The sequence below is a fragment of the Catellatospora sichuanensis genome (genome assembly GCF_007483665.1).
In the GTDB taxonomy this organism is placed as follows: Bacteria; Actinomycetota; Actinomycetes; order Mycobacteriales; family Micromonosporaceae; genus Catellatospora; species Catellatospora sichuanensis.
In genome coordinates, this window is sequence record NZ_ML660185.1 from 57,672 (window position 1) to 112,659 (window position 54,988).

Annotated in this window: 57 protein-coding genes (2 of these 57 only partly in view); 29 read left to right on the top strand and 28 right to left on the bottom strand. The window is 72.3% G+C overall.

Features of this window, described 5'->3' with window-relative positions:
* On the top strand, positions 1-325 hold the final stretch of the coding sequence (locus tag FLL47_RS04175; RefSeq protein ID WP_144119082.1) for a chorismate-binding protein. Its footprint begins 884 nt before the window's first position; 325 of the gene's 1,209 nt are visible here — the last part of the coding sequence; its start codon lies beyond the left edge, outside the window; its stop codon occupies positions 323-325.
* Positions 326-509: 184 nt separating this feature from the next.
* On the opposite strand, the gene FLL47_RS04180 is transcribed toward FLL47_RS04175, so the two are convergent.
* From FLL47_RS04180 to FLL47_RS04195, 4 genes are all read right to left on the bottom strand, one after another.
* A complete protein-coding gene (locus FLL47_RS04180) occupies positions 510-2,249 on the bottom strand; it encodes a substrate-binding and VWA domain-containing protein (RefSeq protein ID WP_144119083.1) in 1,740 nt (579 codons plus the stop codon).
* 170 nt (positions 2,250-2,419) lie between these two features.
* Entirely contained in the window at positions 2,420-3,670 is a 1,251-nt protein-coding gene (locus tag FLL47_RS04185) for an alanine racemase (RefSeq protein WP_144119084.1), read from the bottom strand.
* Entirely contained in the window at positions 3,660-5,270 is a 1,611-nt protein-coding gene (locus FLL47_RS04190) for an IucA/IucC family protein (RefSeq protein WP_144119346.1), read from the bottom strand. The genes FLL47_RS04185 and FLL47_RS04190 overlap by 11 nt, the downstream gene beginning before the upstream one ends.
* Positions 5,270-6,820, bottom strand: a complete 1,551-nt coding sequence (locus FLL47_RS04195; RefSeq protein WP_144119085.1) for an IucA/IucC family protein — start codon at positions 6,818-6,820, stop codon at positions 5,270-5,272. The genes FLL47_RS04190 and FLL47_RS04195 overlap by 1 nt, the downstream gene beginning before the upstream one ends.
* Before the next feature lie 243 nt (positions 6,821-7,063).
* On the opposite strand from FLL47_RS04195, the gene FLL47_RS04200 reads away from it, so the two are divergent.
* The gene (locus FLL47_RS04200; protein WP_144119086.1) at positions 7,064-8,011 is read left to right on the top strand and encodes a hypothetical protein; all 948 of its coding nucleotides are present in this window, start codon (positions 7,064-7,066) and stop codon (positions 8,009-8,011) included.
* A gap of 146 nt (positions 8,012-8,157) precedes the next feature.
* On the opposite strand, the gene FLL47_RS04205 is transcribed toward FLL47_RS04200, so the two are convergent.
* Complete coding sequence (locus tag FLL47_RS04205) at positions 8,158-9,036, bottom strand: EamA family transporter (RefSeq protein WP_246157525.1); 879 nt, start codon at positions 9,034-9,036, stop codon at positions 8,158-8,160.
* 83 nt (positions 9,037-9,119) lie between these two features.
* Between FLL47_RS04205 and FLL47_RS04210 the strand changes: the two genes are divergently transcribed.
* The gene (locus FLL47_RS04210; protein ID WP_144119087.1) at positions 9,120-10,076 is read left to right on the top strand and encodes a LysR family transcriptional regulator; all 957 of its coding nucleotides are present in this window, start codon (positions 9,120-9,122) and stop codon (positions 10,074-10,076) included.
* On the opposite strand, the gene FLL47_RS04215 is transcribed toward FLL47_RS04210, so the two are convergent.
* Positions 10,014-10,796, bottom strand: coding sequence for a sulfite exporter TauE/SafE family protein (locus tag FLL47_RS04215; protein ID WP_144119088.1), 783 nt, complete (start codon positions 10,794-10,796; stop codon positions 10,014-10,016). The two genes, FLL47_RS04210 and FLL47_RS04215, sit on opposite strands and share 63 nt — an antisense overlap.
* Before the next feature lie 249 nt (positions 10,797-11,045).
* Here FLL47_RS04215 and FLL47_RS04220 point away from each other — a divergent pair, with 249 nt between their 5' ends.
* Positions 11,046-11,855, top strand: coding sequence for an alpha/beta fold hydrolase (locus FLL47_RS04220; protein ID WP_186315552.1), 810 nt, complete (start codon positions 11,046-11,048; stop codon positions 11,853-11,855).
* A 121-nt stretch (positions 11,856-11,976) separates the two neighbouring features.
* Here the strand turns inward: FLL47_RS04220 and FLL47_RS04225 are convergent, their stop codons facing one another.
* The 5 genes from FLL47_RS04225 to FLL47_RS42685 form a co-directional block, all read right to left on the bottom strand.
* The gene (locus tag FLL47_RS04225) at positions 11,977-12,951 is read right to left on the bottom strand and encodes a sporulation protein (protein WP_144119089.1); all 975 of its coding nucleotides are present in this window, start codon (positions 12,949-12,951) and stop codon (positions 11,977-11,979) included.
* 53 nt (positions 12,952-13,004) lie between these two features.
* The gene (locus FLL47_RS04230) at positions 13,005-14,591 is read right to left on the bottom strand and encodes an ABC-F family ATP-binding cassette domain-containing protein (protein ID WP_144119090.1); all 1,587 of its coding nucleotides are present in this window, start codon (positions 14,589-14,591) and stop codon (positions 13,005-13,007) included.
* 162 nt (positions 14,592-14,753) lie between these two features.
* Positions 14,754-15,041 (bottom strand): GNAT family N-acetyltransferase, encoded by a 288-nt coding sequence (locus tag FLL47_RS04235; RefSeq protein WP_186315553.1) that lies wholly within the window; start codon positions 15,039-15,041, stop codon positions 14,754-14,756.
* A 40-nt stretch (positions 15,042-15,081) separates the two neighbouring features.
* Complete coding sequence (locus FLL47_RS04240) at positions 15,082-16,044, bottom strand: aldo/keto reductase (RefSeq protein ID WP_144119092.1); 963 nt, start codon at positions 16,042-16,044, stop codon at positions 15,082-15,084.
* Between the two features lie 181 nt (positions 16,045-16,225).
* Positions 16,226-16,468, bottom strand: coding sequence for a hypothetical protein (locus FLL47_RS42685; protein ID WP_246157526.1), 243 nt, complete (start codon positions 16,466-16,468; stop codon positions 16,226-16,228).
* Positions 16,469-16,642: 174 nt separating this feature from the next.
* Between FLL47_RS42685 and FLL47_RS04245 the strand changes: the two genes are divergently transcribed.
* A complete protein-coding gene (locus tag FLL47_RS04245; protein ID WP_186315555.1) occupies positions 16,643-17,485 on the top strand; it encodes a DUF4184 family protein in 843 nt (280 codons plus the stop codon).
* Here the strand turns inward: FLL47_RS04245 and FLL47_RS04250 are convergent.
* On the bottom strand, positions 17,448-18,917 hold the full coding sequence (locus FLL47_RS04250) for a serine/threonine-protein kinase (protein ID WP_144119094.1): 1,470 nt from the start codon (positions 18,915-18,917) through the stop codon (positions 17,448-17,450). The two genes, FLL47_RS04245 and FLL47_RS04250, sit on opposite strands and share 38 nt — an antisense overlap.
* 83 nt (positions 18,918-19,000) lie before the next feature.
* Complete coding sequence (locus tag FLL47_RS04255; protein WP_144119095.1) at positions 19,001-19,495, bottom strand: GNAT family N-acetyltransferase; 495 nt, start codon at positions 19,493-19,495, stop codon at positions 19,001-19,003.
* Positions 19,496-19,547: 52 nt separating this feature from the next.
* Between FLL47_RS04255 and FLL47_RS04260 the strand changes: the two genes are divergently transcribed.
* Entirely contained in the window at positions 19,548-20,213 is a 666-nt protein-coding gene (locus tag FLL47_RS04260; protein ID WP_144119096.1) for an MOSC domain-containing protein, read from the top strand.
* A gap of 22 nt (positions 20,214-20,235) precedes the next feature.
* Here FLL47_RS04260 and FLL47_RS04265 read toward each other — a convergent pair whose 3' ends face one another.
* The 4 genes from FLL47_RS04265 to FLL47_RS04280 all read right to left on the bottom strand — a co-directional run bounded on the left by FLL47_RS04265 (position 20,236) and on the right by FLL47_RS04280 (position 23,496).
* Complete coding sequence (locus FLL47_RS04265) at positions 20,236-21,039, bottom strand: PhzF family phenazine biosynthesis protein (protein ID WP_144119097.1); 804 nt, start codon at positions 21,037-21,039, stop codon at positions 20,236-20,238.
* An 86-nt stretch (positions 21,040-21,125) separates the two neighbouring features.
* Positions 21,126-22,139: a class I SAM-dependent methyltransferase gene (locus tag FLL47_RS04270; protein ID WP_144119098.1), complete on the bottom strand. Its 1,014-nt coding sequence runs from the start codon at positions 22,137-22,139 to the stop codon at positions 21,126-21,128.
* 50 nt (positions 22,140-22,189) lie between these two features.
* Entirely contained in the window at positions 22,190-23,065 is an 876-nt protein-coding gene (locus tag FLL47_RS04275) for a tetratricopeptide repeat protein (protein ID WP_144119099.1), read from the bottom strand.
* The gene (locus tag FLL47_RS04280) at positions 23,065-23,496 is read right to left on the bottom strand and encodes a hypothetical protein (RefSeq protein ID WP_144119100.1); all 432 of its coding nucleotides are present in this window, start codon (positions 23,494-23,496) and stop codon (positions 23,065-23,067) included. The genes FLL47_RS04275 and FLL47_RS04280 overlap by 1 nt, the downstream gene beginning before the upstream one ends.
* Positions 23,497-23,554: 58 nt before the next feature.
* Between FLL47_RS04280 and FLL47_RS04285 the strand changes: the two genes are divergently transcribed.
* The 6 genes from FLL47_RS04285 (at position 23,555) to FLL47_RS04310 (ending at position 29,438) form a co-directional block, all read left to right on the top strand.
* Positions 23,555-24,844, top strand: a complete 1,290-nt coding sequence (locus tag FLL47_RS04285) for an ATP-binding protein (RefSeq protein ID WP_144119101.1) — start codon at positions 23,555-23,557, stop codon at positions 24,842-24,844.
* A 63-nt stretch (positions 24,845-24,907) separates the two neighbouring features.
* Positions 24,908-25,852 (top strand): hypothetical protein, encoded by a 945-nt coding sequence (locus tag FLL47_RS04290; RefSeq protein ID WP_144119102.1) that lies wholly within the window; start codon positions 24,908-24,910, stop codon positions 25,850-25,852.
* Positions 25,853-25,936: 84 nt separating this feature from the next.
* Entirely contained in the window at positions 25,937-27,379 is a 1,443-nt protein-coding gene (locus FLL47_RS04295) for an Imm1 family immunity protein (protein ID WP_144119103.1), read from the top strand.
* Between the two features lie 105 nt (positions 27,380-27,484).
* Complete coding sequence (locus FLL47_RS04300; protein WP_144119104.1) at positions 27,485-27,706, top strand: hypothetical protein; 222 nt, start codon at positions 27,485-27,487, stop codon at positions 27,704-27,706.
* Between the two features lie 152 nt (positions 27,707-27,858).
* Entirely contained in the window at positions 27,859-28,332 is a 474-nt protein-coding gene (locus FLL47_RS04305) for an NUDIX domain-containing protein (RefSeq protein ID WP_144119105.1), read from the top strand.
* A gap of 122 nt (positions 28,333-28,454) precedes the next feature.
* Entirely contained in the window at positions 28,455-29,438 is a 984-nt protein-coding gene (locus FLL47_RS04310; RefSeq protein ID WP_144119106.1) for a hypothetical protein, read from the top strand.
* Between the two features lie 4 nt (positions 29,439-29,442).
* Here the strand turns inward: FLL47_RS04310 and FLL47_RS04315 are convergent, their stop codons facing one another.
* The 3 genes from FLL47_RS04315 to FLL47_RS04325 form a co-directional block, all read right to left on the bottom strand.
* Positions 29,443-30,759: a hemolysin family protein gene (locus tag FLL47_RS04315; RefSeq protein WP_144119349.1), complete on the bottom strand. Its 1,317-nt coding sequence runs from the start codon at positions 30,757-30,759 to the stop codon at positions 29,443-29,445.
* Between the two features lie 138 nt (positions 30,760-30,897).
* On the bottom strand, positions 30,898-31,164 hold the full coding sequence (locus FLL47_RS04320; protein ID WP_144119107.1) for a hypothetical protein: 267 nt from the start codon (positions 31,162-31,164) through the stop codon (positions 30,898-30,900).
* Between the two features lie 77 nt (positions 31,165-31,241).
* Positions 31,242-31,892, bottom strand: coding sequence for an HAD family hydrolase (locus FLL47_RS04325; protein WP_144119108.1), 651 nt, complete (start codon positions 31,890-31,892; stop codon positions 31,242-31,244).
* A 126-nt stretch (positions 31,893-32,018) separates the two neighbouring features.
* Between FLL47_RS04325 and FLL47_RS04330 the strand changes: the two genes are divergently transcribed.
* Positions 32,019-32,438: an FBP domain-containing protein gene (locus FLL47_RS04330; RefSeq protein ID WP_144119109.1), complete on the top strand. Its 420-nt coding sequence runs from the start codon at positions 32,019-32,021 to the stop codon at positions 32,436-32,438.
* A gap of 126 nt (positions 32,439-32,564) precedes the next feature.
* Here FLL47_RS04330 and FLL47_RS04335 read toward each other — a convergent pair whose 3' ends face one another.
* Both FLL47_RS04335 and alr read right to left on the bottom strand, forming a co-directional pair.
* Complete coding sequence (locus FLL47_RS04335; protein WP_144119110.1) at positions 32,565-33,566, bottom strand: D-alanine--D-alanine ligase family protein; 1,002 nt, start codon at positions 33,564-33,566, stop codon at positions 32,565-32,567.
* Positions 33,563-34,744, bottom strand: a complete 1,182-nt coding sequence (gene alr, locus FLL47_RS04340; protein ID WP_246157527.1) for an alanine racemase — start codon at positions 34,742-34,744, stop codon at positions 33,563-33,565. Before alr ends, FLL47_RS04335 begins: the two co-directional genes overlap by 4 nt.
* Positions 34,745-34,854: 110 nt before the next feature.
* On the opposite strand from alr, the gene FLL47_RS04345 reads away from it, so the two are divergent.
* Positions 34,855-35,511 (top strand): response regulator transcription factor, encoded by a 657-nt coding sequence (locus FLL47_RS04345; RefSeq protein ID WP_144119111.1) that lies wholly within the window; start codon positions 34,855-34,857, stop codon positions 35,509-35,511.
* Positions 35,511-36,722: a sensor histidine kinase gene (locus tag FLL47_RS04350; RefSeq protein ID WP_144119112.1), complete on the top strand. Its 1,212-nt coding sequence runs from the start codon at positions 35,511-35,513 to the stop codon at positions 36,720-36,722. Before FLL47_RS04345 ends, FLL47_RS04350 begins: the two co-directional genes overlap by 1 nt.
* A gap of 199 nt (positions 36,723-36,921) precedes the next feature.
* On the opposite strand, the gene FLL47_RS04355 is transcribed toward FLL47_RS04350, so the two are convergent.
* The gene (locus tag FLL47_RS04355; RefSeq protein WP_144119113.1) at positions 36,922-37,326 is read right to left on the bottom strand and encodes a hypothetical protein; all 405 of its coding nucleotides are present in this window, start codon (positions 37,324-37,326) and stop codon (positions 36,922-36,924) included.
* Between the two features lie 98 nt (positions 37,327-37,424).
* A complete protein-coding gene (locus FLL47_RS04360; RefSeq protein WP_144119114.1) occupies positions 37,425-38,153 on the bottom strand; it encodes an SDR family oxidoreductase in 729 nt (242 codons plus the stop codon).
* 196 nt (positions 38,154-38,349) lie between these two features.
* Here FLL47_RS04360 and FLL47_RS04365 point away from each other — a divergent pair, with 196 nt between their 5' ends.
* On the top strand, positions 38,350-39,048 hold the full coding sequence (locus FLL47_RS04365) for a hypothetical protein (protein WP_144119115.1): 699 nt from the start codon (positions 38,350-38,352) through the stop codon (positions 39,046-39,048).
* 147 nt (positions 39,049-39,195) lie between these two features.
* On the opposite strand, the gene FLL47_RS04370 is transcribed toward FLL47_RS04365, so the two are convergent.
* Positions 39,196-40,554 carry an extracellular catalytic domain type 1 short-chain-length polyhydroxyalkanoate depolymerase gene (locus FLL47_RS04370; RefSeq protein WP_144119116.1) on the bottom strand — a complete coding sequence of 453 codons (1,359 nt, stop codon included), beginning with the start codon at positions 40,552-40,554 and terminating at the stop codon, positions 39,196-39,198.
* A 430-nt stretch (positions 40,555-40,984) separates the two neighbouring features.
* On the opposite strand from FLL47_RS04370, the gene FLL47_RS04375 reads away from it, so the two are divergent.
* Complete coding sequence (locus FLL47_RS04375) at positions 40,985-41,707, top strand: lysophospholipid acyltransferase family protein (protein ID WP_144119351.1); 723 nt, start codon at positions 40,985-40,987, stop codon at positions 41,705-41,707.
* A 6-nt stretch (positions 41,708-41,713) separates the two neighbouring features.
* On the opposite strand, the gene FLL47_RS04380 is transcribed toward FLL47_RS04375, so the two are convergent.
* On the bottom strand, positions 41,714-41,929 hold the full coding sequence (locus FLL47_RS04380; RefSeq protein WP_246157528.1) for a hypothetical protein: 216 nt from the start codon (positions 41,927-41,929) through the stop codon (positions 41,714-41,716).
* A gap of 150 nt (positions 41,930-42,079) precedes the next feature.
* Here FLL47_RS04380 and FLL47_RS04385 point away from each other — a divergent pair, with 150 nt between their 5' ends.
* The 5 genes from FLL47_RS04385 (at position 42,080) to FLL47_RS04405 (ending at position 47,710) form a co-directional block, all read left to right on the top strand.
* On the top strand, positions 42,080-42,862 hold the full coding sequence (locus FLL47_RS04385) for a glycerophosphodiester phosphodiesterase family protein (protein WP_144119117.1): 783 nt from the start codon (positions 42,080-42,082) through the stop codon (positions 42,860-42,862).
* Complete coding sequence (locus tag FLL47_RS04390; protein ID WP_144119118.1) at positions 42,859-44,259, top strand: MFS transporter; 1,401 nt, start codon at positions 42,859-42,861, stop codon at positions 44,257-44,259. The genes FLL47_RS04385 and FLL47_RS04390 overlap by 4 nt, the downstream gene beginning before the upstream one ends.
* A 60-nt stretch (positions 44,260-44,319) precedes the next feature.
* Positions 44,320-44,994, top strand: a complete 675-nt coding sequence (locus FLL47_RS04395; protein ID WP_144119119.1) for a thymidine kinase — start codon at positions 44,320-44,322, stop codon at positions 44,992-44,994.
* A 139-nt stretch (positions 44,995-45,133) separates the two neighbouring features.
* Positions 45,134-45,982 (top strand): hemerythrin domain-containing protein, encoded by an 849-nt coding sequence (locus FLL47_RS04400; protein ID WP_144119120.1) that lies wholly within the window; start codon positions 45,134-45,136, stop codon positions 45,980-45,982.
* A 225-nt stretch (positions 45,983-46,207) separates the two neighbouring features.
* Positions 46,208-47,710, top strand: a complete 1,503-nt coding sequence (locus FLL47_RS04405; RefSeq protein WP_425457654.1) for a ricin-type beta-trefoil lectin domain protein — start codon at positions 46,208-46,210, stop codon at positions 47,708-47,710.
* Positions 47,711-47,839: 129 nt separating this feature from the next.
* Here the strand turns inward: FLL47_RS04405 and FLL47_RS04410 are convergent, their stop codons facing one another.
* Positions 47,840-49,315, bottom strand: coding sequence for a hypothetical protein (locus FLL47_RS04410; RefSeq protein WP_144119121.1), 1,476 nt, complete (start codon positions 49,313-49,315; stop codon positions 47,840-47,842).
* 150 nt (positions 49,316-49,465) lie between these two features.
* Here FLL47_RS04410 and FLL47_RS04415 point away from each other — a divergent pair, with 150 nt between their 5' ends.
* The 5 genes from FLL47_RS04415 to FLL47_RS04430 all read left to right on the top strand — a co-directional run bounded on the left by FLL47_RS04415 (position 49,466) and on the right by FLL47_RS04430 (position 52,918).
* Positions 49,466-49,966, top strand: a complete 501-nt coding sequence (locus FLL47_RS04415; RefSeq protein ID WP_186315556.1) for a sigma factor-like helix-turn-helix DNA-binding protein — start codon at positions 49,466-49,468, stop codon at positions 49,964-49,966.
* Positions 49,966-50,721, top strand: coding sequence for a hypothetical protein (locus FLL47_RS04420; RefSeq protein WP_144119123.1), 756 nt, complete (start codon positions 49,966-49,968; stop codon positions 50,719-50,721). Before FLL47_RS04415 ends, FLL47_RS04420 begins: the two co-directional genes overlap by 1 nt.
* A 221-nt stretch (positions 50,722-50,942) precedes the next feature.
* Positions 50,943-51,464, top strand: coding sequence for an LURP-one-related family protein (locus FLL47_RS04425; protein WP_144119353.1), 522 nt, complete (start codon positions 50,943-50,945; stop codon positions 51,462-51,464).
* Between the two features lie 182 nt (positions 51,465-51,646).
* The gene (locus FLL47_RS44640) at positions 51,647-51,769 is read left to right on the top strand and encodes a hypothetical protein (protein ID WP_281286652.1); all 123 of its coding nucleotides are present in this window, start codon (positions 51,647-51,649) and stop codon (positions 51,767-51,769) included.
* A gap of 168 nt (positions 51,770-51,937) precedes the next feature.
* Positions 51,938-52,918: a pentapeptide repeat-containing protein gene (locus FLL47_RS04430; protein ID WP_144119124.1), complete on the top strand. Its 981-nt coding sequence runs from the start codon at positions 51,938-51,940 to the stop codon at positions 52,916-52,918.
* A gap of 87 nt (positions 52,919-53,005) precedes the next feature.
* Here the strand turns inward: FLL47_RS04430 and FLL47_RS04435 are convergent, their stop codons facing one another.
* Positions 53,006-54,037 (bottom strand): extracellular catalytic domain type 2 short-chain-length polyhydroxyalkanoate depolymerase, encoded by a 1,032-nt coding sequence (locus FLL47_RS04435; protein ID WP_144119125.1) that lies wholly within the window; start codon positions 54,035-54,037, stop codon positions 53,006-53,008.
* A 186-nt stretch (positions 54,038-54,223) separates the two neighbouring features.
* On the opposite strand from FLL47_RS04435, the gene FLL47_RS04440 reads away from it, so the two are divergent.
* Positions 54,224-54,565, top strand: coding sequence for a S24 family peptidase (locus FLL47_RS04440; RefSeq protein WP_144119126.1), 342 nt, complete (start codon positions 54,224-54,226; stop codon positions 54,563-54,565).
* Positions 54,566-54,687: 122 nt separating this feature from the next.
* Positions 54,688-54,988, top strand: the start of a protein-coding gene (locus FLL47_RS04445; RefSeq protein WP_144119127.1) for a glycosyl hydrolase family 18 protein. The gene runs 1,976 nt beyond the window's last position; 301 of the gene's 2,277 nt are visible here — the first part of the coding sequence; its start codon is at positions 54,688-54,690; its stop codon lies beyond the right edge, outside the window.

The following is a 54,988-nucleotide window of genomic DNA, read 5'->3' on the forward strand; positions in this document are numbered from 1 at the left end:
GCTGCGACCCCGCACCGGCTTGGCGGAGCTGCTGCGGGCGATCTGCCCGGGCGGCTCGGTGACCGGCGCGCCCAAGTTCGCCGCGCTACGGGAGATCGCCGCACTGGAGCCGGTCGGCCGCGGAGCCAGCATGGGGGCGCTGGGCTGGATCGGCCCCGACGGCATCGACCTCGGCCTGACCATCCGCACCGTGGTCGCCGACGGCCGCGACCTGCACGTATGGGCTGGTGGCGGGATCACCATCGACTCCGACCCCGCCGCCGAGGTCGCCGAGGCCGCCGCCAAGGCCGCCCCCGTCCGCGCCGCCCTCCACGGACTGCGCTGACCCTGCCGCCGTCCGGCCCTTGACGTAGGCGTCGGCCTATCTCATCGAATTTGATCGCGAAAAAGTCGATGAGATAGGCCACTGTCTGTGAAAACGGAGCCGCGCCGGCGTCGCTACCCCGTGGGGGCGCGACGCCGGCGCGGCTTGTCGCTACCGGGTCCGTGGCCGGGGTCCGGCCACCGGGTCACTGGTAGTCGAAGATGGCGGCGCGGAGGACGTTGCCGATGTCGTACGAGCGCTCGGAGCTGTAGGTGCTGACGCCTGTGGCGGCCGAGATCTTGGCCAGGGCCTCGCTGTTGGACGGCTTGCCCAGGGCGATGGTGACCACCTTGACCGGGCGCTGCTTGTCCGCGGCGTTGATCTTCTCGACGAGCTGCTCGAGCTTGAGGCCCTTCAGCTGGTCGTCGTCCGCGCCGTCGGACAGCAGCACGATCATGTTGGTCGCGCCGGGCACGTAGTTCTTCTGCATGGTCTGGTACGCCGCCCACACCGTGTCGTACATGCCCGTGTTGCCGCCGGGCTCCAGGCCCTTGAGCTTCGAGGTGAGCTGGTCGCGGCGCGGCTTGCCGGAGACCTCCTCGGTCAGCTTGCCGAGCGGGACCAGTTCCTTGTACGCCTTGCTGCCGGACTGCTGGGAGGAGAAGCTCCACAGGCCGACCTGGGCGTCGTCGCCGAACATGTTGACGGCTTCCTGCGCGCCCGACTTGGTCAGGTCGAGCTTGGTCTGACCGCCGGTGCCCCGCACCACGCCGCCCATGGAGCCCGACACGTCGAGCACCAGCAGCATGTTGGTGGGGCGGGTGAGCGCCGTCCAGGTGTCCCTCGTCTTGGTGATCGACTCGGTGAGCAGCACGCCGCCGGGGAGCGCGGTGAGCTGGCTGATCACGCCGTTGGCGGGGGACAGCTGCGGGCCGGGCTGGCGGTTGGAGTCGCGGTAACCCAGCTTCTGCACCTCGCTGCGGGCGGCGTCGCCGCGCAGGTAACCCAGGAACGCCTCGGCGGCGCCGACGCGCTGCGGGTTGGTCCAGGCGGCGTCCTTCAGCACCAGGTACGGGTTGTCCGCCTCGGTGGTGGCGTTCTTCGGGTAGACGGCCACCAGCGGCAGGTCGGGGTGCTCGGCGTTGTGCCGCACCACGTCCTGCTCCAGCGCCGGGAACGCGTTGACCGCCTTGCCGCCGCTGCTGACGTACTCGGCGAACAGCTCCTCGGTGCTGGTCTTGTACAGCGCCATACGCTGCTCCAGCGCGAAGACGCGGCCCAGCTCGGTCGGGTCGACCTCGGTGTTGTCGTCAGCGTCGATGATCGCCGACAGGGCCAGCAGACCGGCGGTGGAGGCCCCCGGGTCGCTCATGCCGACCTTGACCGCGCTGTCCTGCGCGAGCTTGTCGAGCAGGTCCTTCCAGTCGAGCTTGGCGTCGGGCCAGCCGAGCTTCTCGGCCGCGGCCTTCGGCATGGCGATGACCACTGGCGTACGCGCCACGCTCGGCAGCAGGTCGGGCAGGATCCGGTCGGCGTCCTCGCTGCCGGCGGCCGCGGCCTTGACCCAGGCGCTGGACGGCGGGACCCACACGTCGGGCGCGGGGCCGGAGACGGCCGCGTTCCACTCGTGTGCCAGCGCCCGCACGGTCGCCGCGGTGTCCTGCTCGCCGATGGTCACCGAGGCGCAGACCCCGTCGACGGACGGGTTGGTCTCGGCCCACTTGCCGGCCAGTGACTTCAGCAGGCTGGCGGTGCCCGGGGCGGCCACGACAGTGGCCTGGGTGCTGCCGCTGCACGAGTCCTTGATGACGTACACATAGCCGATGGTCACACCGGAACCGATCAGCACGAGCGCCGTCGGGATGACGATCCACGGTGCGATGCTGCGGCGACGGCCACCACCGCGCCGGTGCGATCGGACCGTGGAGTTACGGCCGTTCGGCATCGGGGCCTCCGCTTTCGAGGGGTGTCGAGGGGGGTGAAAGGGGGGGTGTTACGCACCACAACTCGTGGTGAGACCGGCACAGTCTAGGGCGTTGTCAAGCCAGGTCGAACAGGGCGGACCATCTCGTGATCATCCGATTCGCTGGGTAGACGGGAGATCACTCTGCGCGGTCAGAGGACGAGGAATGTCGGCTCCGGGTGCCGCAGGAACGCATGGTGCGAAATGTCCCAGCCGTACGCCCCGGTGCGGCCGAACACCAGCAGGTCGCCGACCCGCAGCCGGTCCACGCGCTGCCCGCGGCAGAGCACGTCGCGCGGCGTGCACAGCTCGCCGACGGCGTCCACCGCCACGCCGGCGACCTCGGGCCGGGGCCACGGGTAATCCCACCGCTCCACCGGCAGCACCGCGAACGGGTGGTCGTAACCCCAGGCCGCGGGCAGGCGGAAGTGGTGGGTGCCGCCGCGCAGCACCGCGAACCAGCGCCCGTGCGTGTGCTTGAGATCGAGCACCTCCGCGGCGTACCAGCCGGCGTCGGCGGCGAGCCACCGGCCCGGCTCCACCACCAGCTCGACCCCGTCCGGCACGCGCACCCGCAGCCGGTCCAGCGCGAACACCGCGTCACCGGCGTAGTCCACGCCGAAGCCGCCGCCCGCGTTCACCGTGCGCAGCGGCACGCCGAGCCGCTGCGAGGTGGCCGCCGACCAGCGCAGGGCCTCGGCGAGGAAGGCCGAGTGCGCGGCCGCGTCCAGGTTGTTGGAGACCGCGTGCAGGTGCCAGCCGACCAGGTCCAGGCCGGGCAGCGTCCTCGCCAGCGCCACCACCTCGGGCAGCTGGGCCTCGTCGACGCCGAACGGGGTCGGCGCGCCCGTCATCGCATGCGTGCCGGGCAGCCCCGCGTCGGCCCGGTTCACCCGCAGCGTGATGGTCGCGGTCGTACCCGCCCGTTCCGCCAGCAGGCTGAGCCGCCGCAGTTCGAGAGTGCTCTCCACGTTGACCGTCGCGCCCAGGCGCAGCGCGTGGGCCAGCTCCGCGTCGGTCTTGGCCGGGCCGCCGAACACGATCCGGGCCGCCCCGGCCGCTTCGGCCAGCGCCAGCTCGCCGCCCGAGGCGACCTCCAGGCCGTCGCAGGCCTCGGCCGCCGCGGCGACGATCGCCGGATGCCCGTTGGCCTTCACCGCGTAGCAGACGGTCACGCCCGGCAGTGCCCGCCGCAGCTCGGCGACCCGCGCCCGCAGCACACCCGGGTCGTAGACATAGGCGCAGACAGGTCCGTCGACTTCGCGCAGCGCCGCCGCGACCCGCTCCGGGATCCCGTGCCGGGCCGCCGGCGGGGCGTCGGCCGCGGTCGCCGGTCCCGCTGTCGCGGAGTCCGCAGCGCTTAGGTGCGCGTCGCGGTGCGGGGAGCGCTGATCAGAGGCCATGGAGCGGATTCTGCACCGGGACGTAGAGGTCGCCCGCGCCGGCCAGCCGCATACGGGTCAGCGCCTTGTGCGGCACGCTCGGGGCCGTGTAGAAGGCGTGGTCGGGGTGCCCGCGCAGGCTGTCGTCCACCACCTCCCGCACGGTCCGCCAAGCGGTGTCGGCGGCCAGGCCGTGCGACTGTCCCAGCCGCAGCACCAGCTCGCCCAGATGTGCCTGGAACGCGGTGTAGGCCACCTTGGACAGCAGCACCGCCTCGTCCTCGGTGCCGATCACCGAGCCGGGCCACAGCTGCAGCTTCGCCCCGGAGGCGGCCAGCCGCGGGTGGTGCACGCGCAGGCCCGCCAGGTCCCGCAGGGCGAGCCGGTGCGGCACCCCGTCGAGGAAGGTCGGCACGCAGTTCTGCAGGTGCGCCTCCAGGCCGATGCCGTGCCGGGCGGCCAGCGCCAGCACCGGCGGCAGCAGCAGCCCGGCGTACTCGCGCAGGAAACCCGCCGCCGCCGTACGCGGGTCGGCCAGGGCGCGGCCGGCCGCGTACCGGTCGACCAGCCCGGCCAGCAGCGTCCGCCCGCTGACCGGGTCGAGCGTGGCCAGCGAGCTCGCCGGCACCGGCTGCTCGCCCGCGGCCAACCGGCCGCCGAGCCCGTCACGCACGATCGTGCTGAGCTGGCGGCCGTCCTCCAGCAGCCCGGCGACGCCCGCGGGCTCGGCCATCAGCAGCACCCGCCCGCCGCCGGGGACCAGGTCCAACAGTCGCGACAGCACCTCGCTCAGCGCCGGGCCGTTGCGGGTGGAGGCGATCGAGATGCTGCGCCGGGTCGAGGTGACCTGGATGTCCAGCGACAACTTCAGGTAGGTCGACCCCGGGGGCAGCACGGTGCGCAGCGCCGCGGTGGGCCGGGCCGGCAGCACCTCGTCGAGCACCCGCAGCGTGCCGTCGGCGAACAGGCCCGGGTGCAACCCGGTCAGGTGCCGCAGCTGCCAGATGTGCACCGGCAGCAGCCGCCGGCCGCCGGGGGCGGCGACGCCCAGCCGCTCGGACAGGTCGTCGCCCAGCGCCAGCTCCGGCGGCACGGCCAGGAAGCCGATCGCGGTCGACTCGCTCTCCAGGTCGTGTGCGATCAGGTCGCCGGTGCCCCAGCCCAGCCGGGTGCGCCCGCACGGGTGCAGGTTGTGCCCCTCGACCGCGAGCTGCTCCAGCCGGGCGGTGCGCTCGTCCGGCGCGCAGCCGTCGAGCAGCGCGAGCATGTCGGGCGCGCCCGCGACCGCGGCGGCGGCGCGGTGGCCGGGGTCGAGGGTCGCCCGGCGGGCGTACGCCAGGGCCAGTCCGTGCACCGCGCTGTCCAGTTCCGCGCGCAGGCCCTCGTGGGACACCAGGGCCACCGGGTCCATGTCGACCGGGTCCAGCAGCACCCGGTCGAAGCCGTGCCGCTCGCCGCGGAAGCGGGCGCGGGCGTCGCCGACGTCCTCCCGCCACAGCGCTTCGGCCAGCCGGGTGGCGACGGTGACCCGGGCCCGCGGCAGCGCGTCGAAGTAGCCGTTCAGCAGCTGCGGGGCCAGGTCCGCCAGCTCGGCGGCGATGGGGTCGGTGAGCGGGCGCATCACGCGGCCAAGGGGTTGGGCAGCTGCGCCCAGGCGTCGTCGAGCGGGTCGTCGGCCAGCCGCATCGTGGTCGTCGCCTTCAGCGGCAGCGGGTCGCCGAGCACGGAACGCGCGTCCGCGGCGGCCGACGGCGGCAGGTTGTCGTACGCCTGCTCGACCCGGTCGCGGACCAGCCGCCACAGCTGCTGCGGCTCGACGCCGTACTCGCGCGACAGCACCGCGATCGGCTCGCCGAGCGCCACCGCGATGCCCGAACCCAGCGCCTTGGCGCGCAGCTGCACCGGGTCGTCACTGGCCAGTTCGCCGTGCAGGGCGGGCACGTCGACGCCGTGGCGACGCAGCCGGGCGGGGCTGAGCCGCACCCCGCCGACGTCGCGGTAGGACAGCCCGGTCGGTCGCCCGTGCGTGAGCGTGACCAGCAGGTTCTGCCCGTGCGCCTCCAGTGCGACGCCGCGGTGCAGCAGCGTCAGCAGCACCGGCACGATCAGGGCGGCCAGATCGGCGAGGAATCCGGCCGGGTGGCCGCCGTAGCCGAGCATCACCGCCTCCCGGATGAGCGGGCGGCCGTCGGCCGGTGACGGCGCGGCCAGCGCCGCGATCGGCAGGATCACCTCGTTGGGGCCCGGCCGGGCGGCCCGCCGGACCACCACGGCCAGGCTGCGCAGCGGCGTGCCGTCGGTGTCCAGCACCGCGCCCGCGGCGAGCTCCGGCCACACCTGCAGGCCGAGGTCGGCGGCGACGACGGCCAGCAGCTTCGACACGACCGGGCCGTTGCGCACCGCGGCCGGGGACACGATCCGCACCGCGCTGGTCATCTGCACGTCCACCGCGGTCTTGTAGTGCCGCGTCGGGTCGGCGACCGCGGCCAGGGTGCGCAGCGACATCAGCGGCATGGCCGCGATCCGGGCGCCGTCGGGTTTCAGGAAGGGGTACGCCGACAGCACGTGCTCGCGCTGCCACGGGTGCACCGGCAGCCGCGGCGCGAGCCCTGCGCCGGTGGTCAGCCAGCGCTTGGCCGGCACGGTGAACACCTCCAGCGTCACCGTGGGCCGGTGCTCGGGCGCGAAACGCAGCACGTCGGCCTGCGACATGCCCATCCGGGTGCGGCAGCACGGGTGCAGCGGGTGACCGTCCACCACCGACTGCTCCAGCCGCGCCAGCCCGTCCGGGCGTCCCGCCAGCACGGTCAGCGTCGGCTCGCCGCCGGACCGGTACGGCTGGGCGGCTCGGGCCAGGGCCAGCCCCGCCACGCTGGCCTCGACCTCCGCGGTCAGCCGCGCGACGTCGCCGGGCAGGCGCAGTGCGCGCAGCAGCTCGACCGGGTCGTCGAAAGCGCCGGCGTCGGTGACGACGCGCATGCCTTCCGGCGGGAGCGCGAACGGCTGCGCCAGCGCGGTCGAGCCGATCAGCCGCTGGCCACCGGCCAGGGTGACCCGGATGTCGTCGCCGTACGCCTGCCGTTCGACGACGCCCGGCAGCGGCTCGCGGACCAGCGCGCCCCACAGCCGGGCCAGGATCGCGGCGCGGGCCCCGGGGAGTGTCTCGCTCACACTCGGCACGGTGTTGATGGTCGACTCCCTCGTCCGACGGGCTCGGCAGAGATCCAGTGTGGACCACCGGGGCCGCCGCCTGCCACTGCCCGTCTCAGCCTAGCGTCCTAGGACCCCGTAGCCGACGTGACGCCCCTCCCACCGGCGGCGTGCGAACGCCGACCCGACCGGCCCCGGCACGGTCGGGCACGAACACCCGCGCCAAAGGTCGGCACCTTGCCTGGTGCTGGTGCAATGTCGGTCATGGGACACGGGGACATGGAAGCGCGGCTGGCGGCCGCCGCCGAGGCGCACCGGGAGCGGCAGACCGCCGCGGCTCGCCATCGGGAACTGCTGCGCCTGCTCGACGATGCGGACGCTCAGGTGCGCGAACTGTCGACGGTCTACGACCGGGAGGCCCGCGACGTCGTCCGCCTCGAAACGGTCACGCTCACCCGCGTGATCGCCGCGCTGCGGGGGACACGTCACGATGCGATCGCCCGGGAGAAGGCCGAGGCCGACGCCGCGGCGTACCGGCTTGCGCGGGCCAGGGCCGACGCGGACGCGCTGCGCCGGGAACTCGACGGCGTGGGCGCCCGGCTGGCGGCGCTCCAGGACGCCCCGGGGCGGTACGCGGCAGTGCTGGACGAGAAGGAAAGCGCGCTGGCGGCAACGGGCGACCCGCGTGCGCGGCGGCTGCTCGAACTCGCGGAGGAACGCGGCGTGGCCGAGGCGGAGACGAAGGAGATCCGCGAGGCACAACACGCAGCCGAGGCGGCGTCGACGGCGCTCCTCCAGCTCCGGAAACTGCTGGACAGTGCCGGCAGCTGGTCGACGTACGACACGTTCTTCGGCGGCGGCGTCATCAGCAGCGCGATCAAGCACGACCGGCTCGACGAGGCGGCGACCGCGGCAGCGCTGGCCGACCAGCGCATCGCCGCCCTGAACGCCGAGCTCGCGGACATCCCCGGCGGCGGGACGGCGGCCACCCTGACCATCGACAGGCTGACCAGGTTCCTGGACGTGTGGTTCGACAACATCTTCACCGACCTTGCCGTGCGGGATCGGATCAAGCAGGCGCAGGCCCGTGCCGAGCACTGCGACCAGCAGGTGGCCGGGATCGGACAGCAGCTCGACCGGCGTCTGGCGCAGATGCGGGCCCGGCTCGCGCAGCTCGCGGCCGAGCGCGAGCAGACACTGACCGGTCCATGACCGACGGGTCGGCTGCCTGCGGCCCGTCCTGTGTTGGGAAGGGCACCTTCCACAACGCATAGCGATGTGAAGGTGCCCTTCCTTTCCTGGGTGAGGATGCTCGGGGCAGTGTCAGGCGTTCGCGCTGGTTCGCGTTCTCGTCAGGGTCAGCGGCGGCCGCTGCGCTGTGCGCCGATGCCGGCGGCGACGACGAAGGCGACGCCCGCGACCTGCAGCGGATGTGGGGTCTGGTGGAGCAGGGTCGCGCCGACAGCGAGGGCGAACGCCGGTTCCAGGCACATCAGGGTGCCGAAGGCGGCGACGGTGAGGCGGCGCAGCGCGAGCAGTTCCATGGCGAACGGCAGCACCGGCAGCAGCAGGGCCAGCCAGGCGGCCTGGGCGAGGATGCCCCAGGTCAGGTTCGGCAGGGCCTGGGGCGCGCCGACCACGGCGGCGGCGACGGCGGAGACGGGCATCGCGATGGCGAGGCCTTTCACGCCGCTGAAGCTGTCGCCGACCCGCTGCGTCAGCACGATGTAGCCGGCCCAGCACACTGCCGCGACCAGCGCGAGCGCGACGCCCACGAGGTTGATGTCGCCGCGCCACGGTCGGGTCAGCGCGAGTACACCGGCGAGCGCGAGGGCGGGCCACAGCAGCCCCCAGCGGCCGGTGCGGCGTAGCACGGCCAGGGAGAGCGGGCCGAGGAACTCCAGAGCGACGGCGGTGGCCAGCGGGATGCGGGCGATGGACTCGAAGAAGCTGACGCTCATGACGGCGCTGACCACGCCGAGTCCTACCGCGCCGAGCAGGTCGTGCCGGGACTGGGCGCGCAGCCAGCGGGGCGAGGGGCGGGCGATGAGCAGGAAGGCGAGCGCGGCCCAGCAGCCGCGCAGCCAGGCGGTGCCGGCGGGGCCGATGTCGTCGAACAGTCGGGTGGAGGCGGCCGCGCCGACCTGCACGGAGAGCATCGACCCCATGATCAGCCCGATGGCGGGGGCGGTGCTCTGGCGGCGGGAGGTGCTGGTGGCGATGTCGACTGCGGTCACCTCTCCATGTCACCGGACGAAGATCACGCCGTCCACCACGGGTCTGCGGACGGACCGTCCGCGATTCGCGGATGATGGGAGGCGTGGACACCAGGCTGCTGCGCGTGCTGGTCGAGCTGTCGGACCGGGGCACGCTGCGCGCGGTCGCCGAGGCCACCGGGTATGGCACGTCGGCGGTGTCGCAGCAGCTGGCCACGCTGACCCGCGAGGTCGGTGCGCCGCTGGTCGAACGCACGGGGCGGACGGTTCGGCTGACTCCGGCGGGACGGCGGCTGGTGACGCACGCGCGGCCGATCCTGGCGGCGGTGGACGCGGCCCGCGCGGCGCTGGCGCGGGGCGGGGAGCCGGGCGGGGCGGTGCACGTGGCGGCGTATGCGACGGTGCTTTCGGGGGATCTGATCCCGGTGGTGCGGGACCTGGCGGTGTCGCATCCGGGGTTGCAGCTGCTGCTGCAGGAGCGGGAGCCGCCGGAGGTGGTGCGGCTGCTGGAGGAGGACCGGGTCGATCTCGGTTTCGTGTACGACTACGACCTGGTCCCGCGCGGTTTCGAGGGGTACGCGGTGCGGCAGTTGTGTGAGACGCCGATGGTGCTGGCGGTGCCGTCGGAGCGGTCGCTGCCCGCCGAGATCGACGAGCCGGGGCGGCTGTGCGCGCTGGCGGGGCAGTCGTGGGTGGTGAACTCGCGCGGCCCGGCTGATGACGAGCTGGCGGTGCGGGTGTGCGCGCTGGCGGCGTACCAGCCGATGATCGAGCATCGGGCGGACAGCCTGGATCTGGTGCTGGACCTGGTGTCGGCGGATCTCGGGGTGGCGCTGGTGCCCGATTTCCTGCCCGCGCGGCCGGGTGTGCGCTACGTGCCGATGCCGGGTGTGCCGGTGCGGCGGCGCATGTTCGCGATCACCAGGCCGGGCCGGGAGCACTGGCCCGCGGTGAGCCTGGTGATCGACCGGGTCGCCGCGCACGCGTCGGCGTGGCGGTCAGGTGGCCAGCCACTGGTCGTAGGACAGCCGGGCGATCAGGGCCAGCACGACCACCAGTAGCACGATGCGTACGAAGCCGGACCCGCGTTTGAGGGCCATTCGGGCGCCGATCTGGGCTCCGATGATGTTGCAGACGGCCATCGCCGCGCCGAGTTGCCACCACACGTGCCCGCCGGCGGCGAACACGATCAGGGCGCCGAGGTTGGTGCCCGCGTTGACGATCTTGGCCATGGCCGAGCCGTGCAGGAAGTCGGCGCCGATGACGGTGGTGAAGGTGAGCACCAGGAACGTGCCGGTGCCGGGGCCGATCATGCCGTCGTACAGCGCGATGAGGCCGCCCGCCAGCGCGACGGCCAGTGCGGCGCGGCCCTGGGTGCGCCGTTCGGGGTGGGCGTAGATGCCGTTGTTCGGCCGGAACGTGACGAACAGCGCGACGGCGACCAGAATGCCGAGCACCACCGGGCGGTAGACGTCCTTGTTGGGGGTCAGGGCGATGGCCAGCCAGGCGCCGATGCCGGAGACGACGACGGCGATGGCACCGGCGGGCCCGGCGACGCGCCAGTCGATGCGGGTGTGCCGCGCGTAGGTGATCGCGGCACTGGTGGTCCCGGCGATCGCGGTCATCTTGTTGGTGCCCAGGGCGGTCGCCAGCGGCACCTGGGAAGGCAGGCCGATGAGCAGTGCCGGGAGCAGGAGCAGTCCGCCGCCGCCGACCACGGCGTCCACCCACCCGGCGGCGGTGGCGGCGGTCAGCAGCAGGCTGAGGCTACCGGCGTCCACGGGCCGGCGCGGGGGTGCTGTGGATCATGATTGGCGGCGCTTGGTGGCGAGCCACATCCCGATCGCCCCGATGGCGATGAAGAGCAGCATGAAGCAGACGAGGGCCTTGAACACCCGGCAACCATAGCGACTGCCCCGGCGATGATCGAGTGGCCGTCTCGGCGAAGTCCGGTCAGTGGGCTGTCGGCCTGGCGTAAGTTGGGCGGTGGTCGAACCCCCGGGGCCGTACTGGGATGGGAGGAGTCGGCCATGTTCATCCGCCGGGCGTTCGCGAGCCTGCTCGGATTCGTCACCGCCGTGCTGATGATGTCGCTCACGGTCGCACCGGCCGCCGCGGCGAACAAACAGACGAAACCGACGATCGTGCTGGTACACGGTGCGTTCGCCGACTCGTCGAGCTGGGACGGGGTCGTCCCGCTCCTGCAGGCGCAGGGCTACCAGGTGATCTCCGCGGCGAACCCGCTGCGCGGCGTGAAGAGTGACGCCGACTACATCGCCTCGCTGCTCAAGAAGATCTCGGGCCCGATCGTGCTGGTCGGCCACTCCTACGGCGGCAGCGTCATCAGCAACGCGGCCGAGGGCAACCCGAACGTCAAGGCGCTGGTGTACGTCGCCGCGTTCGCGCCGGAGGTGGGCGAGTCCGCGGCGGCGCTGTCGGCGAAGTTCCCGGGCAGCACGCTGGGCCCGACGCTGGCCCCGCCGGTGCCGCTGGCCGGTGGCGGCAACGACCTCTACATCGACCAGGCCAAGTTCCACGAGCAGTTCGCCGCCGACGTGCCCGCCGACAAGGCGAAGCTGATGGCGGTCGGCCAGCGCCCGATCACCGAGGCGGCGCTCAACGAGGCGTCACCGAACGCGGCCTGGAAGAACATTCCGGCGTGGTTCGTGTACGGCTCCGCGGACAAGAACATCCCGCCGCAGGCGCAGGCGTTCATGGCCCAGCGGGCCGGGTCGAAGGAGACGGTCGTCGTCGACGGCGCGTCGCACGTCGTGATGATCTCCCACCCGGACCAGGTGGCGAAGGTCATTCAGAACGCGGCGGCGACCGCGACCGAGTAGGCGGGGCCGCCCGGCAAGCCCGGCTCGGCAATCGGCGGGGCCGCCGTTCGGGCGCGCCGGGGCCCGGCAATGACGAGGCCGCCGCCCCGGTGCGGGACGGCGGCCTGGGTTCGGTGGTCGGTTACTCGCCGCCGAAGCCGAAGTCCATGTCCATGTCGAAGACCTCCTCGGCGACCTCGCCGGCGACCATGCCGCCGACGAAGCCCGCCGCCACGCCGCCGGCGACGCCCATGCCGTGCCCGTGGTGGTTGCTGCGGGCGCCGGGCCCGCCGTGGAAGCCGGGCGCGCCGCCGTGTCCGTAGCCGCCGCCGTGTCCGTAGCCGGAGCCGTGGCGGTCCAGCGCCCCGCGGATCCAGCCGTCGACGACGGCGGGCCAGTCGGTGCGGCCGGCGTCGGCGTGGCTGACGTGGTTGCGGCTGAACGTGTCGTGTGAGCCGAGGAAGCCGCGCTTGTCGAACTCGAGCACCACGTCCATGCCCTGCGGGCTGGTCACGAAGGTCAGCTCCAGCTGGCGCATGCGGCCCGCGTACGCCTGGGACGGGTGGAACTCGATCTCCTGGTAGAACGGGAGCGTCTGGTGCACCCCCTGGATGCGGCCGCGCTCGAGGTCGGCGCGGGTGAAGTGGAAGCCCAGCCGGGTGAACGCCTCCATCACCGCGGCCTGCAGCGGCAGCGGCTCGACGCCGACCGGGTCGATGTCGGTCTTGTCCACGGACTTGGCCACCGACAGCTCGGTGCGCACGCCCATGGTCATGCCGTGCAGCGGTGTGCCGTAGAACCGGGTGACCGGGGTCTCCCAGGGCACGTCGATCGAGAACGGCAGCGAGTGCTGCGCCCCGGCGGCCAGGCTGAACGAGCCGGTCAGGTGCACCCGGTGGAACTCCACGGTGGTGTCGTACTCACTGTCGTGGCCTTCCACCTCGACCCGGGTGACCAGGCCGATGGAGACGTATTCGATCAGGGTGTCGTGGTCACCGCCGCGGATGTGCACGGTGCCGCTGAGCGTGCCGCCTGGCTGCACGACGGGGGTCGCGAGCACGGTGTCCACCGACGGGCCGCCGACGCCGAAGGCGGCGAGCATCTTCTTGAAAACCACGGAACTGCATCTCCTCTGGGGTGCGGGTCCACTCGACCTGCGCTCATACCTTCCTAGCAGACGAGGTCCAGCGTCGCGCCGTGCCAGTGCCTGCGCAGCCAGCGGTCGTGGCTGGCGACCACGATCGCGCCGGGTGCGCGGCCGAGCGCGTCCTCGAGTTCGTCGGCCAGTGCGGGGGACAGGTGGTTGGTGGGTTCGTCGAGCAGCAGCAGGTGCGGCGGGTCGGCGATGAGCAGGGCGAGGGCGACCCGGCGGCGCTGCCCGACGCTGAGCGCGCCGACGGGCCGGTCCAGGTCGCGGGGGGCGACCAGGCCCAGGTCCACCAGGGGCACGGCGGCGTGGCAGCGTTCGTACAGGGCGCGGGGTGTGGCGGCCGGGTCGTCGAACCGGTCGTCCTGGGCGAGCAGGCCGACCCGCAGCCCGCGGCGGCGGGTGACGCTGCCCGCGGCCGGGTGCAGCTGCCCGGCCAGCACCGACAGCAGCGTGGACTTGCCCGCGCCGTTGGGTCCGGTGATCAGCAGCCGCCCGTCGGCGGGCAGGTCGAGGCGGTCGAGCCGCAGCCGTCCGGGCACGTGCACGTCGCGCAGCGCCAGCGCGGTGTCCTCGCCCGGGGCGGAGGTCAGCGCGGGCGCCTGGAAGTGCAGCAGCGCGGGCGGTTTGCGGATCGGGTCGCGTTCGAGCACGGCCAGGCGCTGCTCGGCGTTGCGTACCCGCCGTGACACCTGGGACTGCACGCGTTCGCCGTGCCGGTCGTAGCTCATCTTGTTGTTGTCCCGCGGGGCGCGCCCGTAGGCGACCTGCCGGGCCGTGGTCGCCGCGGACGCGCGCAGCGCCTCCAGCTCGGCCTGCCGGTCGGCGTAGGCGCGTTCCCAGCGGGCCCGTTGCGCCCGTTTGGCCTGCACGTACTGCGTGTATGCGCCGCCGTAGCGGACCAGGCCGCCGGGGGCGTCGTCGGCGGGGTCGAGGTCGACGATGTCGGTGCAGACCTCGTCGAGGAACACCCGGTCGTGGCTGGCGACCACGACCGCGCCGGGCAGTTGCCGCAGCTGCTGCTCCACGAAGGCCACGGCCTCGTCGTCGAGGTGGTTGGTGGGCTCGTCGAGCAGCAGCGCGGCGGGTCGGCGTACCAGCAGGGCGGCCAGGGCGACGCGGGAGCGCTGACCGCCGGACAGGGTGGCGAGGAAACGCCCGCGGGCCACCTCGGCCAGGCCGAGGCCGTGCATGACCAGTTCGGCGCGGCGCTCGGCGTCCCAGGCGTCGAGCTGCTCGGCCCTGGCCAGGGCTTCGCCGTACGCGGCGAGCCGGTCCTCGCCGGTGAGGTCGTCGGCCAGCTCGTCGAGCAGGGCGAGCAGCTCGCGGCTCTCGGCCAGCGCTTCGGCGAGTACGTCGCCGACGGTGTCGTCGGGGGAGTACGGGAGCTCCTGGTGCAGCAGCCCGGTGTCGTCGGGTCGGGTCACCGTGCCCGTGTCGGGGGTGTCGACGCCGGCGAGCAGGCGCAGCAGCGTGGACTTGCCGGCGCCGTTCTCGCCGACCAGGCCGACGCGGCGGCCGGGGGAGACGGTCAGGTTGACGCCGTCGAGCACGCGGCGGTCACCGAAGAACTTGACAAGATCAACAGCAATGAGGGTCTGCGCAGACATGAGCACCACCGAGAGGATCTCGAGAAGAAGCCTGCCGGGCGTGTGAGACGTCGCCATCGCACGGGCGAACAGGTCTCAGCCTCAGGTCACAGGCCGGTCGGTGATGTCACAGCTTCATAGTGGGGCCAGCCTAACGGCCGGCCCCACCGAACTGCCAGTGATTTACGCCCGCTCGATCAGCGGCAGGTACTCCGGGTGGTCCTCGACCCAGCGGCGCACGAACGAGCACGACGGCACCACGTGCACGTCGTCCTCGGCGGCCCCGGCCAGCGCCGCCGCGCACAGCAGCGCGCCGATGCCGCGCCCGCGCGCCTCCGGCTCGACACCGGTGTGGTCGAACACGATCGACCCCGGCTTGCGGTGGTACGTCAGCACGCCCAGCAGGCGGCCGCCCTCGCGCGCCTCGTACCGGCTGCTCCCGGGCACCTCGACGACCTCGACCTCGGCCACGGACCGTCTCCTCTCGGCATCTGTCATCGTGCGGGCGGCGTCAGCGCGTGGGTAGCGGCGCGAGCTTGTCCAGCTCGGCCAGCTCCGCGGCGCTCGGCTCCCAGTCCGCCGCGGCCGCGTTCGCGGCCACCTGCGCCGGGCTGGTCGCCCCGGCGATCACCGACCCGCAGCCCGGCTGCGCCGCCAGCCAGCCGATCGCGACCTTGCCCAGCTCGTGGCCGTTGCCCTCGGCCCAGCCCGCGAGGGCCTCGACGGTGTCCAGCCGCTCGTCGGTGATGAACCCGGCCTGGTCCTTGGCCAGCCGGCTGTCCGACGGCGCGTCCTGACCCCGCCGCACCTTGCCCGTCAGCAGGCCGTTCGCGAGTGGGAAGAACGGCAGCACACCCAGCCCGAAGTGCCGCGCCGCGGGCACGACCTCGAGCTCGCTGCCGCGCTCCAGCATCGACCAGTGGTTCTGCGCGCTGACGAACGGCGTCACGCCCATCGACTCGGCCAGCCGCGCCGCGTCGGCGATCTGCCAGCCCGCGAACTGCGAGCTGCCGAGGTATCGCACCTTGCCCTCGACGACCAGCTCGTGCAGCGCGGCCAGGGTCTCCGCCAGCGGCGTCTCCGGGTCCGGCGTGTGCAGCTGGTAGAGGTCGATGTGGTCGGTGTTCAGCCGCCGCAGCGACTCCTCGACCGCCCGGCGGATGTACGCCCGCCCGCCCTTGGCGCCCGCGGCCGGCCCGTAGCCCATGTCCGCGCCCTGGTGGCCGAACTTGGTGGCCAGCACCACCTGGTCACGGCGTCCCTTGAGGACCTCGCCCAGCATCGACTCCGACGCCCCGATCGCGGTCGCCCGGCCGTAGATGTCCGCGGTGTCGAAGAACGTGATCCCCGCGTCGATCGCGGCGTCGACCACGGCACGTGTGCCGTCCAGATCGAGCCGCCACCCGAAGTTGTTGCACCCCAGCCCGACCGCCGAAACGACCAGCCCCGACTTTCCCAGTGCCCGATAACGCATGATCGCCACACTATCTCGCGCCACCTCCGCCCCGCCCCGCCCCGCAACCCCCACGGACCCCCGCCCCCGCCCCGTGGCGCAACTCTTACGGAGTCGCGGCCTCAGGACGTGTTCGAGGCCGCGACTCCGTAAGAGTTGCGAAGCCATGACGGCGCGCGGCGCGCGGCTGGGCGGGCGTGGATCAGGAGGTGAAGCGGGACAGCAGATCCTGGGCGGCGCGGTCGACGGCGTCGCCGTTGCCGGGGTCGGGGACCTTGATCTGCGCGCCGGTGACGGTGTACCACTCCTCGGCGCCCTTGTACTGCGCCCGCAGCCGTACCGTGCCATCGGAGCCGATCTTCGGCTCCAGGGTCAGCTCACCGGTGATCGTCCCGACCTCGTCGGTCATCACCCCGCCCGGCGGCGCCATCACATCCTTGGTCATGACGCTCCCCATACCCCGCCACCCGGCACCGAACCCGCCCGGTGCGAACCTCCGGATGGGGCGGCAGCCGCTCGTCTGGTGGCGCAGTGCGCGTCTGGCGTCGCCCCGTGCCTGCCGCGCGGGGCGGTGGCCGACGCCGAACGGGAGCGCATCGCCCGTGGTTATGCTCCCGCGGTGCCGCTGACGTTCCCCTCGCACCTGGCGCCGGTGCTGCCGCTGAAGCTGTGGCGGCCGCGCTGGTTCGACGGCGTGGCGCTGTCCGCCGGCGCGGTCGCGCCCGACGTCGCCTACCTGGCCTTGGACGCGGACGGGCGGCTGTTCGCCGACACGCACACGTGGCAGGCGCTGGTGTGGTGGTGCCTGCCGGTGGCACTGGCGTACACGTGGGTGGTCCGGCGCTCGGTCGGCACGGTCGCCGTGCACCTGCCCGACAGCCGGCGTTTCGCCTGGCGGGCGTACGCCGCGCTCGGCCACCACCGCCACCGCTGGTGGATCACGGTCGGCTCGTGCCTGCTGGGGGCGATGAGTCACATCGGGTGGGACCGGTTCACGCACACCGACGGCTGGATCCACGCCGTGTTCGGTGTGCGATGGTCGGACATCTCTCCGCTCGCCTGGTGGACGGTATCGGACCTGGCGAGCACCGTCGTCGGCGCGGCCGTGGTGCTCGCCGTGGCCTCCCGCGCCGGACGGCGATCCGGGTGCGACCAGGTCATGGTCACTGCCATGGGCGCTGCCAGTGCCACTGGAAATGCTGACGCAACAGACACCGGCACCGGCACCGGCACCGGCGTCAGCGGCCGGTCGGGGCTGATCGAGGCCCAGCCCCGGGTCTTCTGGGCGGCAGTGGCCGCCTCGGCGCTGGCGGGCCTGGCGGTGGTGCCGTCGCTACCCGGTGCCGGGCTCCCGGCGGCCACCGGTGTACGGCTGCTGCACGTCGGCGCCGCGGCACTCCTGATCGGGGCCCTCGCCGTGCGGATCAGACGACCTTGCAGACGCCGGTGGCGGTCGCGATAACGATCTCGACGGTGGACCCCGCCGCGAGGACGGTGCCGCCTACCGGCGTCTGCTCGAGGACGTGGCATTTGTCGGGCGTCGCCCGGTAGCTGATGTCCGCCACCAGGCCGAGGCGCTTCAATTCCGCAGTCACCTCGACCTCCCGCCAGCCGTACATGGCCGGCACGGTCCGGGCCGTGGACTGCGGGCTCGGCGAGGCGGCCGGGCTCGCGGGCGCGGCCGGGTCGGGCGCGGGCGGGTTCGAGGGGGCGTCCGACGGCTCGGCCCCGCCGGGGGTGGCCGGGGACGCCCGGTGCGTCGGCGTCGTACCCACGACGGGGGCCGCCGCTTGGGTCGTGCCCGCGGGGCCGGAGCCGGACGCGGCCACCGGCGGGGAATGTTCGGGGCCCTGTGACAGCGGGTCCCCGGCCCCGCCCCGGGACAGCGCGATGGCGGCGAGCGCCACCAGCGACAGCGCGGCCGCCACACCGGCCGGCACCGGCCTCCGTCGGCGGGCGAAGGGTGCGACAACCGATCCGCCCTCGGCCGCGGCTCGTGGCAGCGCCGGGTGCGCCGTCGCCTGTGCCTCGGCACCAGGGTTCGCCGGGGCCGGAGCACCGGCTGCGGCCTGGCCGTCCATGTCCTTGATCGCCGCCGAGGCGGCCTTGGCCAGCGCGGCCGCGCTGGGCCACCGCTGTGCCGGGTCCTTGGCCAGCGCCCGCATGACCAGCGCCCGGACCGGCTCGGGAACACTCGGCGGCAGCTCCGGCGGCTGCTCGTGCACGTGCTTGAGCGCCACCGAGAACGGGGTGTCCCCGGCGAACGGCCGGTGCTGGGTCAGCATCTCGTAGGCGACCACGCCGAGGGCGTACACGTCGGTCGCGGGACCGATGTCGGAGCCGGTCACCTGCTCCGGGGCCAGATAGGACGCGGTGCCGAAGATCTCGCCCGCGGCGGTGAGCCGGTCGGCGGCGACGATCCGGGCGATGCCGAAGTCGGTCAGCGCCAGCCGCCCGTCCGGGCGCAGCAGCAGGTTCGCCGGTTTCACGTCGCGGTGCACGATCCCCTGCAGGTGCGCGGCGTGAATGGCGTCGGCGGCCTGGGCCAGCAGCCGCATCGCACGGGCCGGTGCGAGCGGGCCGACCCGGCGCACCAGCGACAGCAGCGACTCGCCCTCGACGAACTGCATCACCAGGTATGCGATGCCGTCGGCCTGGCCGTAGTCGTAGATCTCGACGATGCCCGGATCGCTGAGGGCCGCCATCGCCTGCGCTTCGGCCCGGAACCGGGCCGCGAACCCGGGGTCGGCGGCCAGGTTCGGCAGCAGCACCTTCACCGCGACCCGGCGGGCCAGCACCGTGTCCTCGGCGCTCCACACCTCGCCCATGCCGCCGCGGGCGATCAGAGTCCGCAGCGTGTATCGGCCGCCGAGCGTCAGCCCCGGATCAAGCATGCGCAGAAGCCTTGAGTATCGGCCGCCGCCAGTCAAACGCCGTGGTCACCGCACGTCGCAGCGCCGCGCTCGTGCGGGCCGGGTCAGCTGTCCGATCCGATCCGGACACCGGCGAGCTCTGCCAGCGCCTGGCCTTCCATCCGGTAGACGGTCCAGTCGTCCATCGGCCGGGCGCCCAGCGAGCGGTAGAAGTCGATCGCGGGCGCGTTCCAGTTCAAAACCCACCATTGCAGACGGGTGTAGCCGCGCTCGCGGCAGATGCGGGCCAGCTCGCGCAGCAGGGCCTTGCCGTGGCCCCGGCCGCGGGCGGTCGGACGCACGTACAGGTCTTCGAGGTAGACGCCGTGCACGCCGTGCCAGGTGGAGAAGTTCAGGAACCACATCGCCATGCCGACCGGCTCACCGGTCTCGTCGTCGACAGCCAGGTGCGCGAACGCCGCGGGGTGCGGGCCGAACAGCGCCTCGTGCAGCTGCTCAGGCGTTGCCTTGGCCTCCTGCGGGGCCTTCTCGTACTCGGCCAGCTCGCGGATCAGGTCGATGAGCACCGGGACGTCGGCCGGCACAGCGGGGCGGATCATGGCGTGACGATACCTGGATGACCGTCCGGACGAGGCCCACTAGGCTGGCCGGATGGGCACCGTACTCTCCGTCAACCTGGGCAAGGCCCGGCACTGCGACGCCGCCGACGTCGGCGTCACCGCGATCGACAAGCACCCGGTCGACGGGGCGGTCGAGCTGCGCGCGCCGGGGCCGCAAGAGGGCGGGCTGGGCAGCGGCGTGGTCGGTGACGAGATCTGCGACCGGCGGCATCACGGCGGCGACGACCAGGCCGTGTACGCGTACGCCCGGGAGGATCTCGACGGCTGGGCGGCGGAGCTGGGGCGGGAGATCGCCGGTGGCATGTTCGGGGAGAACCTGACCACGTCCGGCATCGACGTCAACGGGGCGCGCATCGGCGAGCGGTGGCAGGTCGGTGACGAGGCGGTGCTGGAGGTGGCGCTGCCGCGCATCCCGTGCCGGACGTTCGCCGACCAGATGCGCGAACAGGGCTGGATCAAGACGTTCACGCAGCGCGCGCTGCCGGGGGCGTACCTGCGCGTGGTCGTGCCCGGCCGGGTCAAGGAAGGCGACCCGGTCACCGTGCTGCACCGCCCCGACCACGACGTGACGGTGGCGTTGACCTTTCGCGCCCTGACCCTGGAGCCGGAGCTGCTGCCTGAACTGCTGGTGGCCGAGGCCCTTCCCGAGAAGGTCCGGGAGAAGGCGCGCGTGCGCGCGGCGAAGCAGGAAGGCTGAGTCGTGGTCCCGCTGGCCTGATTCAGGCTTGCAGGGTGCCGTCGAGGACGGTGACGGCGCGGCCGGTCAGCTCGACGCGGTCGCCGCGCAGCGTCGTGCGGACCAGCCCGGACCGGGCCGAGGCCTGCAGCCCGACCAGTTCGTCGCGGCCCAGCCGCGGCACCCACAGCGGCGCGAGCGCGGTGTGGGCGCTGCCGGTCACCGGGTCCTCCGGCACGCCGACGGCCGGGCCGAAGAACCGCGACACGAAGTCGTATCCCGACGCCGGGTCGGCGGCGGCCGCCGTCACGATCACCCCGCGGGTGGCCAGCGCCGCGACCAGGCCCATGTCCGGCCGCAGGCCGCGGACCGTCTGCTCGTCGGCGACCTCGACGAGCAGGTCGCCCAGCGCCGGTCCGGTCTCGTACCCGGCGAGCACCGGCGCGCCCAGTGCCTCGGCGACACCGTCGGTCCCGACGGGGGTCAGCGGAGACACCGGGAAGTCCAGGGTGATGGCCCCGTCCTCGGCGACGGCGGCGGTCAGGATGCCGCTGCGGCTGTCGAACGCGACCAGGTCGCCGATCAGCTTGTCCTCGACCAGGGCGTGGGCCATGGCGAGGGTGGCGTGGCCGCACAGGTTCACCTCGCACAGCGGCGTGAACCAGCGCAGTGCCCAGTCCCGCCCGCCGCGCGGGTGCGCGAACGCGGTCTCGGCGAGGTTCATCTCGGCCGCGACGTGCTGCATCCACGACTCGTCCGGGAACGTGTCGGCGTCGAGCACGACCACCCCGGCCGGGTTGCCGCCGAACGGCCGGTCGGTGAACGCGTCGATGATCCTGATCCGCATATCGGCACCTTAACCCGGCAGGCGCCGGCGGAGGTACGGCCAATCGCGGGCCGGTGGACCGGGCGGTGTCGCCGCGCGGGGCCTGGTCAGCGGTCCTGCTGCCACAGCTCGATGTCGTCGTGGCCGGACCGCAGTTGCGACAGGTCGGGCGCGGGGCGGCCGGACCGGCGGGCGAACTCGGCCACGGCCGCGGCGAACCCGCCGTCGCTGTCGAGGACGGTCAGGTGGTGGCCGTACACGAGGTCGACGGTCAGTTCGAGGTGGTCGATGTCGGCGATCTCGACCACGAACCGGGAGACCGAGGCGCGGTACACGTCGCGCCACTCGACCTCGAAGACCGAGTCGTCGTACGCGACGCGCACGCCCCTGTCGTCGACGGCCACCGCGCGGCGCGGCGGTGGCACCGGGTCGGGGCGGGTGCCGGTGCGCAGCGGGCGGTAGTAGGAGTCGACGGCGGGCTGGCCGGTGTAGTTCGGGCCGGCCTGGTCGTCGGCCCCGGCGTACTCGAGCGGCAGGTCCAGCACGGCCGGGCCGGTGCGGGTGACGATGCGGCGGCGGGCGTCGTAGGCGACCCCGGCCTCGCGCAGCAGCCGGCGGACCAGCCGTGTCGCGGGTGTCCCGTCGGCCAGCCGGATGCTGGCCAGGTCCAGGTGCGCGGCGAACGTGCCGCCCGGCGACAGCCAGGTCAGCGCGCGGGCCAGCATGCCGAGCTTGTCGCCGACGTAGTGCAGCCCGTGCACGCAGGTGATCAGGTCGAACGTCCGGTCCGGCTGCCACTGCGAGATCGACGCGGTGACCAGCGTCAGCCCGTGCACCCCGGCCGCCTGCGGATCGAAATGGTCGACCAGGTCCACGCCGACCATTTCCAGGCCGTCCGGCGCCTGGCGGGCGGCCTGGGCCAGCGCCCGGCCCTGGCCGCAGCACAGGTCGAGCCACGCCGCCGCGCCGTGCTCCGCGAGGCGCGGCCGGAGTTGTTCCAGCGGATGGAAGCCCAGGTCGCGGGCGTAGCTGTTGACGCCGTCGAGCCCGCGCTCGCGGTTCATCGAGTTGTTCGCCACCACCGAGGACCGTTGCAGGGCCTCGTCGTCGAGAAGACGCATGGCCGCAGATCATGCCACGGCCGTGCGCCGCACGGGTGCCCCGCCGGGCGTCAGCGCCAGCGGCGCATCAGCCAACGGCGCAGCAGCGGCGGAACAACCCACGAGTAGACGCACAGCGCGAACCACGCCAGGCCGGCGACCGTCGCCAGCGGGTACAGCCCGAGGGCGCGCAGGCCGTAGATGACGACGATGGCGGCGATCCACGTCTTGACCGACCCGAACCGGGCGAACGGGCGCACCGGCAGCATCAGCGGATGCAGCGCGATCCGCGCCTCGTACGCGGCCTTGGCGTAGTCGCGGTCGGCCGGGTCGTTCGCGACCGCCTGGCGCAGTCCCGAGTAGGCCGAGCGCACCTGCCCGCGGGCCGCGCTGGTGCCGCCGAGCAGGGCGTGCGCCTGCGCGTTCTCCGGGTGCGCGGCGACGAACTCGCGGCTGATCCGCTGGGCGAGCGCGTCGTCGCCGCTCGCGTGGGCGAGCTGCACCCGGGTCGAGTACACCGTCGGGGAGTCCGGGTCCTGCGCCGCGGCCAGTTCGACGAGGCGGCGGGCCTTGTCGCGCTGGCCGTGCTCCAGGCACAGCCGGGCGTACACGCACAGCAGGCTGACGTCCTCCGGCGCGATGGCGAGCCCGTCGAGCAGCGCCCGCTCGGCGGTCTCGTGCCGCCCCAGCCGGTATTCGGCCAGGCCGAGCTGGCAGAGCAGGTCCGGGTCGGGGCCGCCCGCGGCGAGCCCGGCGCGGGCCGCGTCGCCCGCCTCGGCCCAGCGTTCGAGTTGCAGCAGCGCGGCCGCGCGCAGCTCGAACACCAGGGCCGACACGGCGTCGGACTCGGTCAGCACCGCGAGTTCGCGCAGCGCCTCCTCGGGCCGGTCGGCCGCCAGGAGCGCGTGCGCGCGCATCAGCGTCGGGGCGTAGGCGTGCTCGGTCATCAGTCCACCACCACTGCGATCAGAACGTTCTCGAGGATGCCGCAGCCGATGACGGCGGCCAGGCCGGGGCCGATCAGGCTCGCCGGTTCGCCGTCGCCGTACTCGTACGCCCGGAACGCCTTCTTCTGGGTCGCGGCGACGACGCCCCAGACGGCGAGCCCGAAGACGGTGCCCAGGGTCCGCGCCCCCACCTGCCCGCCGAGCAGGCCGGTCGCGGCCAGCCGGGCGACGATGGCGGCCAGCCCTGCCGCGGCCACGGCCAGTTGCTGGTTGCGGCCCAGCGACAGCCGGCGCGCGTTGAGCACCCCGAGCACCGTCGCGGCCAGCGGACCGCCGAAGAACGCCGGGTAGACGATCGAGGAGGGCCGCCACGGCGGCACGGCGAGCACCGGGCGGGAGCCGATGGTCGGCCGGAACAGGTCGTCGTTCATGAGGGGTCCTAGGGCAGGGGCGTTGCCGGTTCGAACCGGCACAGCATAATGGCACGCCATGAGCTCCTCGCTGATCGAAAGTCTGCTCGCGGCCGTCGCCGCCCGCCCCGACGACGTGCCGCTGCGGCTGCACGTCGCCGAGCTGCTGGTCGCCGCGGACCGGCCGGGGGAGGCGATCGCGCAGCTCGCGGCGGTGCTGGCGCAGCAGCCGCAGCACGAGCAGGCGCAGGCGCTGATGGCCCGCGCCCTCGGCGGCCCCCGACCCGCCGCCGCGCAGCCCGAGGGTTCGCCGGAGCCGGACACCGAGCGGTCCGAGGGCGCGGCACCGACCGCCGACACCGGGCAGCCGGTCGCTTCGCGCAGCGAGCTGGACTGGAAGGCGTACGAGGCGCAGTTCGCCGACTCGGTGCCGCCGCGTTTCGCGTCCGCCGACGACGAGCCCGAAGCCGTGCAGGGCGACGGCGACCGGGTCTTCGACGTCGAGACCAGTGACGTGCGGCTGGCCGACGTCGGCGGCATGGTCGACGTGAAGAAGCGCCTGGAGCTGGCGTTCCTCGCGCCGATGAAGAACCCGAAGCTGCGCGAGCTGTACGGCAAGAGCCTGCGCGGCGGCCTGCTGCTCTACGGCCCGCCCGGCTGCGGCAAGACGTTCCTGGCCCGCGCGGTCGCCGGGGAGATGGGTGCGAAGTTCACCACGATCTCGCTGGTCGACGTGCTGAACATGTGGATCGGCGAGTCCGAGCGCAACCTGCACGAGATCTTCGAGACGGCCCGGCGCAACGCCCCGTGCGTGATCTTCCTCGACGAGGTCGACGCGCTCGGGCACAAGCGCAGCCAGATGAAGTCCTCGGCGATGCGTACCCTCGGCAACCAGCTGCTGGCCGAGCTGGACGGCATGGAGGGCGCCAACGAAGGCGTGTTCGTGCTCGCCGCGACCAACGCCCCCTGGGACGTCGATCCGGCACTGCGCCGCCCCGGCCGGCTGGACCGCACCGTGCTGGTCGCCCCGCCGGACGCCGCCGCCCGCCGGTCGATCATCGAGTACCACCTGCGGCAGCGGCCGATCGCGGGCATCGACCTGAAGAAGCTGGCCGCGTCGACGGAGCAGTTCTCCGGCGCGGACCTGGCGCACCTGTGCGAGACCGCCACCGAGTACGCCATGCACGCCTCCATCACCAGCGGCGACCTGCGGATGATCGAGCAGCGCGACTTCGAGGCGGCGATGCGCGAAGTGCGCCCGTCGACCGGTCCGTGGTTCACGACCGCCCGCAACGTGGCGATGTTCGCCAACGAGGGCGGCGCGTACGACGAGCTGGTCAGCTACCTGAAGAAGCAGAAACTGCTCTGACCCCACAGCCTGGCGTGCCACCGCTACTGTCTGCGTGATCATCGTCAGGACGGGGGGCGCTGCATGGTTCGGTTGTGGTGGACCGTCGGCTTTGTGGCGGTCGTCGGGATCTTCGCCCTCGGATACCGCGGCATCGAGCTGTACGTGCCAGAAGACTGGATCGTGGCGAGGGGGGCCTTCAAGGCGGCGTGCTTTGCGGCTTTCGCCAGCACGGGGGTTTACCTGCGGCTTTGGTCGGAGTGGGCGGCAGCTCAGCGGTCCGACGATCCGCAGCGGCGGGCAGGTGCGGTACGGCCGGAACTTCACCTGCGGCGGCAGTACTGGCGATACGCCTTGCTCGCGTCGGTGCTCCCGATGTTCGCGGTGAGCGTCGTCGTCGTGCACCGGCTTGTCCCAGCTGACTGGGGTTGGTTTTGGCCACAGGTGATGGATCTGGCGCTGTGCGTGCTCGCCCTGGGCGCGGCTGTGCTGGCCCTGAAACGGATCGGGCCGCTGCCTCGTCCGGCGGCACCTGCCGCGCAGACCGCACCCGCGATGCCCACGCGCAGTTCGGGCGGACCGCATCCCGTTCCGTCGCCCCGGTTCGGCGCGACGTTGGTGTGGCACGGGGGCAGTAGGCAGTGTGCGGTGTACACCTCGGCACGGCTGCGCGACCAGTTGCTGCACCTGCACCTCAGTTCGGCGGAGATCCCGCGGATCGTCGACTTCGTGCCGGCGGTGGGAGCGCAGGTCAGCGTCGCCCTGGGCGGCGAGGACAGCCTTGTGACGATCATGCCGGTCGGCGGCGACCCGCTCGTCGTGACGAAGGAACCGGACGGCCTGGCCGTCACACCCGTCAGGCGCGCCGAGGACGGCACGGTGGTGTTCCCGCCCGAATCGGCCATCGCTGTGGAGGTCGCGATCGACGTGCTCGACCGATACTTCACCACTGGCGAACTTCCCGGCCGTAGTGCCACCCGGCCGTCCGGTGAGCCGCTCGGGCCGACGACGACCGGGTCGCTTTCCTGAAGCAGCAGGTGTCGCCCGTCCCGAGGGCTGGCGTTTGGCCGCTACGGTGACGCCGATGATCGGCAGGGCACGGGGGCGAATGGCATGAGTCGACTGTGGACCCGTTTCGGGTCGTGGATCCTTTTCGCAGCAGGCCTCGCGGCGAATATTCTGGCGATCGTCGTCATCTATCGGCTGGTGCCGATGGACGGCAACCTTCCACCTGGCGTTGTCGTCATGGTGTGCTGGGCGGTGCAGCTTGCCGTGCAGCGCGTGGTCGCCTACCGCGCGGGGATCCCGGGCGCGGACAGGGAGATCGCGGAGGGCGGCGACCGCAGCCGTTCCGGTTCGTCGGTCCGCGACGTGTTGCTCGCTGTCAGGACGGCGCTCACGGACTTCCGGCCCGATTCGTACACGGTGGTTGTGCTGGTGCTTGTTTCCTTCGTGGTGTTCGCGTTGGCCGCTCCGCGGGCGTGGTTCGACATTCCCTGGCTGTCCGCGGTCAGGTACGTGTTCGTGTTTATGATCTTTTTGATGTATTGGGCCATGCACGGGCAGGGCTTCGACCACCGGCCGGCCGGTCCGAAGCCGGTGTTCGCGTCCGCAGCGGAGCGCAGGCGTCACCTCTGGCAGCAGGTCTGGCCGTATGGCCTGTTGGTGGCGATGCTCGCCGCTTTCGTGACGGGCATCGTGCTCATTCTCTGGCTGGTGCCGGTCATCGGGGTGGGCGGTACACCTGTGGTGGTGGTGTCGGCACTTTGGCTGGTCGTGTGGGGTGTGGCCTTCAGGCTCGTCCTGGTCTGGCTGGGAAAGGAGTCGGCGGCGCCGAGGCCGGTGTTCGCGTCCGCGGCGGGGCGCAGGCGTCACCTCTGGCAGCAGGTCTGGCCGTATGGCCTGCTGGTGGCGGCGGTCGCCGGGTTCGTGCTGGGCTTCGCGTTCATCCTCTGGCTGGCACCGGTCGCCGGGGTGGGCTACACGCCCATGGCGATCGCCCTGGTTTTCTGGACGGTGCTGTCGGGAGTGGCTTTCAAGATCCTCATCAACTGGTTGGAGTCCGACTCGCTCCCGCAGCCGGTCGCATCGCCGATCCGAGAACGCGAGCCGCAGTCCGCGACCCGCCTGGAGCCGGTCGGCGTCGGGGTGTTGAGCTGGGACGAAGGGGCCAGGCGCTGCGCAGTGAAGACCTCCGAGCAGCTGCGCGACCAGGTACTGCGCCTGCACCTGAGCACGGTCGACCTGCCGAGGTTCGCGGACTTCGCGCCCAGCGTGGGCGTGCCGGTGAGCATCAGCCTCGGTGACGAGGAGAGCCTGCTCGTGACGGTGCCGGTCGACGGCACCCCGCCGCTCGTGGTGACGATGGGGCCGGAAGGGCTGCGCACGGTGCCGGTCGCGTCCTCCGACGGCGCACGTTCGGTGTTCCCGCCGAGCGCGGCGATTCCCATGGAGGTCGCGATCGACGTGCTCGCAGGGTACTGCGCGACCGGCGAACTGCCGAACCTGACGACGGGTCCGAAGCTGGGCGACGGTGGGGAACGAAGTGTTGCGTGAGCTGTACGGGGCTTTGCCGGCGGCGCGAGCGGCGACTCGGCACCGGGCCGAGGTGCCTGGTGACTAGTCTGTGTTGATGATCAGTGGGCGCACGGTGTGAGACCGGTGGAGGACATCCACCTCGACCGGCACGGCCGGATTCTGGCCGGGGAGAACGAGGGCTTCTTCATCCACGTTCACTTCGACGCCGAGCGGACCCACGGCTACTACGTGTTCATGGTCGATGACATCGAGAATCCTTCCGATGGCGGCGACCACTGGGCCGCGGACATGGCGGAGTTGAGGACCCTCTTCCGCACCTCGGACTGGCGGATCGAATGGCTGTGACAAGGACCTGAGCCTGCGCGTATGCGCTGGTCGGCGGCCTATGGATCCGATGCAGTTTGGTCAGGCCACGGCGAGCCAAGGGCCGACGTGGCCGGTGGCGGCAGGCCACCACCGTCGGCTCTGCATGAGTTCCTGCCTGGTACGAAGACGGCATGAGCATTCGCCGGGACCACTACCACGATCCTGATGCGCCGACGGCTACCCGGATCGTGCCCGGCGGGGTCGCGGTCATCGTCGACGGGCAGGGACGGGTGCTGCTGCAGCGACGCGCCGACTCGGGCAACTGGTCGCTGCCGGGCGGCACGATGGAGGTCGGCGAGACCCTCGCACAGTGCGTGGTCCGCGAGGTCCGCGAGGAGACGGGCCTCGACATCGAGATCACCGGCCTGGTCGGCGTCTACACCGACCCCGGGCACGTCATCGCGTACGGCGACGGTGAGGTGCGCCAGCAGTTCAGCATCGTGTTCGGTGCTCGCGCCGTCGGCGGCGTCCTGTCGCTCAGCGACGAGTCCACCGACCTGCGCTATGTGGACTCGGCCGAGTTCGCCGCGCTGCCGATTCACGAGTCGACCCGCCTGCGGCTGCGCCACCACCTCGACCACCGCGACACCCCCTACCTGGGCTGACGACCGTGCAGATTCGCGCCGCACACGAAAACCGTTCTCCGGCCGAACGCGCGTTCTGAGATGATCCACCGCACGGGCCGGTGTGGACGGGCCGCCGGATTCGGCGATGAGGAGGTCGTGTCGTGGCGGGCTGGGACGCGTTCGTCGGCGAGCTGACGGTGCTCGCCCGTTGCGTCGGTGTGCGGGTGCCGGCCGACCTGCGCGACGAGCACCAGCGCTGGCCTCTCTACCAGCGGGCGATGGGCCGCCCGGAATGCCATGAGCAGCTGATGGCCACGGTCGCGGCCGACCCTGTCCTGATGATGGCGGTCGTGGTGCAGATGCTCGGGATCGACCGCGAGGGACGGGACCGGTGGGTGGCGCTGGCCCGCGAGGAGCAGGACCGTGCGTACGCGAGCCGCCGGGCCGCCGAACACGCGATCCGCGAAGCGCACGGCGACGTTGCCGACCTCGGCCCTGAGGTGATTCCGACCTGGACCGACTGGCTGCAGAGGCGGCTGTCCGAGGTCTCGACAGTGCCCGTGGTGCTGGAACTGCTGGCGCGCCACGGCCGGACGAAGCGGATCAGGCGAACGGCGTCGAGCCGGGGCGGTGCGCCGCCGGAGGTGCCGTTGAGCAGATCCCGTCAGGCGCTGGTCACCAGGTGCATCGAAGACCTCAGGACGGCGTACCGCGATCCGGCGCTGCCGAACCGGTCGTTCGTGGGCGCGGCGTTGGACCGGCTGCCCTATCGCGATCTGTGCCAGGAGCTCGCGGCGCTGGGGCCGGTCGAGGACGACACCGAGGTCAACTGCGACGTGTGCTTCACCCTGGTGCTGCCCGGTCCTGAGTCGTTGCTGGTCAGGCTTTCCATGGTCGGCCCGTACGCCGTCGTGCTGCGCTTCGGGGAAACGCCTGCGGCGCGACGGCTGCTGCTGCCGCGGCGACGCGGGTACGGCGAGGTCGCGCAGCGGGTGCTGCACCTGCTCACCCGGCACGGGCTGATCCTGCTGGACGAGGCGGAACTCGCGACGCGGGTGCCGCTGGCGCTGACCGGAGCCGGCACCGACACCACCCTGTACGCGGCGCTGTTCGAACCCGATGCGGACCTGCCGTGGATCCGGTGACGCGTCACCCGGTACGCGGCTTCGGCGGGCACAGCGCGTCGCCGGCCGGGCCGCCGCAGGGGCGCAACCGGATCTCGGTGATCGCGTGCCGGTCCACCGACGTCACCTGGGCGGTCCACCCGTCGAGGTGCACGATCTCGCCGGTCCGGGTCGGCACGTGCCCCAGCATCGCGATGACCAGCCCGGCGATGGTGATGTAGTCGCCGCCGGGCCGCTCGTCCAGGTTGACCCCGATGTCGGGCAGGTCGTGGATCGGGAACGTGCCGGGCAGCAGCATGTCGCCGTCGTCGCCCTGCTGCACGGCCATCACGTCCCGGTCGGTCTCGTCGTAGATCTCGCCGACGACCTCCTCCAGCAGGTCCTCCAGCGTGACGATGCCGTCGACCGCCCCGTGCTCGTCGACGACCAGCGCGAACTGCTGATGTTCGACCTTGAACCGGCGCAGCGCGTCCGCGGCGTGCAGGGAATCGGGCAGCAGCAGGGCCGGGCGGGCGAGGTCGGCCAGGCCGGCCGCGTCGTCGGCCAGCAGGTCGCGCAGGTGCACGACGCCGAGCGTGTCGTCCAGGTTGCGGCGGCGCACGACGGGCGCCCGCGAGAATCCCGAGCCCGCGAGTTCCTTGCGGGCCGCCTCCACCGGCATGTCGGCGTCGAGGGTGAACACGTTGCGGCGCGGGATCAGCACCTCGCGCAGGACCCGTTCGGTGATCTCGACGGCCCCGGCGATGATGAGCCGCTGCTCGGCGGTGAAGCCGCGGTGCACGCTGACCATGTCGCGCACCTCCGCGGGCGTGATCTCGTCGCCGCGGTGGCGGTGCGGGTCGCCGCCCATGAGGCGTACGCCCAGGTCGGTGGCTTTGCTCAGCACCCAGACGAACGGCCGGGAGATGGTCGCGAGCACGGTCAGCGGGCGGCCCGCCAGCGTGGCCCACCGCTCGGCGTGCTGCATCGCGACGCGTTTGGGTGCGAGTTCGCCGAATACCAGGGTGAGGAACGTCAGCAGCAGGGTCACGGCGATGACCGCGGCCGGGCGCGCGGCGCGGCCGAGGAAGCCCAGCGCGGGCTGGAGCACCTCGGCCAGCGCGATGGCGGCCGTCGCCGAGGCCAGGAAACCGGCCAGGGTGATGCCGATCTGGATGGTGGCCAGGAACCGGTTCGGGTCCCGGGCGAGAGCCGCGGCGGCCGCGGCGCCGCCACCCTGCTGCTCCATCCGGCGCAGCTGGCCCTCACGCAGCGAGACCAGCGCCATCTCGCTGCCGGCGAACAGCGCGTTCAACACGATCAGTACCGCTACCAGCACGAGTTGGATCCAGTGGTCGCCCACCATCGATCACCTGAGGCCCGCCTGGAGTGTCCGCCGGTACGCGCAGGCCGGGCCTCGGCCCGGCCTGGTATCACAGCCTTCCATTCGGTCAACGGTAGCAGCAGGTCACGGCCCTGGGGCCGGGTCTGCGAGGACCGGTCAGCGGCCGCCGCGGGGCTGGTTGCCCTTCTTCAGGCGCATCACGCCGGCCTGGCCCACCGACATCTGGGTACGGGTGGCCTTCTCCCGCGCCGCCATGGCGCGCTGGCGGGACTGCTCTTGTGCGTGCTCGGACGCCCACGCGGCATGCTCGCCGGGCGCATGGTCGTGCTCGGCGTGCGGCGTGCCGGGCTGGTCCTGCTCGACCGGGGCCTGGCGCGGCTTGTCCTGGTGCGGGTGCCGGCGGGACTGGTTGTTCTTGGGCATCGCTCCTCCTCGACGGATCACCTCCACGCTAGGAGCGCGGGCGGCGGGCCGCAGGCGGTTGGCGAATCAGCACTCGATCAGGCAGGGCGCAGCAGGTCGGGAAGGGCGTCGAGGCCGTCGACGATGGTGGCGTGGCGGGCCGCCTCGGGCTTCTCCGAGCCGAGGTACCCCCACGGGCCGCGGCGGACCAGGACGGGTTTCATGCCGGCGCGGGTGGACGGCAGCACGTCGTTGTCGACCCGGTCGCCCACGTAGCAGATCGCCGCCGGGGTGAGGTCCGCTACTTCGGCGACCTTGGTGAAGAAGCTCGGGTGGGGCTTCTCGATGCCCCACTCGGCAGAGGTGTAGATCGCGTCGACGGGCAGGTCCATCCGCTCCAGCGCGGCCTTGGCCTGCGGCGGCTGGTTGCCCGCGATGATCACGGTCAGGCCGCGGCGGCGCAGCTCGGCGAAGGCCGGGCGCACGTCGGGGTAGAGGTCGGCCTCGTCGAAGTTCTCGCGCAGCCCGTCAGGGTCGTCGGCAGCCCAGGCGGACATCTCGGCGTCGACGTCGAGGCCGGGGCGCAGCAGCGCGAACGCGTCGCCGTGCGGGCGGTCCATCGCGGCCATGCCGCCGAGCAGCCCGAGCATGGCGAAGCGGGGCACGCCGAGGCGGTCGGCCCAGCGGCTCCAGATGCGGGTCTCGTCGATCAGCGTCTCGCCCACGTCGAACACCACGGCCTTGATCATCTGCCCAGGATATCGGGCGCCGGGGCGCATACCCCGCACGGGTGTGCCGCGGGTGCCGCTGGTCACCGGTGCAAAACCGGTGGCTCGGGCCGGTGGGCCGCGCGTAGCCTGCGCCGGGTGGAAGCGATGACGGAACCGCAGATCAGGCGGGCGATGGCGAACTGCTCACGCGGCGACGCGTCGGCGATGACGCTGCCGAAGGACTTCGCGGAGCTCGACTGGGCGGGACGCAGTTTCCTCGGCTGGCGCGACGTGAAGCTGGAGCAGCGCGGCTACCTGCTGCGCTGGCGGGACGGCAAGCCGGTGGGGCTGCTGCTGCGGGCCGCCGACTCGGTGATGTCGCGGAGGCGGGCCGCGATGTGCCTGCTGTGCCAGTCGGTGCGCCCGTCCGACGAGGTCACCCTGTTCACCGCGCGCCGCAAGGGCGACGCGGGACGGCGCGGCGACACCGTCGGCACGTACATGTGCGCCGACCTGGCGTGCATGCCCGGCGACGCGGTCGACGCGCGGGTCGACGCGTTTCTGGCCGAGGTGCTGCACTCCTGAGCTGGTGCACCGGCCCGGGGACGTCGATCGCCTAAGCCGCCAGGTTCGGGCGGCCGACATCCCCGGGCCGGCGCGAGGTGTCCGTGGAGCCGGGCCCTACCCCGAGTGGCCCGGCTCCACGGCGTCTCAGCGCCGCCCGGCCAGGGCGGTCAGGGAGCGGGCCGCCGTGGCGGCCGCGGTGTTCACGATGATGTCCAGCAGCTGCGGGTATGACATCCCGGCCGCCTGCCAGATGCGCGGGTACTGCGACGCGGCGGTGAACCCCGGGAACGTGTTGACCTCGTTGAGGACCGGTTCGCCGCCGTCGGCGGGCAGGAAGAAGTCGACGCGCAGCAGGCCGCGGCACTCCAGCGCGGCGAACGCCTGCAGTGCCCGGCACTGCAGCAGCGCGGTGACCCACGGGTCGAGCCGTGCGGGGATGTCGAACACCACCTCCCCGGCGGTGTACTTGGCGTCGTAGTCGAAGAAGCCGTGCCCGCCCGTGACCCGGATCTCCAGCGGCGGTCCGGCCTGCAGCGACCCGTCCGGGTGCTCCAGCACGGCCACGTCGACCTCGCGCCCGGCCACCCCGGCCTCGACGAGGACCTTGCCGTCGCAGGCGCGGGCGGCGGCCAGCGCCCCGGGCAGCTGCGCCCAGTCGTCGACGCGGGTCACGCCGATGCTGGACCCGGCGCGGGCCGGTTTGACGAAGACAGGCAGGCCCAGGCGCTCGCGGTCGGCGGGGGACACGTCGTCCTGGCCGGGGCGCAGCACCACACCGTCGGCCACCCGCAGCCCGTCGGCGGCGAGGATCTTCTTGGTGAACTCCTTGTCCATGCCGGTGGCGCTGGCCAGCACGCCGCTGCCGACGTACGGCACACCGACCATCTCCAGCAGGGACTGCACCGTGCCGTCCTCGCCGTAGGGGCCGTGCAGCGCGGGGAAGACCACGTCGACGCGGCCCAGCGCGCGCAGCGCGTCGCCCATGCTCACCGGGATGCCGTCGACGTGCCAGGCGCCGTCGCGGCCGATGACCACCTCGGTGATGTCGTACCGGGCGCGGTCCAGGTGGGCCAGGATGCTGCGCGCGCTCTTGCACGACACGTCGTGCTCCCCGCTGCGCCCCCCGTAGATGACGGCAAGCCTCATCGTCGCTTCCTTCCGTGGTGCGGGAAAGGAAGGGCACCTTCTACACGGACGTCCGCTGTGCAGGTGCCCTTCCCATCGTGGCGGCGGGGCACGCGGGTGCCGATGCCGGTGAGGATCTCGTGGGGGTTGGTGGCGGCCCAGGTGGCCCAGTCGGCGGCGGTGGGTTCGCCGTCGTCGCCGGGGCCGAGCACGGTGACCGGGTCACCGATGCGAACGTCGGCGTCGCCGGCGTCGACGATGCACTGGTCCATGGCGACGCGGCCGATGATCGGCAGTCGCCGCCCCCCGAGCAGGACCTGTGCGCGCCCGTCGACGCCGCGCGGGACGCCGTCGGCGAATCCGAGCGGGATCAGGGCGAGGGTGGTGGGCCGGGCCGTGACGTGGGTGTGCTGGTAGGAGACCCCGGTGCCGGCGGGCACCCGCTTGGCCATGATCACTTGAGTACGCAGGGTGAGCGCCGGACGCAGCCCGAACGCGCGACCGGGCACCGGCTCGACCCCGTACACCGCGATGCCCGCGCGGACCAGGTCGAAGTGGGTCTGCGGGGCGGTGAACACGGCGGCCGAGTTCGCCAGGTGCAGCAGCTGCGGGTCCAGCCCGGCGTCGCGGGCGTAGGTCACCGCCTCGGCGAACGCGGCCGTCTGCGCGGTCACGCCGTAGGGCGAGGAGTCGGCGGTGGCCAGGTGCGACCACACGCCGCGCACGGCCAGCACGCCCTCCCGCTCGTACTTGCGGGCCCAGGCGACCAGCTCCGGCCAGCCGTCGGCGGTCGCGCCGTGCCGCGACATCCCAGTGTCGATCTTGAGGTGGACCTGGGCGGTGCGGCCGGTGCCGCGGGCCGCGGCGGCGACCGCATCGAGCAGCTCCGGAGCGGCCACGGACACGTCCACGTCGGCGGCGGTCAGCGCGGCGAAGTCGGCGCCGGGGCCGTGCAGCCAGCTCAGCACCGGTGCGGTGAGCCCCGCGGCACGCAGCTCGAGCGCCTCGGCGGCGCTGGTGACCCCGAGCCAGGTGGCGCCACCGGCCAGCGCGGCCCGGGCCACCGGCACCGCGCCGTGGCCGAACCCGTCCGCCTTCACCACGGCCATCACCGCGGCGGTCGTGGCCGCGCCGATCCGTTCGACGTTGCCCGCGACAGCAGCGAGGTCGACGACCGCCTCAGCCAGCTCTCCAGTCACGTTCGGTAGCCAACAACAGGGGGTGTGAGGGTGCCGAGAGGGATTTCACTAACGCTGCGCTAACAACGCCCGTGCATACTTGGCGATCGGTCGGTCGAGGAGGTGGCGGGGTGCGGGTCCTGGTCGTGGAGGACGAGGAACTGATGGCCGAGGCCATCGCCGAAGGGCTGCGGCAGGAGGCCATCGCCGTCGACGTCGCCTACGACGGGGCGGCGGCGCTGGAGAAACTCGCGGTCAACGCGTACGACGTCATGATCCTGGATCGTGACCTGCCGCGGGTGCACGGGGACGAGGTGTGCCGCCAGGTCGTGGCGCAGGGCCTGGACGTGCGGGTGCTGATGCTCACAGTGTCGGTGACGGTGGCTGAGCGGGTCGCCGGGCTCAGCCTCGGCGCCGACGACTACCTGCCCAAGCCGTTCGCGTTCGCCGAGCTGGTGGCCCGGGTGCGGGCGCTGGGCCGCCGGGCCCGTCCGGCCACGCCGCCGGTGCTGGAGCGGGCCGGCATCCGGCTCGACCCGAACCACCGCGAGACGTACCGCGACGGGCGCTACGTCAGCCTGTCCCGCCGGGAGTTCGCGGTGCTGGAGGAGCTGCTGCGGGCCGAGGGCGCGGTGGTGTCGGCGGAGACGCTGCTGGAGAAGGTCTGGGACGAGCACATGGATCCGTTCACCACCATCGTCCGGGTCACCATCAGCGGGCTGCGCCGCAAGCTGGGCGACCCGCAGCCGATCGAGACGGTCACCGCCGTCGGCTACCGGATCCGCTGATGGGCGAGTGGCGCGGCAACCTGCGGGTACGCCTGACCGTGGTGTTCAGCCTGGTGTTCGCCCTCGCGGGCGGATCGGTGCTGGCCGGCATGCTGATCCTGGTCAACAACGCCATGGCGTACAGCATGGGCATCGTCTTCGCCGACAAGTACTCGCGCCTCGACCCGGGCGGCTACCAGACCGCTGAGCAGGCCATGAGCTCGCTGGATGCGTCCAAGCAGACGATCCTGGACTCGATGCAGTCCAACCTGCTGTTCAAGGGCGGCCTGACACTGCTGGCGATGTGGGTGCTGGCCACCGCCGCGGGCTGGTTCGTCGCCGGGCGGCTGCTGCGCCCGCTCAGCATGATCACCGCGACCGCGCACCGGATCGCCGGGCGCACCCTGCACAAGCGCATCGACCTGGACGCCCCGCCCGGCGAGGTGAAGAGCCTCGCGGACTCGTTCGACAGCATGCTCGACCGCCTCGACGAGGCCTTCGCGGGCCAGGGCCGGTTCATCGCCAACGCGGCCCACGAGCTGAAGACCCCGATCGCGCTGAACCGCACCCTGGTCGAGGTCGCGATGAGCCGCCCGGACAGCCCGCCGCAGGTGCACCAGCTCGGCCAGAATCTGCTGGCGGTCAACCAGCGCCACGAGCGGCTCATCGACGCCCTGCTGACGCTCGCGCGCGCCGAGGACGCGGTGACCGAGCGCCGCCTGGTCGACGTCGCGGAGCTGGCCACCATCGCCGCCGACACGACCGAGGCCCTGGCCGGGCGGCTGTCCGTGCAGATCGGCCGCGAGCTGACGCCGGCGCCGGTGACGGGCGACCCGATCCTGCTGGAGCAGATGATCCGCAACCTGATCGACAACGCGACGCGCTACAACGTCGAGGGCGGTTGGGTGCGGGTGCAGACCGTCGCCCGGCCCCGTCACGCCGAGATCGTGGTGAGCAACACCGGCGCGGTCATCTCGTCGTACGAGGTGCCCACCCTGTTCGAGCCGTTCCGGCGGCTCACCGACCGGGTCGGCTCGTCGCGCGGCAGCGGCCTGGGCCTGTCCATCGTGCGCGCGGTCGCCCAGGCCCACCGCGGCGACGCCGTGGCCGTGCCCCGCCCCGGCGGCGGCCTGGTCGTACGCGTGATCCTGCCCCGCTCCGCCCACCCCTTGGCCGAACCGGTGATCATCGCCCCGGCTCTCCCCGAGAACCACGTGCCCGCCCACCCCTGAGTCCGCGCCGACCAGCCGGCTCGGGCCGGGCCGCGTCGGCCGGGCCGGGCCGCGTCATGATCGCTGTTTCGTGTCGGAACCAGTGGTCGAGGCGCAGGTTTCGACACGAAACAGCGATCTCTGCTGCCGTGCGACCTCCGCCGCCGCGCCCGGAGGCCGGGCGAGGCCGAGGGCGAGTGGACGGGCGGCGGGGCCGGGGTCAGACCAGGCCGAGGCCGAGGGTGAGGGTGCCGGCGGCCAGGGATGCGCCGCCGAGGGGGACGAGCCAGATGAGCTTGTTCGGCTTGGTGTCGGCCGGGCGGACCACGGACAGGAAGAAGCCCAGCGACATGACGATCGGCGGGGCCACCAGCAGTGCCCGGACCAGGGTCTGCGTGCTCGCGCCGTAGCCGGTCTCGTCGAGGTAGGGCAGCGCGACCAGCGCGAAGATCACCAGCACGCCGGCGTGTGCGTGCCCGGCGGTCCAGAGTGCCCGGCGGACCGGATTGTCGAGGTAGCCGGGGATGCGCTTGACGATGCTCATCAGCAGCGACAGCCCGCCGAAGACGATGGTCGACACGGTGATGAGCAGGATCCCGGCGGTGAAAAGGGTGGCGGCGGACATGACCGGCCTCTCTGGATAGTGGATAGCAACACTATCCACTATAGGTTCAAGCCCGTCAATCACCTGCTGTTCGCCGTCGGCCGGGGCGCGGGACGGTTTCAGCGGCCGCCGGAGACCTTGAGGGTGGCGCCCGTGGTGTACGACGCCTCGTCGCCGAGCAGCCAGACGATGGCGTTCGCGACCTCCTCGGGCTGTCCCGAGCGGCCCAGCGGGGCGGCCGGCCCGAGCCGGTCCGCGCGGCCGGGTTCGCCGCTGCCGGCGTGGAATCCGGTGTGGATGACGCCGGGGGAGACCGTGTTGACCCGGATCCCGGCCGGGCCGAGCTCCTTCGACAGGCCCACGGTCAGCGTCTCGACGGCGGCCTTCGACGCGGCGTAGTGCACGTATTCGCCCGGGCTGCCCAGGGTCGCGGCGACCGAGGAGACGTTCACGATCGCGCCGCCGGGGCCCATCCGGCGGGCCGCCTCCTGGGCGCAGAGGAACGCGCCGATGACGTTGACCTCGACCACGCGGCGCAGGTCGGCTTCGGACAGCTCGGTGAACGGCCCGATGGCGCTGCTCACCGCGGCGTTGTTGACCAGCCCGGTGGGCGTGCCGAGTTCGGCCTGCGTACGGTCGAACAGCTCGCGCACCTGAGTGCCGTCGGACACGTCGACGCGCACCGCGATCGCCCGCCGTCCGGCCGCCGCCACCTTCGCGACGACTTCTGCCGCCGCGTCGGCGTCGCCGCGGTAGCCGACGACGACGTCATGTCCCGCTGCGGCGAGCTTTACGCAGGTGGCAGCGCCTATGCCGCGGCTGCCGCCGGTCACGATGATGATCCCCATCGGTCCATTAGAGCAACCGCGAAGCGGGCGTGACAGGCCGTGACACTGTCACCGCCGACACACCCGGTGCGCGGGACGGACCGGTGCTGCGAAGATGTCCCCACTTTCCGCATGGTGTCAGTGCCGCTGTTGTCGGTGGGCTCTGATAGAACATGCGTATCAAACATGTGTTCGGCGAGGGTGTGGGAGCGCGGTTATGGCGGGACTGTCGACTCAGGAGTTGACGCAGATCCAGGAGACGCTTGCGTCCGGCAAGCGGCCCAGGGTCATGTTCACCGAGGCGGCCGGCCAGATCGCGGGCCAGCTGGGGCAGGTCGTGCAGCTCGACGACCCGGCCACCCACGATGAATGGATCATGGTGAAGTTCGGCAGCGACGTGCTGCCGTTCGCGCCGGGCGATCTCACCATCCCGCCCAAGGGCGCCACGGGCCGCAGGCCCACGCCCGAGCCGGTTCCGGAGCCTGTCGCCCCGCCCGAGCCCGAGTTTATGATCATCCGTGAGAAGCCTGGCCGTCAGGAGCGACCCGTGTCCGTAAATCCCGAGGTGTCCGAACAGGAGACGCCCGCCGTGGCGCCCGCCCCGCGCAAGCCCGCCGCCGGCAAGGGCCCCAAGGTGAAGCCGCCGGCCGGGCTGACCGTGACGCTGGCCTACACCGAGGGCGAGTGGACGGTCGGCGCGGTCCAGGGCACCAAGGCGCTCGCCAAGCCCTACATCATCAAGGCGCAGGAGGCGCTGAAGATGGTGTCGATGCTGGACGTGCCGGGTGTGCAGGAGGCCGTGGAGCAGATCCTGGGCGCCGAGCGGGCCGAGGCCGAGGCGCACGCGCTGAAGCTGCGTGCCGAGCTGGCCGAGCTCGAGGCCAAGCTCGCGGAGCTGGGCGCGGCCGGCGCCTGAGGTTTCACGGAAGCGGGGTGGCCGTGACGGCCACCCCGCTTCTTCTTGCGCGTGATCAGCGCCGGTCCCGCCCGGCGGGCATGCCGCTGTGCGGCGTATGCGTCCTGGTGGAAAAACCCGTCCCGGGCTGCACGCGCCTTGGCGGGGTCACAGTGCCGTGCAGGTCACCGTGGTGCCGGCGGGCGCACCGTTGGCCTGGAAGCCGAACTCCGTGTAAGCGCCCTCGGCCAGCTTGCCGTTGTAGCCCAGGTTGCTCACCTGGACCGTGCCGGTCGTCCCGGTGAACTGCCCGTTCCAGCCGTTGACCACGGTCGTTCCGGACGGCAGCGCCAGCGCGACGCGCCAGCCGTTGATCCCAGCGCTGCCCGCGGTGACCCGCACCGTGGCGACGAACCCGCCGGTCCAGGCATTGCTCACGGTGAACACCGCCGTGCAGCCGCCCGGTGCCGGAGGGGATGCGCTCGGCGACGGCGGGACGCTTGGCGAGGCCGACGCGCTCGGCGACGGCGGCCGTGACGGCGAGGGAGACACCGACGGTGAGGCCGACGCACTGGGCGACGGCGGCGTGGACGGGCTCGCCGACGGGCTGGTCGTGGTGTTCAGGCCGAAGAAGGCGACCGCCGCGCCGTACTGCACCGGCAGGTTGTGCGGCGTGTTGGCCATGCTGACGGCCTCGACCAGCACCTGCCCGGAGCCGTTGGCGTAGCGGGTGCGGGTCCAGCCCGCCTGCGGGGTGTCCGTCGAGGTCGGCGTCTGGCTCAGCCCGTGCACGTTGGTCCACTGCTCGATCGCCTCGCCGAAGTTGACGTACGACAGCACCTCGTCGTTGACGCCGTGCCACAGCTGCATCCGCGGCCGCGCGCCGGTGTAGCCGGGGTAGGCGTTGCGGACCAGGTCGCCCCACTGCTGCGGGGTCTTGCCGACCTGTCCCTGGGCGCAGGCGCTGTGCCAGCTCTCCGTCCCGGCGAAGCAGCCGAACGGCACCCCGGCGAAGGCCGAGCCGGCCCGGTAGACGTCCGGGTACGCGCCGAGCAAGACGTTGGTCATCATGCCGCCGGAGGAGACGCCGGTGACGTAGGTGCGGGCCGGGTCGGCGTTGTGGGTCTGCTGCACGTACTTCGTCATCGAGACGATGCTCAGCGAGTCGCCGCCGCCGTTGTGCGTGAGCGTGGCGGCCGACGCGACGTCGAAGCAGCCGTCGCTGCGGGTCACCGACGGGTAGACCACGATGAAGCCGTACTGGTCGGCGAGCCGGGCGTAGTCGGAGCCGTTGTACATCGCGGGACCGTCGCCGTGGCACCAGTGCACCGCGACCAGCAGGCCCGGCCGGGGCGCGACGGTGTTCGGGACGTACAGGAACATGCGCAGGCTGCCGGGGTTGGCGCCGAAGCCGGTGACCTCGGTGAGGGTCGCCGCGGCGGCGGGTGAGGCGACGGTGAGGATCACCGCGGCGATGAGGGGGACGACGGCGAGCCACAGGGCGTGCAGGGCTCTGCGTGGGGTCATGGAGCTTGCTCCTTGCCGGAGGAGAGACGCGCGTCCCGGCCGCGTAGGCCGCGGGACGGCAGGTGCGTCGAGGTCGCTGCCGCCACGCGGGCTCGGCCCGGTGCGCCCTCGGCAGTCGGATCAGGCCGTCCACCCCGGTGGACGGTCGTTGCTCCCGATCCGCGAGTGTAGTGGCGGCGGTGAATGCGTGTCAGTGCCGTGGCGGCGAACGGTAGCGCCGCAGCGCCGAACGGCACCGCGCGACGTGGCAGTGTGCGGGGCGGGCCGGAGGGATGCCTTTCGCCGGCCGTACGCACACGTCGGGGCGCGGAAAGAGGACTTCGCGGACCCTGGGTCGAACAAGCCCGCGGGCCGTCGACGCCGCATGGCAGGATCGTGGACCGTGAGCCCGTCGACTAGCTGGTCCCCGCCCCCGCTGCTGCGTTTCGCGATGCTGCTCGCCGAAGGCGTGGTGCGCCTGCTGACGCGCCTGGAGGTCACCGGGGACATCCCCGAGCAGGCCCGGCGCGGGTCGCTCATCCTCGCCGCGAACCACATCAGCCCGTTCGACCCGATCGCGGTCGCGGCGGCGTTCCGGCGCCTCGGTGTACACCCGAGGATCATGGCGAACGCGGGCCTGTTCCGGACCCCGGTGATCGGGCCGCTGATGCGCTGGCAGGGCCACATCCAGGTCGACCGCGGCGAGCCGACCGCCGGCAACGCCGTCACGGACAGCGTCACCGCGCTCGACGAGGGCGCCATGCTGATGATCTACCCGGAAGGGCGCATCGGCCTCGACCCGGCGATGTGGCCCGAACGCGGCCGCACCGGCGTCGGCCGCCTGGTGCTGGCCACCGGCGCCCCGGTCATCCCGGTCGCGATCTGGGGCAGTCACGAGGTCATCCCGTACGCGGCGCCCACCGGCATGTGGCCGATGATCTGGCGCTCGCTGCGCCGGCGGCCGCGGGTGCGGGTGCACGTCGGCCCGCGGGTCGACCTGTCCGGCATAGAGGAGGCCCGGCCGGGCGCGGCACAGCGCATCGCCGACCGCATCATCGACGCGATCGCGATCGAGCTGGCCCCGCTGCGCGCCGACGAACCTGACGCCCCGCGCTTCGTCGACCCGTCCCGCCCCACCGAGACCCGCCGCGCCAGGCCGCGCACCGCGCGCTGAGGGCCGCTACCCCCGCTGGGAGCGGTACGCGGCCACCAGTTCGCGGGTGGTGGCCAGGCCCAGCTCCTGGCGTAGGTCGGCGATGCGACGGTTGGCCGTACGCAACGACAGGTACTCCGCGGCGGCCGCCGCGGCTATCGTCGCGCCGTCAGCCAGCCGGTCCAGCAGCGCACGCTGGACCGGGGAAAGCTGTCGCAGCCAGTCCACAGGGTCGTCGTCCACCTGAGCACCCCTTCAAGACATCAACGTCCCCGGAAAGATCGATTTGTTTCGACGCGGTGGTGCGGACATTCTCACCGATGTCGCCCGTTGTTGGCGAGCGGTCAGTACGCGGGCCATCCATCCGCACCCGGCAGTGGCAAGCTTTCCCAGATGGAGACGCCGCAGGGTCACCCCCATCCGTATCTCGCCGCGCCGCCGCTCGCCTTCGCCCATCGGGGTGGCGCTGCGGAAGGCGACGAGAACACCGCCGACGCCTTCGACCGGGCGGTGAAAGCCGGCTACCGGTACGTCGAGACCGATGTGCACGCCACCCGTGACGGGGTGGCGGTGGTGCTGCACGACGCCAACCTGCGCCGCGTCGCCGGCGACCCGCAGGCGGTCGCCACGATGACCTGGGCGGACCTGAAGACGGTGCGGGTCGGCGGGGCGGCCGCGGTGCCGCGGCTCGACGAGGTCCTCGACGCCTGGCCGGAGATCCGGTTCAACATCGACATCAAGTCCGACGCGGCCGTCGCGCCGACCGTGACCGCGGTGCACGAGCGCGCCACTCCGGAACAGGTGCTGCTCGCATCGTTCTCCGACGTGCGGTTGCAGCGGGCGCGGGCGCTCGCCGGTCCGGCGTACGCCACCTCGCTGGCCCAGCGGGAGACCGCCCGGCTGTGGCTGGCCTCGCGGATGCGGCGGCGGATCGTGCTGCCGCCGTCGGCGGTCGCGGCGCAGGTGCCGATCCGTTTCGGCGCGGTGCGGCTGGTGGACCGGCGGTTCGTGGCCCACGCGCACGCCCTCGGGCTTCAGGTGCACGTGTGGACGGTCGACGATCCTGCCGTGATGGAGGGGTTACTTGATCTCGGTGTGGATGGCATCATGACCGATCGCATCGACGTGTTACGGGAAGTTTTCACGCACCGTGGCCTTTGGAAGGACCAAGCATGACCGCTGATGTCAGCGCACCCCCCGCGCCGGCCGAGGGCTACGGCGAGAGCACCAAACGTGAGCGGGTCGGCTGGTACTTCTACGACTGGGCGAACTCGGCCTTCTCCACCACCCTGGTCGCGGTCTTCCTCGGGCCGTACCTGACCGCGGTCGCCAAGACCGCCTCCGGCTGCGTCGACCCGAACACGGCCGACAACATCGACCCGTGCATCAGCGCCCCGGTACACCTGTTCGGCATGACGCTGAAGGCCGGCTCGGTGTATCCGGCGGTCGTCACCATCTCGGTCGTGCTCAACGTGCTGCTGCTGCCGGTCGTCGGCGCGATCGCCGACCGCTCCGCGCACAAGCGCCGCATGCTCGCCATCTTCGCGTACGTCGGCGCGACCGCCACCACCTGCATGTTCTTCGTGACCGGCGGGGCGATCCTGCTCGGCGCGCTGCTCACCATCGTCGCGACGATGGCGTTCGCGGCCAGCATCGTGGTCTACAACTCCTTCCTGCCGCAGCTGTGCCCGGAGGAGGACCGCGACAAGGTGTCCAGTCGCGGCTGGGCGTTCGGTTACCTCGGCGGCGGCCTGCTGCTCCTGCTCAACCTGGTGGCGCTGACGCTGCTGGAGGCGAAGTACGGCACGAGCATCGTGGTGCGGGCCAGCATGGCCTCGGCGGGCATCTGGTGGGGCGTGTTCACCCTGCTGCCGCTGCGCCGGCTGCGGGACCGACCGCCGCTGGAGGGCGTCGCCCACGGCAACGTGCTGACCGGCGGTTTCAAGCAGCTCGGCCACACCATCAAGGGTCTGAAGGCGTACCCGCTGACGCTGTTCTTCCTCGGTGCGTACCTGATCTACAACGACGGCATCCAGACCGTCATCAACCTGTCCAGCACCTACGCCGACCAGGAGCTCAAGCTCGGCCAGTCTGTGCTGGTCATCACCGTGCTGCTGGTGCAGTTCCTCGCCTTCGGCGGTGCGCTGGGCCTGGGCTTCCTCGCCGGGCGCATCGGTGCCTGGAAGACCGTGCTGATCAGCCTGGTGCTGTGGACCGGTGTGATCATCGGCGCGTTCAGCCTGCCCACCGGCGAGGCGGTGCCGTTCATGATCCTCGGCGCGTGCATCGGCCTGGTGCTCGGCGGTAGCCAGGCGCTGAGCAGATCGCTGTTCAGCCTGCTCATCCCCAAGGGCAAGGAGGCCGAGTACTTCGGCTTCTTCGAGATCTCCGACAAGGGCACCAGCTGGCTCGGCCCGCTGGCGTTCGCGCTGGTCTTCGAGCTGACCAACAGCTACCGGGTCGGCCTGGTGTCACTGCTGATCTTCTTCGTGATCGGCTTCTTCCTGCTGCTGGCCGTGCCCATGCGAAGGGCGATCGTAGCGGCGGGCAACACACCGCCGACACGCCTGTAGCGCTCGACTCGCATCTTTGGATTCCCACAGACGGTGGGGCAGCCACTAGGCTGCCCCACCGTGACCGCTGCTGACGAACCCACCATCGCCCCGGCGCACTGCCAGTCCGCGGGGGACGGCCGACTGCGCCACGGTGCCGCGTTGAAGTTCTTCTGGGGCCCGATGGACTGCGGCAAGTCGACCCTGGCCCTGCAGATGGATCACAACCACGGCCGCCAGGGCCGCCGCGGCCTCGTGCTGACCCGCAACGACCGGTCGATGGGCCCGCAGGTCACCACCCGGATCGGGCTGGCCCACGCCGCGGTCGAGGTCACCGATGACATGGACCTCATCGCGCTGGTGCGCAAGGAGTGGGGCGACGGCGCCCGCATCGACTACCTGATCTGCGACGAGGCGTGCTTCTACACCGTCGAGCAGATCGAGCAGCTGGCCGACCTGGTCGACTCCTACGACGTCGACGTGTACGCCTTCGGCCTGGCCTCGGACTTCCGCTCGTTCCTGTTCCCGGCCGCGCAGCGGCTGTTCGAGCTGGCCGACGAGGTGAACCGGCTGCAGGTCGAGGTGCTGTGCTGGTGCGGCCGCGAGGGCCTGCTCAACGCGCGCATCGTCGACGGCGCGGTGGCCCGCGAGGGCGAGCAGGTCGTCATCGGCGATACCGCCGCCGCCGACCAGTCCGAGGTCCGCTACCAGGTGCTCTGCCGCCGCCACTACCGCTCCGGCGACCTGGGCCGGTAGCCGCCGGCCGGGCCGATGAGTGTCGGCGTCCCCCGGGGGTGCGCGGCGACTCGAAGGCCGGTCATGAGGCCGTTTCGGCCCGCGGCTCCGCAGGTTCGGTCACTATGGTGACGAAACGGACTTTGTGAGGTGACGCGGGATGTCCCAGCGCGAGCCGGCGGACGACGAGACGGCCGGCGACGCCCAGGCGAAGCAGCCTGGCCGCACCGAGCGCGACGTGTACCGGATGAAGGTGCAGGAGCTGCGCGCGCTGCTGCGGGAGGCGGGCGTGCCGGGGACCTCGCAGATGCACAAGGACGAGCTGGTCCGCGAGCTGGTCAAGACCATGCACTCCGACCAGCGGGCCCGCCCGATCGCGAAGGTCGCCACGGGCAAGAAGAGCGTGGTGCCGCCCGGCGATCAGGCGCCCAGCTCGCGGGTGCCGAAAGCGCCGCGCCCGGCCAAGCGGGTGCCCGCCGCGGCCGACCCGGCGCCGCTGCCCTACGACCCCGGCGACGTGATCGACCTGCTGATGGTCCAGCATCAGCAGCTCGGCGACCTGTTCGACGAGCTGGAGGGCGAGCGCGGCGCGCGCCGCCGGGACCTGTTCGCCGAGCTGGTGCGCCTGCTCGCGGTGCACGAGAGCATCGAGCAGCTGCTGGTGCATCCGCTGGCGCGGGCGCGCCTGTCCGACGGCGACGTCGTGGTGGACGCCCGCACCGAGGAGGAGGACCAGGCCGAGCAGGACCTGCTGGAGCTGTACGAGCTCGGGCTGGGGCACGACGACTTCGCCGAGAAGCTGGCCAACCTGCGCGACGCCGTGATCGAGCACGGCGAGCTGGAGGAGGAAGAGGAGTTCGACGCCCTCCGCGGACAGGTGCCGGCCGAGGAGTTGCGTCGCCTGGCGGCGATCGCGGTGGCCGCCACCGACGCCGTCACCTCCGCCGACGACGCCGCCGCGCCGGACGAGATCTTCGCCCTCGCCCGCGAGTCCTTCCCTGATCCCTGATCTCGCGCTGCTGCTTGATCGCCCGACTTGCCTGGCACCTGTGCGAATCATGAACGCGCTTTCGCCCATGTGCCCGGCAGGTCGGGCGATCACTGTGTGCGGTGTGCTGGTCGCGCACGCAGAGTAATACATCAGCATCTATTGACTTCAGAACGGTCCACAGTAAAGTCTGTTTCTTGAGAGCGCTCTCACGCCCTAATCCGTCCTACCCCTGAAGGACTCGACGTGAGACTCACTGCGCTGACCAGCGCGGCGGTGCTCGCCGTGGCGCTGATCGCCCCCGCACCCGCCTACGCCGCCCCCACCCCCGACCCCGCCCTCGGCATGGAGCAGGCGCTGCAACGCGACCTGGGCCTGACCGCCGACCAGGCCCGCATCCGCCAGGCGCACGAAGCCGCCGCGCCCGTCGTCGAACGCGACGTGCGCACCCGCCTCGGCAGCCGCTTCGCCGGCGCCTGGTATTCGCCCGAGGACGGCCGGCTCAAGGCCGGTGCCCTCGACGAGGCCGCCGCCGCCCTGGCCCGCGCGGCGGGCGCGCTGCCCGTCCGCGTGGACCGCAGCCAGCAGCAGCTCGACGCCGTCAAGGCGCGGCTCGACGGCAAGGCCGCCGCGGCCGGCCGCGACGTGCACGGCTGGTACGTCGACGTGGCCGCCAACACCGTCACCGTGAGCGCCGCGACCCCCGCCGCCGCGCGCCGGTTCGTCGCCGCCAGCGGCCTGTCCGCCGCCCAGGTGCGGGTCGTCACCAGCCAGGCTCCGAGCCCGCTGTACGACATCCGCGGCGGCGACCAGTACGTGATCAACGGCAACACGCTGTGCTCGATCGGCTTCTCGGTCAACAACGGCGGCTTCGTCACCGCCGGGCACTGCGGCGGCACCGGCAGCCCCACCCTCGGCTACAACAACGTCAGCCAGGGCACCTTCGCCGGCTCGTCGTTCCCCGGCAACGACTACGCCTGGGTGCGTACCAACGCCAACTGGACCCCGCGGCCGTGGGTCAACAACTATGCCGGCGGCAACGTCGCCGTCGCCGGGTCGCAGGAGGCCGCGATCGGCGCGTCGATCTGCCGTTCCGGGCGCACCACCGGCTGGCGCTGCGGCGTCGTCCAGGCCAAGAACGTCACCGTCAACTACTCGGACGGCCGGACCGTCTACGGCCTCACCCAGACCACGGCCTGCGCCGAGGGCGGCGACTCCGGCGGTGCGTGGATGAGCGGCAACCAGGCCCAGGGCGTCACCTCCGGCGGCTCGGGCAACTGCTCCACCGGCGGCACCACGTTCTACCAGCCCGTCAACGAGATCCTCGGCGCGTACGGGCTCAGCCTCACCACGACCGGGGGTGGCGGTTCGACGAGCCGGATCATCGGCTGGCAGGACAAGTGCATCGACGTGCCGAACTCCAACTTCGTCGACGGCCAGCGCCTGCAACTGTGGGACTGCAACGGCACCAACGCGCAGAACTGGAACTTCCCCGGCGACGGCACCATCCGCACCGTCAACGGCCTGTGCATGGACGTCGCCTGGGGCTCCACCGCACCCGGCGCGGCGATCCAGATCGTCGGTTGCAGCGGCAACCCGGCCCAGCAGTTCGTGCTCACCGGCGCGGGTGACCTGGTGAACCCGCAGGCCAACAAGTGCGTGGACGTCACCGGCTGGGGCGGCACCGGCACCCCGCTGTCGACCTGGGACTGCACCGGCGGCGCCAACCAGAAGTGGCGGCGCGGCTGACCGAGCCCGGCCGGCCCGCGCTCGGCGAGATCGCCGCGCGCGGGCCGGTTGACGGCAGCGGCACACGTCCACCGGGTTGAGAGGACGGTGCGCTACCGCGTGCCCGAGCTGTGGATCTGCGGCGCGGGGTCAGCGCGTCGCCGCGGGGACTCCCGCCCCGTCCAGCAGTTCGTGCAGCGCGGCGGCGTCGAGTGCGGGATTCGCGGCGGCGTGGCGCGCCAGGCCGGTCCCGAGCAGCTCGCGCAGGCGGTCGGCGGGAAGGCGCGGATGCGCCGCGGCAGCTGCGGTCACCTGACTGTCCGGATCGGAGACGAACCGGTCGACCAGTTCCGGCGGCACCTCGGGGTCGAGCAGTGCCAGTAGCCGCACCGAGGGGTCCGGGTCGCGGGCGAATCGGGCGAGCCCGGTGACCGGGAAGCCGGGCCGGGTCGTCAGGTGCAGCCGGTCCGGTCCGTCGTACTCCAGGTAGCTGCGTAGCAGCAGCGCGGGCGGTGGGGCCGGGTGGCGGAGCGCGAGCCGGACGCGTACGCCCTGATCCGGGTCCTGGGCCAGCCGGACGGCGACGGCCTGCGGCAGCCGGGTGTCGCTCGCGGCGCGGCGGCGCAGCAGCGGATTCACCGAGTAGGCGTGGGCGATACTGACCGTGAGTTCCGGTACCAGCCCCGGCTTGATCCGGTTGAAGGAGTCCTGCGGCCAGCGGTCGACGGCGATCGCCGCGCGCTGGGACTCGCTGAGCCCGGGATGCGTCGACACCGCGATCCGCACCGACTCGTCGTCGTCGACGGTGAGGCGTTTCAGCTGATCGGCGGTCAGATCGTCGCGGTCGGCGGAGGTGCAGCGGACACCTGTGTCCGGATGGGACATCAGCATCTCCACCACGTCCGGTGGCAGTTGGGGGTTGTACGCCAGGAATTGGAGATCGCGCTCGTCGCCGTGGGCGATCAGATGGTCCAGCAGCGCCCGCGAAAGGCGCCCGAGCTGCAGCAGTTGCCAGTGATAGTGGCCGCGATACGGCGGCAGGTCGGCGGGCTCCATCACCTGCGCGTGGTAGGCGATCACGTCGGCGGCGGCCGCACGCACCTGCTGGTCGGGATCGCGCTGGAGGGCGAGCCACCGCTCGTCTGACAGGGCACGCCGGTATCCGCATGCCGCAGCACGGATCACGGGCAGCGGATGGGTCGCCGCGACCTCGCAGGCCTGCCGTCCGAAGAGCGTGAATGTCAGCTCGTCCAGCAGCTCGCCGGGGGACAGCAGCGGGTGAGGGGTGCCGAGCAGCCGCCGGATGACGTCGTCTGGCAGGGGCCGCGGACTGGTCCCGGCGGGCCACTGCCGTGGATCGCGGATGACGGCGACGGCGGTCATCGGATCCGGGTGGTCGATGAGACGCGCTCGCTGCCCCGGGCCGAGGTGGGGGTTGTCGGCGATGCGCTTGCGCACGCGGCGGTCCGGGTGGGCCAGGACCGCGTCGAGGAGTTCCTCAGGCAGGTCGCGTTCCGTACACAGGACGTCCCAGCATGCCTGTGCCTCGGTGGCCAGCAGGCGCAGCAGCACGTCGACAGGCGCCCCGTGGTTGGCCGCCACTCCGCACAGGATCTCTTCGCGCACCTGGCCCCTTCCCGTTGATCTCAGCGGGCAAGTGTCGCATCCAGGCCCTTTCCCTGCTGTCCCATGGCGTGGACGGGGCGGGTAAAGGCCGGACCGGGTGCCGCGCGTAGTCCATGCGAGAGTTCCCTTCCCCGGCTACAGGTGGTGTCGATGGACGATTTCGGCGAGTTCTATGCGGCGCGCAAGGACGCCGTCTACCGGGCGCTCCTGGTCGCCACCCGCGGGCAGCCCGGTGCCGAGGACGCCGTCGCGGAGGCGTTCACCAGGGCGTACGCCCGCTGGGAAACCGTGCGGGCACATCCCAACCCGACGGCCTGGGTGCTGCGCACCGCGCTGAACGAGCAGCGGTCCTGGTGGCGGCGGCTGCGCCGGGAACTGCCGGGCGACCCGCCCGACGTCGGCGGCGTGGCCGACCGTGGTCCGGGCGGGCTGGACGCGCGACTTCGTGGCCTGGTCATGGCGCTACCCACCCGGCAGCGCCAGGTGGTGGCGCTGCGGCTGCTGGCGGACCTGTCGGCCGAGGAGACGGGACGGACGCTGCGCATCGGCGCGGCCACCGTGCACGTCCACCTGCACCGTGCGCTGGCGACCCTGCGCACCCGACTCGCCGTCGCGACGGGCGACGGCTCGCTGGTCCGGGAGGAGTTGTGATGGCGGAACTGGACGACGAGCGCCTCGCGGAGCTGGTCCGCGCGGCGCACCGGGACACGCACCTCACCGTGCCGCTGGCCCGGATCCTCGGGGCCCGTCCGAGGCAGCGGCCGATCGTGGTGCTGGCGCTCGCCGCGGCGGTGGTGGTCGGGGTGGTCATGCTCGGCGCGGCCTTCCTGCTGCTGGCCGCCCCGCCGTCGCACGAGGAACCCGCGGTGCCGGCGCCTTCGGCCCCGGTGCAGGGCAAGCCGCCCCGGCCCACCAGCAGCGCGACCACGGCGCAGGGGCGCTGCGCCGATTACGCCGCCGGGGAACTCGCCCAGGCGGGGCTGACGGAGCTGCCGCCGCTGCGCTTCGAGGTGGAGCCGGTCCCGGGGCGGCTGCGGTTGCTGATGTACGCCGACGACAGTGGCAGCACCGCGTGCTGGCTGGGCGCCGAGCAGCATGCGGTGCAGGTCGGCCTGTCCGACCTGACCACCACGATGCGGCCGTCGCACCCGGCGGGCCGGTTGAGCAACGCTTCGTCGGCGTTCGGGTCCGAGCCGGCGGCGGCGTACACCTTCGGCCGTGCGCCGGCGGGCGTCACCCGGGTCGAGGTCCACTTCCCGGGTGGCGTGGTGCGCGAGGCGCAGGTCGACGGCGAGTGGTATCTGCTGACGGGAGCGGGCCAGGAGTCCTACGACTTCTCCGAGATCACGAAGGTCGTCGCGTTCACCCCGGACGGCCCGAAGGAGCTGCCGGTGCGGCACGGCTGACGGCGCAACGGGGGCAGGTGGGGCGCGGTCGTAGCCGCGTCCCACCTGGTGCGTCGTCGGGAGCGCCACCCGGCTGCGCGTTCGGTCTGGTGCCGCCGTGACACACTGTCGCCTCGCGGACAGTTCATGTTTCGCGTTCACCCCCGGACGAAGGAACCCCCCTCGTGGATCTGGCCACCCTGCAGGCTCAGCAGACGCTGTTCATCAAGCAGCGCTTCACCATGATGATCAACCGGTACGAGGTCACGTCGGTGCAGCCCGACGGCACCCCCGGCACGCAGCTGGCGTTCGTCGAGCAGAAGCGCATGGCCTTCAAGGAGCAGGTCACGCTGTACCGCGACGACAGCAAGACCGGCGTGTTCGCCGCGTTCAAGGCCCGCAGCGTGATCGACCTCGGCGCGACGTACGACGTCACCGACGAGAACGGCGCTCCGATCGGTCTGTTCAAGAAGGACTTCGCGAAGTCGCTGCTGCGTTCGACCTGGCACGTGGAGCCCGCCGGTGGCGCCCGCATCACCGGCCAGGAGCGCAGCCTGCCCATCGCGCTGCTGCGCCGCTTCGCCGACCTGACCTTCTGGCCGTACCACTTCGACTTCGTGCGCGACGGCCAGCCGGTGTTCTCCGTGGTGAAGAAGTTCGCGCTGGTGCGCGACAAGTACACCGTCGAGATCCACGACCCGGCCATCGACCGCCGCCTGGTCGTGGCGATGGCGGTGGCGCTGGACGCGCTCCAGGCGCGCTGATCTCGTACCACCCGCGTGGGGGCGTCGGCTGCGGCCGCCGTCCCCACGCCCGTGTGCAGCATGTTTCGGCGGTGGCCGAATAGCCTCGACCGCGGCGGCGCGGTCCAGCATCATCCCCTGCGGGGAACCGGCGTTCGGTCGGGCGCCGCCGGGTCCCGCCGCGGCGCTCGACCCTCGCGGGCTTGGTCGCAACGGGGGAGGCCAATCCCGCGCGCCGGGACACGCTGACGGCGGCGGTGACCTCGGCCATGGCGGTCCTCGCCCGCGGCGTCACCGTCGGTCACGACCTACCGCTGCTGCGGTGAAGATCCGTCGTCGGGTCAAGGTTCGGTAACGCGGTCGGACGTATCGGACATCTCGGGCGGCGACCTGTTGAGTTGCCGGGCCCGGCGTCCTAGTTTTGATCGCCAACGACCCGTTGAGCTGCGCCCCGAGCGGCTCGTCATGCGGCGTTGTCGATACGAGGGGTCCGCATGCTCAACGATGAGGCGCTCGTCGAGCGCTGGCTCGTGTCCGGCGGGCCGGAGTTGCAGTCCGAGGTCATCCGCCGCCTGCGGGCGGGGGAGCGCCTCGACGGCCTGGCCCTGGACCGCATCGACGGCCGCTGGGACCTGCGTGGGCTGGGTGCACCCGAGCCCCGTGCCGCCGAGCCGGACAGCGCGACCCGGCAGGCCGGCGGGATGACGTTCACCTTCGAGTTCTCCGACGTCGCGGCGACGCTGGAGTTCCAGCGCGCCCGCCTGGTCGACCTCGACCTGCGGGGTGCGCACCTGCCGCGGCTGCGGCTGTTCGGCTGCGTCGTCGACAACAGCCTGTTCGACGGCGCGCACTGCGTCGGCCTGCGGATGTGGGCCACCGACGTCAGCGACACCTCGTTCCTCGCCGCAGACCTGGCGCGCTCGTCGGTCGGCGGCTGGTATGCCGGTCGCGGCAACCGGCTGCGTGCCGTCGACTTCCGCCACGCCGACCTGTCCCGGCTGGGCTGCGGCGTCGCGGCGTTCACCGACGTGGACTTCGCCCACGCGCAGCTCGAATGCACCAACTTCTGGCAGGCCAGCCTGGTCCGCTGCCGGTTCGCCGGGGTGCTGCGCGAGGTCGTGTTCGACGGCCGCGTGCTCGAACCCGAGCGCGATCTGGCCCCCAACCCGATGCAGGACGTCGACATGCGCGGTGTGACCGCGTTCGACGATGTCGACTTCCGCGGCGTGAACTTCGACCGCGTCAACCTGCCCGACCACCCGGCCCTGGTCGTGGTCCGCGGCGTGGCGCGCGTCGAGGCGGGCCTGCTGCGGCTCGCCGACCGCGACGACCACGCCGCCCAGGAGGCCCGCGGCCGCCTCCAGCACCTGCGCAAGTTCATGGGCGTCGCCGGCGGCGCCGACCAGGCCCTCATCGACATGCGCACCCTCATCGACCCCGAAGCCGCCCTCCTCCTCCGAGTCCTGCTCACCTGACCACCCCCTTGCCGCAACTCGCAGAGAGTCGCGGTCTCCGGGGAGCCCGGAGACCGCGACGGTTCAAGAGTTGCGACAGGGAACAGGTCAGCCGTCGAGGCGGCGGATCATGTTCATGATGGTTTCCAGTTGGCGGCCGCCTTTGATGGGGTAGTTGGTGTAGCCGAGGTAGCCCCACCAGTCCCAGCAGCCGTAGGGGTTGACGCCGGAGGCGGTGGCCTGGGGGTACAGGACGACGGTCCTGTTGGTGTCGGCGTACTGGTTCAGGTTGGCGCGGTCGACGAACGCCGTGCCGACCGCGTCGTAGCCCTGCGCGCAGCCGTGCAGGGCGACCAGCAGGCGGCAGCTCTGGCCGGCCGCGCAGCTGCTCGGCACGTACGCGAAACCGCTGCCGCCCATGCTCAGCCCGGCCGCGAACCCGTTGACCGCGAACGTGTTCTGGTCGAAGCGGATCAGCGACCCGGTGAGCGGGCCGGTGTTGCGGGCGCTCACCGAGCCGTAGAGCTTGGCGAACATGGCGTTCTGCGGGTCGGTGCCGCAGTCGTTGAGAAACGGCGACGCGGTGGCCGTGCAGCCGCCCGTGCCGTACGGCGTGACCCAGGCGTGCCCGGCCGAGCTGCCCGAGTTGTAGGACACGCTCGCGCCGAAGTGCTGGTAGTAGCCGACCAGGTCGTCGGTGACCGACTTCTGCACGGTGCTGTCGTTGCTGCCGTGGAAGACGTACACCGGGTCGCCGGACAGCTGTGACGGCGGATCGATCCAGCCGTAGCCCGACCACAGCGAGGTGTACGACTCGAGGCTGCTCAGCTGGGTCGACCAGAGATTGTCGCCGCACGCGTAGAGCGCCCGGCTCGCGTTGTACTGCGCGCAGTAGTAGGGCCCGGCGGCGAACACGGCCGCACCCTTGATCCGGCCCGAGTAGGCCACGTGCAGCTGAGTCGCCATGTATCCGCCGGAGGAGACGCCGGCGAGGTACACGCTGGAGATGTTGTAGGTCTTCAGGGTGCCGGCGACGGGCGGCACCGTGTACGGCGTCGCGGCGGCGGCAGGTGCGGCGGATCCGAAAACGACCAGCAGCGCGGCGATCGCCGCGAGGCCGGCGCGGGCACGTCGTGACATGACCGACTCCTTCCGGTAGCAGGGGTGGCGTCACCGTAGGCGCGGGCCACGCCCACCTCCAGCCGCGCCGGGCACACACTTCGATGGATCCACATGGCGCGTACCGCCACCCGCCGTCACGGGCACCCACCACGGCGAAGTCAATTCGGTGGCCCGCGTGCGGTGCGGCCGTGCATCCTGTGGGCCATGGGAATGCTCGACAGTGTCGCCACGCGGGTGGTCGCGGGAGCGACCGTGCGGTTCCGGCCCTCCGGCAACTCGATGGTGCCGCTGATCCGCAGCCGGGACCTGGTGACGGTCGCGCCGGTGAACCCGGCGGCGGTCCAGGTCGGCGACATCGTGCTGGCCCGCGTCGCGGGCGCGGTCTACCTGCACCTGGTGTCGGCGGTGGACGCCGCGGGCGCGCGGGTGCAGATCAGCAACAACCGCGGCCGGGTCAACGGCTGGACCGGCCACGCCCGCGTCTTCGGCATCTGCACCGAGGTCGAGGGGGCGGCGCGGCCGCGGCTCGACGGCAAGACCAGGTAGCTGGGGCCCGGGAGCGGCGTGGTACAGCTGCACCCATGCACATAGAGAAATGCAAATGTGGCATTGACCGCGCCGTTCCTCGGGGCCAGTATTAGGAAAGTTTCCTAATAACAGGAGGGCACATGCGCAAGATCCGCTCCCTTGCCGCAATCCTCGTCATAGCCGTCACCGGTGCGACGCTGACGCTGCCCGGCGTCGCCGCGGCGGCACCGGCGGGGCTCACCGCCACGTTCTCCAGCGCGAACAACGGATCGTGGTTCATGGACAAGTTCGTCGTCACGAACCCCACCGGTGCCGCGATCACCGGCTGGACCCTGGAGTTCGACCTGCCGGCGGGCGTGACCATGAGCAACTTCTACAACGGCACGGCCAGCCAGTCCGGCAGCCACGTCACCGTCGTCAACGCCCACTACAACGGCACGG

What these genes read in the sequence shown, in the direction of transcription:
- FLL47_RS04220 (WP_186315552.1), top strand. Translation starts at nt 11,046, where the DNA reads ATGTTCATCCGCCGGGCGTTCGCGAGCCTGCTCGGATTCGTCACCGCC.
- FLL47_RS04435 (WP_144119125.1), bottom strand. Translation starts at nt 54,037, where the DNA reads ATGTCACGACGTGCCCGCGCCGGCCTCGCGGCGATCGCCGCGCTGCTG.
- FLL47_RS04290 (WP_144119102.1), top strand. Translation starts at nt 24,908, where the DNA reads ATGGTTCGGTTGTGGTGGACCGTCGGCTTTGTGGCGGTCGTCGGGATC.
- FLL47_RS04295 (WP_144119103.1), top strand. Translation starts at nt 25,937, where the DNA reads ATGAGTCGACTGTGGACCCGTTTCGGGTCGTGGATCCTTTTCGCAGCA.
- FLL47_RS04200 (WP_144119086.1), top strand. Translation starts at nt 7,064, where the DNA reads ATGGGACACGGGGACATGGAAGCGCGGCTGGCGGCCGCCGCCGAGGCG.
- FLL47_RS04260 (WP_144119096.1), top strand. Translation starts at nt 19,548, where the DNA reads ATGGGCACCGTACTCTCCGTCAACCTGGGCAAGGCCCGGCACTGCGAC.
- FLL47_RS04370 (WP_144119116.1), bottom strand. Translation starts at nt 40,554, where the DNA reads ATGACCCCACGCAGAGCCCTGCACGCCCTGTGGCTCGCCGTCGTCCCC.
- FLL47_RS04350 (WP_144119112.1), top strand. Translation starts at nt 35,511, where the DNA reads ATGGGCGAGTGGCGCGGCAACCTGCGGGTACGCCTGACCGTGGTGTTC.
- FLL47_RS04440 (WP_144119126.1), top strand. Translation starts at nt 54,224, where the DNA reads ATGGGAATGCTCGACAGTGTCGCCACGCGGGTGGTCGCGGGAGCGACC.
- FLL47_RS04180 (WP_144119083.1), bottom strand. Translation starts at nt 2,249, where the DNA reads ATGCCGAACGGCCGTAACTCCACGGTCCGATCGCACCGGCGCGGTGGT.
- FLL47_RS42685 (WP_246157526.1), bottom strand. Translation starts at nt 16,468, where the DNA reads ATGACCAAGGATGTGATGGCGCCGCCGGGCGGGGTGATGACCGACGAG.
- FLL47_RS04430 (WP_144119124.1), top strand. Translation starts at nt 51,938, where the DNA reads ATGCTCAACGATGAGGCGCTCGTCGAGCGCTGGCTCGTGTCCGGCGGG.
- FLL47_RS04420 (WP_144119123.1), top strand. Translation starts at nt 49,966, where the DNA reads ATGGCGGAACTGGACGACGAGCGCCTCGCGGAGCTGGTCCGCGCGGCG.
- FLL47_RS04400 (WP_144119120.1), top strand. Translation starts at nt 45,134, where the DNA reads ATGTCCCAGCGCGAGCCGGCGGACGACGAGACGGCCGGCGACGCCCAG.
- FLL47_RS04275 (WP_144119099.1), bottom strand. Translation starts at nt 23,065, where the DNA reads ATGACCGAGCACGCCTACGCCCCGACGCTGATGCGCGCGCACGCGCTC.
- FLL47_RS04270 (WP_144119098.1), bottom strand. Translation starts at nt 22,139, where the DNA reads ATGCGTCTTCTCGACGACGAGGCCCTGCAACGGTCCTCGGTGGTGGCG.
- FLL47_RS04280 (WP_144119100.1), bottom strand. Translation starts at nt 23,496, where the DNA reads ATGAACGACGACCTGTTCCGGCCGACCATCGGCTCCCGCCCGGTGCTC.
- FLL47_RS04230 (WP_144119090.1), bottom strand. Translation starts at nt 14,591, where the DNA reads ATGTCTGCGCAGACCCTCATTGCTGTTGATCTTGTCAAGTTCTTCGGT.
- FLL47_RS04305 (WP_144119105.1), top strand. Translation starts at nt 27,859, where the DNA reads ATGAGCATTCGCCGGGACCACTACCACGATCCTGATGCGCCGACGGCT.
- FLL47_RS04285 (WP_144119101.1), top strand. Translation starts at nt 23,555, where the DNA reads ATGAGCTCCTCGCTGATCGAAAGTCTGCTCGCGGCCGTCGCCGCCCGC.
- FLL47_RS04360 (WP_144119114.1), bottom strand. Translation starts at nt 38,153, where the DNA reads ATGGGGATCATCATCGTGACCGGCGGCAGCCGCGGCATAGGCGCTGCC.
- FLL47_RS04335 (WP_144119110.1), bottom strand. Translation starts at nt 33,566, where the DNA reads ATGAGGCTTGCCGTCATCTACGGGGGGCGCAGCGGGGAGCACGACGTG.
- FLL47_RS04330 (WP_144119109.1), top strand. Translation starts at nt 32,019, where the DNA reads ATGACGGAACCGCAGATCAGGCGGGCGATGGCGAACTGCTCACGCGGC.
- FLL47_RS04255 (WP_144119095.1), bottom strand. Translation starts at nt 19,495, where the DNA reads ATGATCCGCCCCGCTGTGCCGGCCGACGTCCCGGTGCTCATCGACCTG.
- FLL47_RS04415 (WP_186315556.1), top strand. Translation starts at nt 49,466, where the DNA reads ATGGACGATTTCGGCGAGTTCTATGCGGCGCGCAAGGACGCCGTCTAC.
- FLL47_RS04425 (WP_144119353.1), top strand. Translation starts at nt 50,943, where the DNA reads ATGATGATCAACCGGTACGAGGTCACGTCGGTGCAGCCCGACGGCACC.
- FLL47_RS04365 (WP_144119115.1), top strand. Translation starts at nt 38,350, where the DNA reads ATGGCGGGACTGTCGACTCAGGAGTTGACGCAGATCCAGGAGACGCTT.
- FLL47_RS04385 (WP_144119117.1), top strand. Translation starts at nt 42,080, where the DNA reads ATGGAGACGCCGCAGGGTCACCCCCATCCGTATCTCGCCGCGCCGCCG.
- FLL47_RS04390 (WP_144119118.1), top strand. Translation starts at nt 42,859, where the DNA reads ATGACCGCTGATGTCAGCGCACCCCCCGCGCCGGCCGAGGGCTACGGC.
- FLL47_RS04265 (WP_144119097.1), bottom strand. Translation starts at nt 21,039, where the DNA reads ATGCGGATCAGGATCATCGACGCGTTCACCGACCGGCCGTTCGGCGGC.
- FLL47_RS04320 (WP_144119107.1), bottom strand. Translation starts at nt 31,164, where the DNA reads ATGCCCAAGAACAACCAGTCCCGCCGGCACCCGCACCAGGACAAGCCG.
- FLL47_RS04240 (WP_144119092.1), bottom strand. Translation starts at nt 16,044, where the DNA reads ATGCGTTATCGGGCACTGGGAAAGTCGGGGCTGGTCGTTTCGGCGGTC.
- FLL47_RS04185 (WP_144119084.1), bottom strand. Translation starts at nt 3,670, where the DNA reads ATGGCCTCTGATCAGCGCTCCCCGCACCGCGACGCGCACCTAAGCGCT.
- FLL47_RS04355 (WP_144119113.1), bottom strand. Translation starts at nt 37,326, where the DNA reads ATGTCCGCCGCCACCCTTTTCACCGCCGGGATCCTGCTCATCACCGTG.
- FLL47_RS04325 (WP_144119108.1), bottom strand. Translation starts at nt 31,892, where the DNA reads ATGATCAAGGCCGTGGTGTTCGACGTGGGCGAGACGCTGATCGACGAG.
- FLL47_RS04190 (WP_144119346.1), bottom strand. Translation starts at nt 5,270, where the DNA reads ATGCGCCCGCTCACCGACCCCATCGCCGCCGAGCTGGCGGACCTGGCC.
- FLL47_RS04250 (WP_144119094.1), bottom strand. Translation starts at nt 18,917, where the DNA reads ATGCTTGATCCGGGGCTGACGCTCGGCGGCCGATACACGCTGCGGACT.
- FLL47_RS04375 (WP_144119351.1), top strand. Translation starts at nt 40,985, where the DNA reads ATGCTGCTCGCCGAAGGCGTGGTGCGCCTGCTGACGCGCCTGGAGGTC.